The sequence below is a fragment of the Streptomyces sp. NPDC037301 genome (assembly GCF_055602785.1).
On record NZ_JBVJWD010000003.1, the window covers coordinates 453,270 to 509,399 of the forward strand.

General features: G+C 70.0%; 52 protein-coding genes (1 of these 52 cut by a window edge). 23 read left to right on the forward strand and 29 right to left on the reverse strand.

Features of this window, described 5'->3' with window-relative positions:
* Positions 1-125 precede the first annotated feature (125 nt).
* Positions 126-1,880, reverse strand: a complete 1,755-nt coding sequence (locus ACZ7IB_RS08160; RefSeq protein WP_470910181.1) for an acetyl/propionyl/methylcrotonyl-CoA carboxylase subunit alpha — start codon at positions 1,878-1,880, stop codon at positions 126-128.
* Between the two features lie 411 nt (positions 1,881-2,291).
* On the opposite strand from ACZ7IB_RS08160, the gene ACZ7IB_RS08165 reads away from it, so the two are divergent.
* Positions 2,292-2,741, forward strand: a complete 450-nt coding sequence (locus ACZ7IB_RS08165; RefSeq protein WP_470910184.1) for a hypothetical protein — start codon at positions 2,292-2,294, stop codon at positions 2,739-2,741.
* Positions 2,742-2,758: 17 nt separating this feature from the next.
* On the opposite strand, the gene ACZ7IB_RS08170 is transcribed toward ACZ7IB_RS08165, so the two are convergent.
* The 4 genes from ACZ7IB_RS08170 to ACZ7IB_RS08185 form a co-directional block, all read right to left on the reverse strand.
* Positions 2,759-3,370, reverse strand: a complete 612-nt coding sequence (locus ACZ7IB_RS08170; RefSeq protein WP_470910187.1) for a nucleoside triphosphate pyrophosphatase — start codon at positions 3,368-3,370, stop codon at positions 2,759-2,761.
* Positions 3,371-3,548: 178 nt separating this feature from the next.
* Entirely contained in the window at positions 3,549-3,677 is a 129-nt protein-coding gene (gene mmpB / locus ACZ7IB_RS08175) for a morphogenic membrane protein MmpB (protein ID WP_093900106.1), read from the reverse strand.
* Between the two features lie 156 nt (positions 3,678-3,833).
* Positions 3,834-4,043, reverse strand: a complete 210-nt coding sequence (locus ACZ7IB_RS08180; RefSeq protein WP_266358479.1) for an acyl-CoA carboxylase epsilon subunit — start codon at positions 4,041-4,043, stop codon at positions 3,834-3,836.
* 14 nt (positions 4,044-4,057) lie between these two features.
* Complete coding sequence (locus tag ACZ7IB_RS08185) at positions 4,058-5,650, reverse strand: acyl-CoA carboxylase subunit beta (RefSeq protein WP_470910189.1); 1,593 nt, start codon at positions 5,648-5,650, stop codon at positions 4,058-4,060.
* 133 nt (positions 5,651-5,783) lie between these two features.
* Between ACZ7IB_RS08185 and ACZ7IB_RS08190 the strand changes: the two genes are divergently transcribed.
* The 5 genes from ACZ7IB_RS08190 to hutH all read left to right on the forward strand — a co-directional run bounded on the left by ACZ7IB_RS08190 (position 5,784) and on the right by hutH (position 12,048).
* On the forward strand, positions 5,784-6,689 hold the full coding sequence (locus ACZ7IB_RS08190; protein ID WP_470910191.1) for a biotin--[acetyl-CoA-carboxylase] ligase: 906 nt from the start codon (positions 5,784-5,786) through the stop codon (positions 6,687-6,689).
* 415 nt (positions 6,690-7,104) lie between these two features.
* Positions 7,105-8,277, forward strand: a complete 1,173-nt coding sequence (locus ACZ7IB_RS08195) for an adenylate/guanylate cyclase domain-containing protein (RefSeq protein WP_470910194.1) — start codon at positions 7,105-7,107, stop codon at positions 8,275-8,277.
* A 75-nt stretch (positions 8,278-8,352) separates the two neighbouring features.
* Positions 8,353-9,165, forward strand: coding sequence for an enoyl-CoA hydratase/isomerase family protein (locus ACZ7IB_RS08200; RefSeq protein ID WP_470910196.1), 813 nt, complete (start codon positions 8,353-8,355; stop codon positions 9,163-9,165).
* An 84-nt stretch (positions 9,166-9,249) separates the two neighbouring features.
* On the forward strand, positions 9,250-10,419 hold the full coding sequence (locus ACZ7IB_RS08205; protein ID WP_470910199.1) for a GGDEF domain-containing protein: 1,170 nt from the start codon (positions 9,250-9,252) through the stop codon (positions 10,417-10,419).
* A 78-nt stretch (positions 10,420-10,497) separates the two neighbouring features.
* Entirely contained in the window at positions 10,498-12,048 is a 1,551-nt protein-coding gene (gene hutH, locus ACZ7IB_RS08210) for a histidine ammonia-lyase (RefSeq protein WP_383075544.1), read from the forward strand.
* A gap of 13 nt (positions 12,049-12,061) precedes the next feature.
* Here the strand turns inward: hutH and ACZ7IB_RS08215 are convergent, their stop codons facing one another.
* Positions 12,062-12,349: a hypothetical protein gene (locus ACZ7IB_RS08215; protein WP_470910202.1), complete on the reverse strand. Its 288-nt coding sequence runs from the start codon at positions 12,347-12,349 to the stop codon at positions 12,062-12,064.
* 108 nt (positions 12,350-12,457) lie between these two features.
* Here ACZ7IB_RS08215 and ACZ7IB_RS08220 point away from each other — a divergent pair, with 108 nt between their 5' ends.
* From ACZ7IB_RS08220 to ACZ7IB_RS08235, 4 genes are all read left to right on the forward strand, one after another.
* Positions 12,458-12,871 (forward strand): hypothetical protein, encoded by a 414-nt coding sequence (locus ACZ7IB_RS08220; RefSeq protein WP_470910205.1) that lies wholly within the window; start codon positions 12,458-12,460, stop codon positions 12,869-12,871.
* A 237-nt stretch (positions 12,872-13,108) separates the two neighbouring features.
* On the forward strand, positions 13,109-14,368 hold the full coding sequence (locus ACZ7IB_RS08225) for a L,D-transpeptidase (RefSeq protein ID WP_470910207.1): 1,260 nt from the start codon (positions 13,109-13,111) through the stop codon (positions 14,366-14,368).
* A gap of 166 nt (positions 14,369-14,534) precedes the next feature.
* Entirely contained in the window at positions 14,535-15,980 is a 1,446-nt protein-coding gene (locus ACZ7IB_RS08230; protein WP_470910209.1) for an ABC transporter permease, read from the forward strand.
* A gap of 45 nt (positions 15,981-16,025) precedes the next feature.
* Positions 16,026-16,709, forward strand: coding sequence for an ABC transporter ATP-binding protein (locus ACZ7IB_RS08235; protein WP_470910212.1), 684 nt, complete (start codon positions 16,026-16,028; stop codon positions 16,707-16,709).
* 108 nt (positions 16,710-16,817) lie between these two features.
* On the opposite strand, the gene ACZ7IB_RS08240 is transcribed toward ACZ7IB_RS08235, so the two are convergent.
* Positions 16,818-17,276, reverse strand: coding sequence for an RDD family protein (locus ACZ7IB_RS08240; RefSeq protein ID WP_470910464.1), 459 nt, complete (start codon positions 17,274-17,276; stop codon positions 16,818-16,820).
* A gap of 269 nt (positions 17,277-17,545) precedes the next feature.
* Between ACZ7IB_RS08240 and ACZ7IB_RS08245 the strand changes: the two genes are divergently transcribed.
* Positions 17,546-18,058 (forward strand): hypothetical protein, encoded by a 513-nt coding sequence (locus ACZ7IB_RS08245; RefSeq protein WP_470910215.1) that lies wholly within the window; start codon positions 17,546-17,548, stop codon positions 18,056-18,058.
* Positions 18,059-18,073: 15 nt separating this feature from the next.
* On the opposite strand, the gene ACZ7IB_RS08250 is transcribed toward ACZ7IB_RS08245, so the two are convergent.
* Complete coding sequence (locus tag ACZ7IB_RS08250) at positions 18,074-19,645, reverse strand: hypothetical protein (protein ID WP_470910466.1); 1,572 nt, start codon at positions 19,643-19,645, stop codon at positions 18,074-18,076.
* Between the two features lie 241 nt (positions 19,646-19,886).
* Between ACZ7IB_RS08250 and ACZ7IB_RS08255 the strand changes: the two genes are divergently transcribed.
* Together ACZ7IB_RS08255 and gdhA are read left to right on the forward strand one after the other, a co-directional pair.
* Positions 19,887-20,057 (forward strand): hypothetical protein, encoded by a 171-nt coding sequence (locus tag ACZ7IB_RS08255; protein ID WP_470910218.1) that lies wholly within the window; start codon positions 19,887-19,889, stop codon positions 20,055-20,057.
* 206 nt (positions 20,058-20,263) lie between these two features.
* A complete protein-coding gene (gene gdhA / locus ACZ7IB_RS08260) occupies positions 20,264-21,601 on the forward strand; it encodes an NADP-specific glutamate dehydrogenase (RefSeq protein ID WP_470910221.1) in 1,338 nt (445 codons plus the stop codon).
* A 62-nt stretch (positions 21,602-21,663) separates the two neighbouring features.
* Here the strand turns inward: gdhA and ACZ7IB_RS08265 are convergent, their stop codons facing one another.
* Together ACZ7IB_RS08265 and ACZ7IB_RS08270 are read right to left on the reverse strand one after the other, a co-directional pair.
* Positions 21,664-22,071, reverse strand: coding sequence for a YrdB family protein (locus ACZ7IB_RS08265; protein WP_470910225.1), 408 nt, complete (start codon positions 22,069-22,071; stop codon positions 21,664-21,666).
* A gap of 435 nt (positions 22,072-22,506) precedes the next feature.
* Positions 22,507-22,968 (reverse strand): MarR family transcriptional regulator, encoded by a 462-nt coding sequence (locus ACZ7IB_RS08270; protein WP_470910227.1) that lies wholly within the window; start codon positions 22,966-22,968, stop codon positions 22,507-22,509.
* A 112-nt stretch (positions 22,969-23,080) separates the two neighbouring features.
* Between ACZ7IB_RS08270 and ACZ7IB_RS08275 the strand changes: the two genes are divergently transcribed.
* Together ACZ7IB_RS08275 and ACZ7IB_RS08280 are read left to right on the forward strand one after the other, a co-directional pair.
* Positions 23,081-24,343, forward strand: a complete 1,263-nt coding sequence (locus tag ACZ7IB_RS08275; protein WP_470910229.1) for an alpha/beta hydrolase — start codon at positions 23,081-23,083, stop codon at positions 24,341-24,343.
* Between the two features lie 713 nt (positions 24,344-25,056).
* Complete coding sequence (locus ACZ7IB_RS08280; RefSeq protein WP_329833693.1) at positions 25,057-25,344, forward strand: hypothetical protein; 288 nt, start codon at positions 25,057-25,059, stop codon at positions 25,342-25,344.
* A 578-nt stretch (positions 25,345-25,922) separates the two neighbouring features.
* On the opposite strand, the gene ACZ7IB_RS08285 is transcribed toward ACZ7IB_RS08280, so the two are convergent.
* The 3 genes from ACZ7IB_RS08285 to ACZ7IB_RS08295 all read right to left on the reverse strand — a co-directional run bounded on the left by ACZ7IB_RS08285 (position 25,923) and on the right by ACZ7IB_RS08295 (position 28,458).
* On the reverse strand, positions 25,923-26,540 hold the full coding sequence (locus ACZ7IB_RS08285; protein ID WP_470910232.1) for a DUF6461 domain-containing protein: 618 nt from the start codon (positions 26,538-26,540) through the stop codon (positions 25,923-25,925).
* A gap of 68 nt (positions 26,541-26,608) precedes the next feature.
* A complete protein-coding gene (gene msrA / locus ACZ7IB_RS08290) occupies positions 26,609-27,283 on the reverse strand; it encodes a peptide-methionine (S)-S-oxide reductase MsrA (protein WP_470910234.1) in 675 nt (224 codons plus the stop codon).
* 71 nt (positions 27,284-27,354) lie between these two features.
* A complete protein-coding gene (locus ACZ7IB_RS08295; RefSeq protein ID WP_470910236.1) occupies positions 27,355-28,458 on the reverse strand; it encodes a hypothetical protein in 1,104 nt (367 codons plus the stop codon).
* 68 nt (positions 28,459-28,526) lie between these two features.
* Here ACZ7IB_RS08295 and ACZ7IB_RS08300 point away from each other — a divergent pair, with 68 nt between their 5' ends.
* Positions 28,527-29,672, forward strand: coding sequence for a cystathionine gamma-synthase (locus ACZ7IB_RS08300; RefSeq protein ID WP_470910238.1), 1,146 nt, complete (start codon positions 28,527-28,529; stop codon positions 29,670-29,672).
* A gap of 230 nt (positions 29,673-29,902) precedes the next feature.
* On the opposite strand, the gene ACZ7IB_RS08305 is transcribed toward ACZ7IB_RS08300, so the two are convergent.
* From ACZ7IB_RS08305 to ACZ7IB_RS08320, 4 genes are all read right to left on the reverse strand, one after another.
* Positions 29,903-30,094 (reverse strand): DUF1059 domain-containing protein, encoded by a 192-nt coding sequence (locus tag ACZ7IB_RS08305; RefSeq protein ID WP_114246326.1) that lies wholly within the window; start codon positions 30,092-30,094, stop codon positions 29,903-29,905.
* A 64-nt stretch (positions 30,095-30,158) separates the two neighbouring features.
* Positions 30,159-30,410: a hypothetical protein gene (locus ACZ7IB_RS08310; RefSeq protein ID WP_470910241.1), complete on the reverse strand. Its 252-nt coding sequence runs from the start codon at positions 30,408-30,410 to the stop codon at positions 30,159-30,161.
* A complete protein-coding gene (locus ACZ7IB_RS08315) occupies positions 30,407-30,901 on the reverse strand; it encodes a sigma factor-like helix-turn-helix DNA-binding protein (protein ID WP_470910243.1) in 495 nt (164 codons plus the stop codon). Before ACZ7IB_RS08315 ends, ACZ7IB_RS08310 begins: the two co-directional genes overlap by 4 nt.
* A gap of 87 nt (positions 30,902-30,988) precedes the next feature.
* Complete coding sequence (locus tag ACZ7IB_RS08320) at positions 30,989-31,519, reverse strand: MarR family winged helix-turn-helix transcriptional regulator (protein ID WP_470910245.1); 531 nt, start codon at positions 31,517-31,519, stop codon at positions 30,989-30,991.
* Positions 31,520-31,675: 156 nt separating this feature from the next.
* On the opposite strand from ACZ7IB_RS08320, the gene ilvA reads away from it, so the two are divergent.
* Positions 31,676-32,905, forward strand: coding sequence for a threonine ammonia-lyase (ilvA, locus tag ACZ7IB_RS08325; RefSeq protein WP_470910248.1), 1,230 nt, complete (start codon positions 31,676-31,678; stop codon positions 32,903-32,905).
* 308 nt (positions 32,906-33,213) lie between these two features.
* Here ilvA and greA read toward each other — a convergent pair whose 3' ends face one another.
* Positions 33,214-33,711 (reverse strand): transcription elongation factor GreA, encoded by a 498-nt coding sequence (greA, locus tag ACZ7IB_RS08330; protein WP_470910250.1) that lies wholly within the window; start codon positions 33,709-33,711, stop codon positions 33,214-33,216.
* 183 nt (positions 33,712-33,894) lie between these two features.
* Complete coding sequence (locus ACZ7IB_RS08335; RefSeq protein ID WP_470910253.1) at positions 33,895-34,311, reverse strand: DUF4307 domain-containing protein; 417 nt, start codon at positions 34,309-34,311, stop codon at positions 33,895-33,897.
* Positions 34,312-34,462: 151 nt separating this feature from the next.
* Here ACZ7IB_RS08335 and mca point away from each other — a divergent pair, with 151 nt between their 5' ends.
* Both mca and ACZ7IB_RS08345 read left to right on the forward strand, forming a co-directional pair.
* Positions 34,463-35,344 (forward strand): mycothiol conjugate amidase Mca, encoded by an 882-nt coding sequence (gene mca, locus ACZ7IB_RS08340; protein WP_470910256.1) that lies wholly within the window; start codon positions 34,463-34,465, stop codon positions 35,342-35,344.
* Position 35,345: 1 nt separating this feature from the next.
* A complete protein-coding gene (locus ACZ7IB_RS08345) occupies positions 35,346-35,579 on the forward strand; it encodes a hypothetical protein (protein ID WP_470910259.1) in 234 nt (77 codons plus the stop codon).
* 232 nt (positions 35,580-35,811) lie between these two features.
* Here the strand turns inward: ACZ7IB_RS08345 and ACZ7IB_RS08350 are convergent, their stop codons facing one another.
* Complete coding sequence (locus ACZ7IB_RS08350) at positions 35,812-39,072, reverse strand: tetratricopeptide repeat protein (protein WP_470910261.1); 3,261 nt, start codon at positions 39,070-39,072, stop codon at positions 35,812-35,814.
* A 351-nt stretch (positions 39,073-39,423) separates the two neighbouring features.
* Between ACZ7IB_RS08350 and ACZ7IB_RS08355 the strand changes: the two genes are divergently transcribed.
* Positions 39,424-39,966 carry a helix-turn-helix domain-containing protein gene (locus ACZ7IB_RS08355; RefSeq protein WP_470910264.1) on the forward strand — a complete coding sequence of 181 codons (543 nt, stop codon included), beginning with the start codon at positions 39,424-39,426 and terminating at the stop codon, positions 39,964-39,966.
* 189 nt (positions 39,967-40,155) lie between these two features.
* The gene (locus ACZ7IB_RS08360; RefSeq protein WP_470910267.1) at positions 40,156-42,195 is read left to right on the forward strand and encodes a thioredoxin domain-containing protein; all 2,040 of its coding nucleotides are present in this window, start codon (positions 40,156-40,158) and stop codon (positions 42,193-42,195) included.
* Positions 42,196-42,396: 201 nt separating this feature from the next.
* On the opposite strand, the gene ACZ7IB_RS08365 is transcribed toward ACZ7IB_RS08360, so the two are convergent.
* The 3 genes from ACZ7IB_RS08365 to trhA all read right to left on the reverse strand — a co-directional run bounded on the left by ACZ7IB_RS08365 (position 42,397) and on the right by trhA (position 45,407).
* Complete coding sequence (locus ACZ7IB_RS08365; protein WP_470910271.1) at positions 42,397-43,029, reverse strand: TetR/AcrR family transcriptional regulator; 633 nt, start codon at positions 43,027-43,029, stop codon at positions 42,397-42,399.
* 11 nt (positions 43,030-43,040) lie between these two features.
* A complete protein-coding gene (locus ACZ7IB_RS08370) occupies positions 43,041-44,558 on the reverse strand; it encodes a DHA2 family efflux MFS transporter permease subunit (RefSeq protein WP_470910274.1) in 1,518 nt (505 codons plus the stop codon).
* A 150-nt stretch (positions 44,559-44,708) separates the two neighbouring features.
* Positions 44,709-45,407, reverse strand: coding sequence for a PAQR family membrane homeostasis protein TrhA (gene trhA / locus ACZ7IB_RS08375; protein ID WP_470910277.1), 699 nt, complete (start codon positions 45,405-45,407; stop codon positions 44,709-44,711).
* Positions 45,408-45,603: 196 nt separating this feature from the next.
* Here trhA and ACZ7IB_RS08380 point away from each other — a divergent pair, with 196 nt between their 5' ends.
* A complete protein-coding gene (locus tag ACZ7IB_RS08380) occupies positions 45,604-47,454 on the forward strand; it encodes a phosphoenolpyruvate carboxykinase (GTP) (RefSeq protein WP_470910280.1) in 1,851 nt (616 codons plus the stop codon).
* Between the two features lie 159 nt (positions 47,455-47,613).
* Here ACZ7IB_RS08380 and ACZ7IB_RS08385 read toward each other — a convergent pair whose 3' ends face one another.
* From ACZ7IB_RS08385 to ACZ7IB_RS08400, 4 genes are all read right to left on the reverse strand, one after another.
* Positions 47,614-48,024 (reverse strand): SCO4983 family protein, encoded by a 411-nt coding sequence (locus tag ACZ7IB_RS08385; RefSeq protein ID WP_327273271.1) that lies wholly within the window; start codon positions 48,022-48,024, stop codon positions 47,614-47,616.
* Between the two features lie 97 nt (positions 48,025-48,121).
* Entirely contained in the window at positions 48,122-49,333 is a 1,212-nt protein-coding gene (locus ACZ7IB_RS08390; protein WP_470910284.1) for a pyridoxal phosphate-dependent aminotransferase, read from the reverse strand.
* Positions 49,334-49,598: 265 nt separating this feature from the next.
* Positions 49,599-50,456, reverse strand: a complete 858-nt coding sequence (locus tag ACZ7IB_RS08395) for an arylamine N-acetyltransferase family protein (protein WP_470910287.1) — start codon at positions 50,454-50,456, stop codon at positions 49,599-49,601.
* Positions 50,457-50,483: 27 nt separating this feature from the next.
* Positions 50,484-51,365: an NAD(P)-dependent oxidoreductase gene (locus tag ACZ7IB_RS08400; protein WP_470910289.1), complete on the reverse strand. Its 882-nt coding sequence runs from the start codon at positions 51,363-51,365 to the stop codon at positions 50,484-50,486.
* A gap of 96 nt (positions 51,366-51,461) precedes the next feature.
* Between ACZ7IB_RS08400 and ACZ7IB_RS08405 the strand changes: the two genes are divergently transcribed.
* Complete coding sequence (locus ACZ7IB_RS08405; protein ID WP_470910292.1) at positions 51,462-51,809, forward strand: winged helix-turn-helix transcriptional regulator; 348 nt, start codon at positions 51,462-51,464, stop codon at positions 51,807-51,809.
* Positions 51,810-51,831: 22 nt separating this feature from the next.
* On the opposite strand, the gene ACZ7IB_RS08410 is transcribed toward ACZ7IB_RS08405, so the two are convergent.
* Positions 51,832-52,560: a response regulator gene (locus tag ACZ7IB_RS08410; protein ID WP_470910296.1), complete on the reverse strand. Its 729-nt coding sequence runs from the start codon at positions 52,558-52,560 to the stop codon at positions 51,832-51,834.
* Positions 52,557-56,130, reverse strand: partial view of a HAMP domain-containing protein gene (locus ACZ7IB_RS08415; protein WP_470910299.1) — the 3' portion only. 740 nt of this gene lie beyond the right edge of the window; the window shows 3,574 of its 4,314 coding nt (coding positions 741-4,314); its start codon lies beyond the right edge, outside the window; the stop codon is at positions 52,557-52,559. The genes ACZ7IB_RS08410 and ACZ7IB_RS08415 overlap by 4 nt, the downstream gene beginning before the upstream one ends.

Genomic DNA, 56,130 nt, shown 5'->3' on the forward strand with positions numbered 1-56,130 from the left:
TCCCCCCACACCCCCCCCCCCCCCCCCCCCCCCCTGGCCCCACCCCCCCCCCCCCCCCCCCCTTCCCCCCCCCCCCCCCCCCCCCCCCCCCCCCGGGCCCCGGTGGAACGTCGGGTACCGCTCGATCAGTCCTTGATCTCGCAGATCACGGCACCGGAGGAGATCGAGCTGCCGACCTCGGCGGCGAGTCCCTTGATGGTGCCGGCGCGGTGCGCGTTCAGCGGCTGCTCCATCTTCATGGCCTCCAGGACGACGATGAGGTCGCCCTCGTCGACCTGCTGGCCCTCCTCGACGGCGATCTTGACGATGGTGCCCTGCATCGGGGACGCGAGGGTGTCGCCGGAGACCGCGGAGCCGCTCTTCTTCGCCGCGCGGCGCTTGGGCTTGGCCCCCGCCGCGAGCCCGGTACGGGCCAGGCTCATGCCCAGCGACGAGGGCAGCGAGACCTCGAGGCGCTTGCCGCCGACCTCGACGACGACGGTCTCGCGGCCGACCTCCTCCTCCGCCTCCGCATCGGCGGTGGCGGTGAAGGGCTTGATGTCGTTGACGAACTCGGTCTCGATCCAGCGGGTGTGGACCTGGAACGGGTCACTGGTGAAAGCCGGGTCGGTGACGACGGCGCGGTGGAACGGAATGGCGGTGGCCATGCCCTCGACGTCGAACTCGGCCAGCGCGCGCGCCGCCCGCTGCAGCGCCTGCTCACGGGTCGCGCCGGTCACGATGAGCTTCGCCAGGAGCGAGTCCCAGGCGGGGCCGATGACGGAACCGGACTCCACACCCGCGTCGAGGCGGACACCGGGGCCGGTCGGCGGGGCGAACGTGGTCACCGTGCCCGGGGCGGGCAGGAAGCCGCGGCCCGGGTCCTCGCCGTTGATCCGGAACTCGAACGAGTGCCCGCGCACGGCCGGGTCGTCGTAGCCGAGCTTCTCGCCGTCGGCGATGCGGAACATCTCGCGTACGAGGTCGAGGCCGGTGACCTCCTCGGTGACCGGGTGCTCGACCTGGAGGCGGGTGTTGACCTCCAGGAACGAGATGGTGCCGTCCGTGCCGACGAGGAACTCCACGGTGCCCGCACCGACGTAACCGGCCTCCTTGAGGATGGCCTTCGACGCCGCGTACAGCTCCGCGTTCTGCGCCTCGGAGAGGAACGGCGCGGGGGCCTCCTCGACCAGCTTCTGGTGGCGGCGCTGGAGCGAGCAGTCACGGGTGGAGACGACGACGACGTTGCCGTGGCTGTCGGCCAGGCACTGCGTCTCGACGTGGCGCGGCTTGTCGAGGTAGCGCTCCACGAAGCACTCCCCGCGGCCGAACGCCGCGACGGCCTCACGGACCGCGGAGTCGTACAGCTCCGGGATCTCCTCCAGTGCGCGTGCCACCTTCAGCCCGCGACCGCCACCACCGAAGGCGGCCTTGATCGCGATCGGCAGCCCGTGCTCCTTCGCGAACGCCACGACCTCGGCGGAGCCTTCGACCGGGTCGGGCGTACCGGCCACCAGCGGGGCACCGGCGCGCTGCGCGATGTGACGGGCGGCGACCTTGTCACCGAGGTCCCGGATCGCCTGCGGCGGCGGGCCGATCCAGGTCAGACCCGCGTCGATGACGGCCTGGGCGAATTCGGCGTTCTCCGACAGGAAGCCGTATCCCGGGTGGATCGCGTCCGCCCCGGAGTCCTTGGCAGCCTGGAGCACCTTGGCCATGTCCAGGTAGCTGGCGGCCGGGGTGTCACCGCCCAGAGCGAATGCCTCGTCGGCCGCACGTACATGCAGAGCGTCGCGGTCCGGGTCGGCGTAGACGGCCACGCTCCCGATTCCGGCATCCCGGCATGCCCGAGCAACACGGACAGCAATTTCGCCACGGTTGGCGATGAGCACCTTGCGCACGATGGCTCCCTCCTTGAAACAAGCTGAGTTTAGGGACTACCGACACGGCCCTACGACCCGTCCCCACTGGTGAGCTTGCCCACACGGAGTGTGATTCGAGGCTTGCTCAAGTCGCGAAATCCCTTGTGACACCACGGTACGCCGGGATTCATGACCGCACAGTAGCCACGAGGTGTGGTCCAGGTCTCTGTTGGTGCAAGCAGCCGCGCACGGCGTTTCTTTGTCGAGTCCCCACTAACGGGCGAACGATTCTTTGCCCGACGCACTAGAGGCGCGACAAGGGGGGTGCGGGGAATGCGCACGGGTGCGCCTCAGAGATGCGGGGCGAGAGCGTAGGCCGTCCGGACCCTTGTCCGGGGCGTTACCCATTAGTAGGGTCCGCGCTATCGCACGTACTGCAGGTAACAGGGGGTGAGCACCGTGGTGCGCAGACCGGTGGCGTTCGTGACCGCGATCGTGCTGTTCGTGGAGGCCGTGGGCATCGTGGTCATCAACGGCATTCTGGCGACGGTCGTCAGGAACCAGGACATGTCACTGGCCGGGCTGGAATCCGCAGCCATGTCCAACGGCACATGGGCGATGGGCGGCGCCTTCGGCCTGTATCTGCTGCTGTGCGGGCTGGTCCTCCTGCTGGCCGGCATCCGCGACCGGGCCCCAGGCCGTATCGGCCGTATCGCCCTCATCGCCTGCGCCGTGGTGCACGGGGTGCTGGGTGCGCTGACGGTGGGGCTGGTCGGCTGGGCCGCGTTCGCGTGTCTGATGGTGGTGCTCGGGCTGATCGTGCTGACGCTGGTGGCGTACGGCCCCGAGGCCGGCCGGTCGACGGACGACGCGGAACCCAGCGCTCCGGCCACGGCCTGACGCAGAACGGGTCCGGCTCAGACCCACAGCTCGGTCACGGAGATCCCCAGCTCGCCCAGCAGCCGGCGCAGCAGCGGCAGCGAAAGCCCGATGACATTGCCGTGGTCGCCCTCGATGGAGTCGACGAACGGCGCCGAACGGCCGTCCAGCGTGAAGGCGCCCGCCACGTGGAGCGGCTCGCCCGAGGCCACGTAGGCGGCGATCTCGGCGTCTGTCGGTTCGCCGAAGCGGACGGTCGTGGAGGCGGTCGCCGAGGCCGTACGTCCGGTCGCGGTGTCGATCACGCTGTGGCCGGTCTGCAGCACACCGGCCCGGCCGCGCATGGACTTCCAGCGGGCGATGGCCTCCTCGTTGTCGGCCGGCTTGCCGAGCGCCTCGCCGTCGAGTTCGAGCACCGAGTCGCACCCGACGACCAGGGCACCCGCCGCCTCCGGCCGGCCGGCCACCGCGGCGGCCTTGGCCTCGGCGAGAACGAGCGCCAGCTCGGCCGGCGTCGGGGCGCTCAGCGCGTCCTCGTCCACCCCGCTGACGATCACCTCGGGCGCGAATCCGGCCTGCCGCAGAAGGCCGAGACGGGCGGGGGAGGCGGAGGCGAGCACGAGACGGCGCTGATCAGTCATACGCGCCATCGTAGAAGGGGCGAGTTGGTATCCGGCCCGCCCGGGCAGATTTCAGCCCGTCCGGCGTTCGAGGACCGGGGGCCGGGGCGGAGCCCCCCACGTGGCGGAGCCGCACATCGACGCCCGGGAAGGGACAGGCAGGGGAACAAGCCCCGCGCAGCGGTCACCCCACCCCCCACCGCACCACTCACCGCGTCCCGAGCACGAACATCGCGACCACCATCGCGAGCGCAAGCACCAGCCCCGCGCGCCGCATCATGTCCTGGGCGTCGCGCAGTTCCTTCGGCGGCTTGTTCTCAGGGTCGGACCACAGCATGGGACCGATCCTGCTGCGGGGGCGGATGCCGCGCCTGAGTACAGGTACTCAGCCGCTCTGGTGCGTACGGACCAGAGCGCACCCGGACGCACCGGAGGCCCGGACCCCAAAGGAGCCCGGACCTCCGAAAACGTGTGCGAAAAGGCACTCCTGCGACTACCCGGGCCAGTACGTCCGCGCCCAGGCCCGCGGCCCCGGCAGACGGCGCTCGCGCCGGGCGATACGCCCCGGGTCGGACCACTGGCCGGGCAGCGTCGGCGCGCCGGACGACGCATCGGACGCCGTCGCCGCGGCACGCGCCCGGACCACCGCCAGTGCGGCAGCCAGCTCCTCAGGGGTCGGGTTGCCCCGTACGACCTTGATCATGGCCAGGACCCTTTCTAGAGGGGGATGTTGCCGTGCTTCTTCGGGGGCAGCGACTCCCGCTTGGTACGCAGCTGGCGCAGCCCCTTCACGATGTGGGCGCGGGTGTCGGACGGCATGATCACCGCGTCGACGTAGCCGCGTTCGGCCGCCACGTACGGGTTGAGCAGCGTGTCCTCGTAGTCGGCGATCAGCTCGGCGCGGGTTGCTTCTGCCTCGTCGGGGTCCTTGACGGCTGCGATCGTGCGGCGGTGCAGGATGTTCACGGCGCCCTGCGCGCCCATCACGGCGATCTGCGCGGTCGGCCAGGCGACGTTGATGTCGGCGCCGAGGTGCTTGGAGCCCATGACGTCGTACGCGCCGCCGAAGGCCTTGCGGGTGATCACCGTGATCAGCGGGACGGTCGCCTCCGCGTAGGCGTAGATCAGCTTGGCGCCGCGGCGGATGATGCCGCCGTACTCCTGGTCGACGCCGGGCAGGAAGCCGGGGACGTCGACGAAGGTCAGGACGGGCACGTTGAAGGCGTCGCAGGTACGGACGAACCGTGCCGCCTTCTCGCTCGCGTTGATGTCCAGGCAGCCGGCGAACTGCATCGGCTGGTTGGCGACGATGCCGACCGGGTAGCCCTCGACACGCCCGAAGCCGGTGATGATGTTCGGCGCGAACAGGGACTGGGTCTCCAGGAATTCGCCGTCGTCCAGCACGTGCTCGATGGCGGTGTGCATGTCGTACGGCTGGTTCGCCGAGTCCGGGATGAGGGTGTCGAGCTCGCGGTCCTCGTCGGTGGTGGCGAGATCCGCCTCCTCCGGGAAGGCCGGTGCCTCGGAGAGGTTGTTCGAAGGGAGGTACGACAGCAGCGACTTGACGTACTCGATGGCGTCCTTCTCGTCGCCCGCCATGTGATGCGCCACACCCGAAGTGGTGTTGTGGGTGCGGGCTCCGCCCAGCTCCTCGAAGCCGACGTCCTCGCCGGTGACGGTCTTGATGACGTCGGGGCCGGTGATGAACATGTGCGAGGTCTGGTCGACCATGACGGTGAAGTCGGTGATCGCGGGCGAATAGACCGCTCCGCCCGCGCACGGTCCGACGATCAGCGAGATCTGCGGGACGACGCCCGAGGCGTGCACATTGCGGCGGAAGATCTCGGCGAACAGGCCGAGCGCGACCACCCCCTCCTGGATGCGGGCGCCGCCGCCGTCGTTGATGCCGATGACCGGGCAGCCGGTCTTCAGCGCGAAGTCCATCACCTTGACGATCTTCTCACCGTAGACCTCGCCGAGCGAGCCGCCGAAGATGGTGAAGTCCTGCGAATACACGCAGACGGGGCGGCCGTCGACCGTGCCGTAGCCGGTGACGACGCCATCTCCGTAGGGGCGGTTCTTCTCGATGCCGAAGTTGGTGGAGCGGTGCCGGGCGAATTCGTCGAGCTCCACGAAGGAACCCTCGTCGAGCAGCAGGTCGATCCGCTCGCGGGCGGTCAACTTGCCCTTCGCATGCTGCTTCTCGACCGCGCGCTCGGAGCCCGCGTGCGTTGCCTCGTCGATACGGCGCTGAAGGTCCGCGATCTTGCCCGCGGTGGTGTGGATGTCGATCTCTTCCGGCTCGGACATCGGGTGGCGGCTCCCTGCCTGGTCACGGGGACGACTGTGCTGCTGATCAGGTACTGAACACCTACTGATCCGTAGGGTATCGGCGTGGATACGGTTGGGCAGTGCGTCGTTTGCCACACCTAGTCTGGCTTGCATGACACCTTCGGATGCGCCTCACAGCCGCTGGTCGGACCTGGACCGACCGCCCCTGAACGTTCCCGCGCTGCGCCGCGGGCTGCTGCGGCCGGGCGGGCTGTGGACCTCGCTCGACGTCGTGGAGACCACCGGGTCCACCAACTCCGATCTTGCCGGGCGAGCGGCGGCGGGGCTCGCAGGCGGCGCCGTGCTGGTCGCCGAGGAACAGACCGCGGGCCGCGGCCGCCTCGACCGCGCATGGACGGCTCCGGCCCGTTCGGGCCTGTTCCTCTCCGTCTTCCTGACGCCGGGCGATGTCCCCGTCCACCGGTGGGGCTGGCTGCCGCTGCTCACCGGCGTCGCGGTGGCGACGGGTCTGGCCCGTGCTGCGGGCGTCGACACGTCCCTCAAGTGGCCCAACGACCTCCTCGTAACGATCCCCAAGGACTCCGACAAGCTCCGTCCAGGGGAGACCCCACTGGGCGAGGAGCGCAAGACGGGCGGCATCCTGGCCGAGCGCGCCGGGGACGGCGTCGTCGTGGGTATCGGCCTCAACGTGTCCCTGCGCGCCGACGAACTCCCCGCCCCCACGGCCGGCTCGCTGGCCCTGGCCGGGGCGGTCTCCACCGACCGCGAGACGCTGCTGCGGGGCGTACTGCGCTCGCTGGAGCACTGGTACGGCCAGTGGCGCGCGGCGGACGGCGACGCGGCGGCGAGCGGCCTGCAGGAGGCGTACGCGGCGGGCTGCGCGACGCTCGGCCGGACGGTACGTGCCCAGCTGCCCGGCGACCGCACGCTCACCGGCGAGGCCGTGGCGATCGACGGCGACGGCCGACTGATCCTGTCCACCGACGACGGCCTCCTGGAACCCGTATCGGCGGGCGACATCGTGCACCTGCGGGGCATTGGCGGCGGCCTGACGTGAGGCAGCGGCGGTCGCGCAAGGCCGCCCTCCGCCTCACCCGGACACGTACCGGGGCAACGCCTGGGCCGTGCGTGCGGGGCGCCGCGGTGTGTCGCCGCGGTGTGTCTACGCCTGCTCTCCGCCTCCGGCCTGCCTCGACACGTACCGGGGGCATGAGCCCTTGCCCTCCTGGAAACCACCCGCCGGCCGCGACCATCCACGCCCCCGGCCCGCCCAGGAACATTGCGGGAAGACTTCATGAGCCCTTGCCCTCCTGGAAACCACCCGCCGGCCGCAACCGTCCACGCCCCCGGCCCGCCCAGGAACATTCCGGGAAGACTCAGCGACGTGAGCCACGGCACACCTGCCGTATCGTTGAGGCGATCCACCGACAGATCGGCAGGGCAGTGCGCAGGGAACGGGCAGGAGGCGGCTGGTGACCGTCGACGACACGACCTCCGGCGCGGGCGCGGAGCCCCCGTCGGACCCCTCGGTCCACCCGACACCGCATCACGAAGTCGACCATACGGCGGAACCGACCGACGATCCCCTCGCGATCCGGCTGGAACAGCTGATCCTGGGCGCCGACCGGCGCTACACGCCGTTCCAGGCGGCCCGTACCGCCGGCGTCTCGATGGACCTGGCCTCCCGGTTCTGGCGGGCCATGGGCTTCGCCGACATCGGGCAGGCCAGGGCGCTCACCGAGGCCGATGTGCTGGCGCTGCGCCGGCTCGCCGGTCTCGTCGAGGCGGGGCTGCTCAGCGAGCCGATGGCGATCCAGGTGGCCCGGTCCACCGGGCAGACCACCGCCCGGCTGGCGGAGTGGCAGATCGATTCCTTCCTGGAGGGTCTGACCGAGCCGCCCGAGCCCGGCATGACCCGGACCGAGGTCACGTACCCGCTGGTCGAGCTGCTCCTCCCGGAGCTGGAGGAGTTCCTGGTGTACGTGTGGCGGCGCCAGCTCGCCGCCGCCACCGGCCGGGTCGTGCAGGCCGCCGACGACGAGGAAATGGTCGACCGGCGCCTGGCCGTCGGCTTCGCCGACCTCGTCGGGTTCACCCGGCTGACCCGGCGGCTGGAGGAGGAGGAGCTCGGCGAACTGGTCGAGGCGTTCGAGACCACCTGCGCCGACCTGGTCGCCGCCCACGGCGGCCGGCTCATCAAGACCCTCGGCGACGAGGTCCTCTACGCCGCCGACGACGCACGCACCGCGGCCGAGATCGCGCTGCGCCTGATCGAGGCGATGACCCAGGACGAGACCATGCCCGCGCTGCGCGTCGGCATCGCTTTCGGCACGGTCACCACCCGAATGGGCGATGTCTTCGGTACGACGGTGAACCTCGCCAGCCGGCTGACCTCGATAGCGCCGAAGGACGCCGTGCTGGTGGACGGGGCGTTCGCGGAGGAGCTGACCCGTACCGGCGACGCTCCGACCTCCGAGGCGCAGGCGGCGGAGGAGGCCGCAGCGGCCGAGAAGGAGCGCCAGAACGGCGTGGAGCCGACGTCCGTGCCCAAGTATCGCTACGGGCTGCAGCCGATGTGGCAGCGCCCGGTGCGCGGCCTCGGCGTCGTGGAGCCCTGGCTGCTGGCGCGCCGGGGCACGTCCTGACATCACCCCGGACCGCTGTCCGGGGCGCCCCATAGGATCCCCCTGGTAACGATCGTTAACCGGAGGGGTGCAGTCATGACCGTCACGTCCGAGCAGCGGTTCGGGGAATTCGTCGTCGTACGGGTCCACGAGGGACAGGAACACGTCGCCGAACTGGTCCTCGACCGGCCCAAGGCGATGAACGCCGTGTCCACGGACATGGCCCGCTCGATCGCCGCCGCCTGCGCCGCGCTCGCCGCCGACCCGGGTGTGCGGGCCACCGTCCTCACCTCCAGCCATGAGCGGGCCTTCTGTGTGGGCGCGGACCTGAAGGAGCGCAACTCCTTCACCGACGCCGAGCTGCTGCGTCAGCGCCCCACCGCCCGCGCCGCGTACACCGGCGTACTCGAACTGCCGATGCCGACGATCGCGGCCGTGCACGGTTTCGCGCTCGGCGGCGGATTCGAGCTGGCCCTGTCCTGCGATCTGATCGTCGCCGACCGCACGGCGGTGGTGGGCCTGCCCGAGGTGTCGGTCGGTGTCATTCCGGGTGGTGGCGGTACGCAGTTGCTGCCGCGGCGGATCGGTGCGGCGCGCGCCGCCGAGCTGGTCTTCACGGCCCGGCGGGTGGAGGCGGCCGAGGCCCGTGATTCGGGGCTGGTCGACGAGCTGGTGGAGGCGGGGCGGGACCGCGAGGCCGCGCTGGCGCTCGCGGGCAGGATCGCCGCCAACTCCCCGGTGGGGCTGCGGGCTGCCAAACGGGCGCTGCGGCTGGGGCACGGCCTCGATCTCCGGGCCGGACTCGAAGTCGAGGACGCCGCCTGGCGCTCGGTGGCCTTCTCCGGCGACCGGGCCGAGGGTGTGGCCGCGTTCAACGAGAAGAGGAAGCCGAACTGGCCCGGCGAGTGACGTTGTGCATTACAAGGACACGCAGCGAACATTGTCGACGTCCCAAGCTGATCGAATCACCACAAAACTACATAAGCTGTAGCGATGGGTGGTGATGATGTGCGGCTGCGGGCCGTGGTTTCGCTTGCGCAGACGATGGCGGCGGCGCACACCCCGCGGGGGTCGTGGCGGGCGGCTGCGCTGGGGGCGTGCGAGGCGTTGGGCGGCAGTTTCGCCGCGCTCTCCGTCTGGGAGCGCGGGTGCGGGCGGCTGCGCGTGCTGGTCAACGCGGGCGAACGGGCCGAAGGGGAGGAGGAGTTCCCCGAGGAGGAGGCGTACCCGGTGCATCAGTTCCCGGAGATCACCGAGTTCCTGCACGAACGGTGGGCCGGGGGCGGTGAGCCGGACGCCTGGGTGGAGACAGCCGACGGCCCGGTGGGCGGCATGCGGGGCGGGGGCGCGGGGGTGCGGGGGTACGGGCATGTGTACCACCGCGAGCGGGTGGCCGCCCTGCGCCGGCGCCGGCGCGGCTGCTGCGTGGTCGCGCCGATCGTGCTGCACGGGCGGGCCTGGGGCGAGCTCTATGTGGCCCGCCCGGTGGGGGAGCCGGTGTTCGGGCGGGAGGACGCGGACTTCGCGACCGTGCTGGCTGCCGTCGTCGCCGCCGGGATCGCCCAGACCGAGCGGCTGGAAGAGCTCCGCAGGCTCGCCTTCACCGATCAGCTCACCGGGCTGGCCAACCGCCGCGCAGTCGATGTGCGGCTCGACGAGGCGGTGGAGCAGCATCGGACGGACGGGGCGGTGGTCAGCCTGGTCGTCTGTGACCTCAACGGTCTGAAGCGGGTCAACGACAGTCATGGCCATGCGGTCGGCGACCGTCTGCTGGAACGTTTCGGCTCGGTGCTGTCCCGCTGTGGTGCCATGCTGCCCGGTGCGCTCGCGGCCCGGCTCGGCGGCGATGAGTTCTGCCTGCTCGCGGTGGGCCCCGAGGTGGACGACGTGATCCGGGTGGCCGCCGAACTCTGCGAACGGGCAGCCGAGTTGGAGCTCGGTGACGGGGTGGCGTGCGGGATCGCGTCGACCGGCGATCCGATCGGCCCGGTGGTGTCGGCGCGGCGGCTGTTCCGGCTGGCGGACGCGGCCCAGTACCGGGCGAAGGCGGCCCGCTCCGCGAAGCCGGTGGTGGCGGGGCGCGACGGCGAGGTGATCCGGCTGGCCGACTCGCCGCCGAAGTCCCCGCACGACCGTCGCCACCTGCGCGGCAGCCGGCCCTGACCGTGTGACCGGATCGGTAAGGGGTCAACCGCACGACCACTAGTGACATGAAGGGATTCAATCCGTACGCTTCTGAATATGGATATGCATACAGTCGTGGTGGGGACGTCCGGTACCACCGCCCAGGACGTCATCGCCGTGGCCCGCGGCAACGCTCGCGTCGAGCTCTCCGCGGCCGCCGTGAGCGCACTCGCCGCCGCCCGAGAGATCGTGGACGCGCTCGCCGCCAAGCCCGAGCCGGTCTACGGCGTCTCCACCGGCTTCGGGGCACTGGCCAGCCGGCACATCAGCCAGGATCTCCGCGCACAGCTCCAGCGCAACATCGTCCGCTCGCACGCCGCCGGTATGGGCCCGCGGGTCGAGCGCGAGGTCGTCCGCGCGCTGATGTTCCTGCGGCTGAAGACGGTCGCCTCCGGGCACACCGGCGTACGGCCCGAGGTCGCGCAGACCATGGCCGACGTCCTCAATGCGGGCATCACCCCCGTCGTCCACGAGTACGGCTCGCTCGGCTGCTCCGGCGACCTGGCCCCGCTCTCCCACTGCGCCCTGACGCTGATGGGCGAGGGCGACGCGGAGGGTCCCGACGGCACCGTGCGCCCCGCCGGTGAGCTGCTCACCGCCCATGGCATCACCCCGGTCGAGCTGCGTGAGAAGGAGGGCCTCGCCCTCCTCAACGGCACCGACGGCATGCTCGGCATGCTCGTCATGGCCCTCGCCGACCTGAAGAGTCTCTACACCTCCGCCGACATCACCGCCGCCCTCTCTCTGGAGGCACTGCTCGGCACGGACAAGGTGCTCGCCCCGGAACTGCACGCCATCCGCCCGCATCCGGGCCAGGGCGTCAGCGCCGACAACATGCTGCGGGTGCTGGCCGGATCGGGCCTCACCGGCCACCATCAGGACGACGCGCCCCGTGTCCAGGACGCCTACTCCGTGCGCTGCGCGCCCCAGGTCAACGGCGCCGGACGCGACACCCTCGACTACGCCGGGATCGTCGCGGACCGCGAGCTGGCCTCCGCCGTGGACAACCCCGTGGTGCTGCCCGACGGCCGGGTCGAGTCCAACGGCAACTTCCACGGCGCCCCCGTCGCGTACGTGCTCGACTTCCTGGCGATCGTCGCGGCCGACCTCGGTTCGATCACCGAGCGCCGCACCGACCGGCTGCTGGACAAGAACCGTTCGCACGGGCTGCCGCCGTTCCTCGCCGACGACGCCGGTGTGGACTCGGGCCTGATGATCGCCCAGTACACCCAGGCCGCCCTGGTCAGCGAGATGAAGCGGCTCGCCGTCCCCGCGTCGGCCGACTCGATCCCGTCGTCCGCGATGCAGGAGGACCACGTCTCCATGGGCTGGTCGGCCGCGCGCAAGCTGCGTACCGCCGTCGACAACCTCGCCCGGATCGTCGCCGTCGAGCTGTACGCGGCGACCCGCGCCATCGAACTGCGCGCCGCCCAGGGCCTCACCCCCGCGCCCGCCTCGCAGGCCGCCATCGAGGCGCTGCGCGCGGCAGGTGTCGAGGGCCCGGGACCGGACCGCTTCCTGTCGCCGGACCTGGCCGCGGCGGACGCGTTCGTACGTGCCGGGAAGCTGGTCGCGGCGGTCGAGCCGGTGACCGGACCGCTGGCGTAGGTCCGGCAGAGGTTCAGACGGACAGGGCGTCGGCGCGGCGTACCGAGTAGGTGACGAACGCTGCGCCGATGCCCAGGAACGCCGTGCCGCCGATCAGATACGGGGTGGTGTCGACCCCGGCCCCGGTGTCGGCGAGCCTCGGATCGGCCGCGGTGTCCACGGCGGCGGTGACCTGTCGGCTCCGTGCGCCCGGTGTGCCGGCCGACTCGTCCGTCGCGTTGGCGGACGGGACGAACCACAGGGCGGCCAGCAACGTGCCCGCAGCGGTGGCGGTCAGGAGCGGGCGGCGAGCAGCGGCCACGGAATCGATCCCCCTTGTCACAGCCGTCAATCAGGCCTGTACGCCGATGCTAGTGAAAGCAGCGGGTCGCAGGAAAGTCGCGAGGGCGGGGAGCTTACGCTCCGGCACATGAGCACTTCTGAGACATCACGGTTTGTTCGACTTCAGGTCGAAATGGTGCTGGAGATCACGGACCCCGCCGCCCTCAGCGGTACCGCACTGGAGTCCATCGCCGCCGAGTACGGGGAGCCCGGCGGCGAGTCCGCCGAGGAACGCATGCAGGCCGAGTCGGCCGTACGGGAGGACGGAGCGGAGGCCCTCGCCTCCCTCATCGATCCGTTCGACCTGGTCAGCGAGGTGCCGGGGGTCGAGCTCACCCAGGCGTCCTGGAGCAGCGAGACCGTCGACTACGACCCGGACGACCCGGACGACTGGGACCTCGGCGACGAGTACGACGAGGGGGGCGCCGGCGACGTCCCGCACAATGGTGAGGACGACGGCGAGCACAGCGGCGCGAGCGGCGGTGCGGAGCGGCGGATCTAGCAGGCGGTGGGCCACGGCCCCGGCCCGCTTTCCGCGGACCGGGGCCGTTGTGCGTGCCGGCCGTATATACGCGACCGGCACCGGGAACCACCGCCGACGCGGATGCGTCGATGAGTGTTGTTCCCCACATCCCTCTTGGATGTGGAACGGAAGACCCCTTCCATGGGTTCTAGGAACATTGACGGGTTTCGCCGGTCGTCGGCGGCTCTGCTCGGGGTTTTTGGGGATTAGGCAACGATGGAGAAACGTGTGATGACGGACAGCAAGCGGCGCAAGGGCCTGATGGCCGCGTCCGCACTGCTCGGTGGCGTTCTGGTGCTCACTGCCTGCAACGACAGCGGCGCGAGCGCCGAGAGCTCGAAGAAGTCGCAGGCGGCCGAGGTCGACAAGGCGGCCGCCCAGGACGCGTCGGAGGCGCAGATCACCATCGCGCCGAAGAACGGTGCGGCCAACGCGAGCATCAACAACGACGCCAAGGTCACCGTCACCAAGGGCACGCTGTCCCAGGTCACCATGACCACGTCGGCCGGTGCGACCGTCAAGGGCACGCTCGCCGCCGACGGCAAGAGCTGGAAGCCGGACGTCCAGCTGGAGCGCTCGACCACGTACAAGATCAATGCGGCGGCCAAGGACTCCAAGGGCCGCGAGGCGCACGAGAACTCCTCGTTCACCACCGTGTCGCCCGCCAACAGCTTCATAGGCAACTTCACGCCCGAGGACGGCTCCACGGTCGGCGTCGGCATGCCGGTCTCGATCAACTTCAACAAGCCGATCACGGACAAGAAGGCCGTCCAGGACGCAATCACCGTCACGTCCAGCAGCGGTCAGGAAGTCGCCGGCCACTGGTTCAACTCGCAGCGTCTCGACCTGCGCCCCGAGCAGTACTGGCAGGGCGGCTCCACCGTCACGCTGAAGCTCGCGCTGGACGGCGTCGAGGGCGCGGACGGCGTCTTCGGTGTGCAGCAGAAGACGGTCACCTTCAAGGTCGGCCGCAACCAGGTCTCGACGGTCGACGCCAACACGAAGACGATGACCGTCACCCAGAACGGCAAGACGATCAAGACCATCCCGATCTCTTCCGGCTCCTCCGCCAACCCCACGTACAACGGGCAGATGGTGATCTCCGAGAAGTTCAAGGAGACCCGGATGAACGGCGCGACGGTCGGCTTCACCGACGACGACGGCAAGGGCGAGTACGACATCAAGGACGTGCCGCACGCCATGCGGCTGTCCACCTCCGGCACCTTCATCCACGGCAACTACTGGGGCGCGCGGTCGATCTTCGGCAGCGCCAACACCAGCCACGGCTGTGTCGGCCTCGCCGACGTGAAGGGCGCGAACGACGCCAACCAGCCCGCCGCCTGGTTCTACAACAACTCCCTCGTCGGCGACGTGGTCATCGTCAAGAACTCCCCGGACAGGACCATCACCCCCGACAACGGCCTCAACGGCTGGAACATGAGCTGGGCGGACTGGACGGCGGGCTCCCAGGCCTGACCCGCACGCACCACCCCTCCCGCAGTACCGAATCCCCGTACGCAGGCGGCGGCACCCGGATCCCCTCGGATCCGCGGCGCCGCCGCCTGTGGCGTTCGCAGGGGATTTCATCCGGCTCTCATCGGGGCCTTATCCCGCCATCACGATCCGTTCCTAGCCTCGCGCCATGTTCTTCACCTACCTCCGGCGCGAGCTGCGCCGCCGCAGAAAGGCGGCGCTGGTCGTCGCCTCGGGGCTGGCCCTGGGCATCGCGCTGGTCATCATCGTCAGCTCGGTCTCCTCCGGAATGAGCAAGGCCCAGGACAAGGTCCTGGAATCGCTGTACGGCCTGGGTACGGACATGACGGTCACCAAGGCCGCCGCCGCACCCGGTTCCGGCAACGGGCGCCCGAAGTTCGAGTTCGACGCCAAGGGCAACGACGACGACTCGACACAGAGCAGCGACCGGGTCCTGGTCCAGGGCTTCCAGACGCTGGCCTCCTCCACCGCCGACACGATCGGCAAACAGGACGGGGTCGCGGACGCCGTCGGCGGACTCAGCCTGAACGTCATGAAGGTCGACGGCCAGTTCGAACGTGGTGAGTTCAAGCAGCAGGACGGCACGGCCCAGGGCGGCCGGAGCGGCCCCGGCGGACAGGGCGGCAGCACGCAGCCGCAGGGCGAGGTGAAGGGCGGCGGTGCCTCCTTCGACGTCAACTCCTACACCGTGTACGGCACCGACGTCACCCAGCAGGCCCTCGGCCCGCTGACTTCGTCGAAGATCACCAAGGGGCGTACGTTCAAGGCGTCCGAGACCGACGCCGAGGTCGCCGTCGTGGACTCCGCGTACGCCAAGGAGAAGAAGCTTGACGTCGGCAAGACCGTGACCGTCCACGGCACCAAATTCACGATCGTCGGGGTCTCGACCGCCGACAGCGGCGACGCCGCCGCCAACCTCTACATCCCGCTGAAGCAGGCGCAGACGCTCGCCGGCTCGAAGAACAAGGTCACCACGGTCTATGTGAAGGCATCGGACTCGCAGCAGATCGACCAGGTCAAGTCCACCATCCAGAAGAACGTCTCCGGCACGACCGTCACCACCTCCGCCGACCTCGCCGACACCGTCTCCGGCTCCCTCTCCACCGCCTCCGACCTGGCCTCCAGCGTCGGCAAGTGGCTGTCCATCGCGGTTCTGGTCGCCGCCTTCCTGGTGGCCGGCCTGCTCACCTCCTCGGCGGTCAGCCGCCGGGTACGGGAGTTCGGCACCCTCAAGGCGCTCGGCTGGAAGAGCGGCCGGGTCACCCGCCAGGTCGTCGGCGAGGCCCTCGTCAACGGACTGCTGGGCGGAGTGCTCGGCATCGCCGTCGGTCTCGCCGGTGCGTACGTCGTGACCACCATCAGCCCCACCCTCACCGCAGAACTCGGCTCCTCGGGCGGCGGCCGGTTCATGGGCGGACCGGGCGGGCCGAGCGCGGCCAAGACGCTCGACGTCGCGCTGACCGCACCCGCATCGCTCTCCATCATCCTGATCGCCGTCGTGCTGGCCGTGGCGGGCGGGCTGATCGCCGGTGCGTTCGGCGGCTGGCGGGCCTCCCGGCTGCGCCCCGCCGACGCCCTGCGCCGCGTCGAATAGCCCACCCGGCGTCCCACCCCACTTCGTTCCAGCAGGAGTTGACCCATGTACACCCTCAGAGACGTCACCAAGCGCTATACGCGCGGCAAGACCACCGTCGATGCGCTCGCCGGTGTCGATCTGACCATCGAGGACGGCGGCCGGCTGGTCATCCAGGGCCCCACCGGCGGCGGCAAGTCCACGTTGCTGCAGATGCTCGGCGGTCTCGACCGCCCCACGAGCGGCAGCGTCGAACTCGACGGTGTGGACCTCGCGAAGCTCAGCGAGGCCAGGCTCACCACAGTGCGCGCGCAGAACATCGGCTTCGTCTTCCAGAGCTTCAACCTCATTCCGACGCTCACCGCCCAGGAGAACGTCGAGACCGCGCTCGTACCGCTCGGCGGCAAGGCGGCCGAACGGCGCAGGCGGGCCGCCGAGGCACTGGACTCCGTCGGACTCGGTGAACGGCTCGGGCATCTGCCCGGCGAGATGTCCGGGGGCCAGCAGCAGCGCGTGGCGATTGCCCGGGCCCTGGTCAAGCAGCCGAAGGTGCTGCTCGCCGACGAACCCACCGGCAACCTCGACGAGTCGATGCGCGACGAGGTCATGGAGGTACTGGAGACCATGTGGAGGGAGCACGGCCTGACCTTCATCATGGTCACGCACGACAGCGCCATCGCCCGGCGTGTGCCACGGCTGGCGACGATTCGCAAGGGCAAGGTCACGATCACGGAGAACGCGGCGGCCTGAGAAGGGCTTCGTGCGGGGCGCCGGTCGGTCCGGCGGACGCCCTGCCGTCGATCGGCGTGCGGGTCCGGTCCGGCCTCGGCCGTGGCCCGGCCCGCCTCCCGGCGGTGGTCAGATCCGGCCCCAGCGGTGTTCGGCTGCGGCGTTCCGGTGGGCCGTGAGGTCGCTGTGGCGGACCTGGCGCAGGCCCACCGGATCGTCGTGCCCGCTGCTCCAGAAGGCGCTGAGGTGGAGTACGCCGGGGCCCGCGAGGAACGAACTCAGCGCGTACCAGGGCTGCAACGGCAGCCGGCACAGCCCGTACAGCCAGCGCCGCACCAGCCTGCAGGGCCCCGGCCGCCCGGCGTCGGGCAGTCCGATCACGCGTATCCCCATGATCAGCTTGCCCGCGCCGCCCCCGGCGATCGCGGTGAGGACCACCTGGTTGAGGAACGAGAACGCGAGCGTCGGGCCGAGCAGCAGACCGACGGTCTCGGGGATGCCGGCCGTGTGCACATGCGGCCGGGCCAGTAAGCCGCCAGTGACCAGGCAGAGGTAGCAGTCGAGGCCGACGGCGAGATAGCGGCGCATGTCGCCCACACGCGGCGGGATCCGGGGCGCGGCGCGCTGCCCGGGGATGGCCGGGAGAGCCGGGAGAGCCGGATGGGCGTACGGCCCGGCGGGTCCCGGGTACCCCGGTCCGGGCGGTGTGCGGACGGCCGGTAAGGCCGGCCCGGAACAGCTTCGGATACGTCTGTGCCCCGGCGACGTGGTCATGACGGCATCATGTCCGATTGCCGGTCACCGTGTGCCCAGGACCGCTCTCCTGCCGCCCCGTAAACCGCACTAATCTCAAAGTCATGACCGCCGCCATCACCGCCATGATCACCGCAGTAGTCGGGGTGCTCGGCACCCTCTTCGCGCCGGTGCTCGCACAGCGCCTGACCGTGCGTCAGCGCGCTGAAGAGGCCCGACTGTTCGGTGAGCAGCGGAAGTTCGAGGAGCGGCGCGCTCAGTACACGGCCATGAACCGGGCCTCCCGGCAGTTCCACACACTTCTCAAGGACGCCCTGCACCGCATCCGCGACGACGTCTACACCGAGCAGGAACGCATCCAGCTCGAAGAGGCCCGCCTCGACCACCGCGACCGCTACGCCGAGGCTCAGATGATCGTCCCCGAACGGATACTGCAGGCGTCCCGCGACCTCAACCGGGTCCTCGCCCTCGGTGACGCCGCCGTCAAACGCCTCGACCGGGGCCTCGCCCGTGACGGCGAAAGCGTCGAACGGGCCCTGGAGGACCTGAGAGCGGCCGACCCCTGCCTCGACACGATGCGGGAACTGATGCGTCAGGACCTCGGCGTCACCGACTGAACCGCGGCCTCGACGTCACTGACTGTCGAGCACCCGGCAAGCCCCGGACGGCCACAGCCGGTAACGCGAGTCCAGCCGGTACTCGCCGCCCCGCTCCACCGTGAGCCGCGTCCACTCGCCGTCCTGCCGTACGCACCCGCCGCCGTCGGCACGCAGCCAGGGCGAGTACGCGATCCGTACCGTCACCGACCCGGGGGCGGGCATCCGTACCACCAGCGAGGCGTCGTCCCCGCGTACGACGGTGCCCGGCGCGGAGACCAGCGGGACGGCGCCCCGCACCCGGTAGATCCGCCACCCCGCGTCCTGCCACACCGGCTCCAGCCAGTCGGTCCCGCGCCGGACGATCTCCGCCTCCGCCTCGGCCGGGCCGTCCGGCCTGCCGCTGTGCAGCACCACGAGACCCACGCCCCACCGGTCTAGCCAGGCGCGGTACGCCGCCGGAGTCGGCTTTCCCCTGTAGAACAGCCGCCCGCGCTCCACGTCGAGCTGCCGGTTCCAGCCGCGCGCCATGTTCACATGCGGCGCGAGCACGGACGCCTCCCGGTGATTTTGGGCCGGTACGACCTCCACCCGGGTCCGTTCGGCACCGAGCCTGCGCAGCTCGGCGACCACACCGTCGGTGTGCGCCGCCCAGGCGGGCACGGTGGTGGTGACCCGCAGATCGTCATCGGTCTTGTTGACCAGCCAGCCGGTGTTGAACGCCAGCATCCCGACGAGCACGACCGCCCGCACCCGCAGCAGCCGGCCGCCCCGCGGCCGGCCCGCCAGAGTGGTCAGTGCCGCCGCGAGCAGCACGGGCGGGCCGGCCACCCCCACCAGCCGCTCCACATTCGTCCCGATGGGCGAGGGGATCAGGAAGGTCAGGACGACACCGACCGCGTACACCACGCTCGCGAACCGGACCACCCGCCAGCCGCCCTCGCGCGGCGCCGCGAGCCACAGGGCCGCGCAGGCGGCCAACGGCATCCACAACTTCCCCGGAGCCATCGGCTGTTCGCCCGTGAACGGAAACAACACCGTCGTCGCCGCCACCACCACGAACGGCGGTACGAGGAGCACGGCCGCCCGCCGCCACTGCCGGTCGAGCCCGTACGCCGCACCCGCCACCACCAGGAACAGCCCCGCCACCGGACTCGCCGCCGTCGCCAGCACCGCGCAGCCCGCGGCGACGCCCGCGCGGCGTCGTACGTACAACAGCGCGGCCAGCCCGATCGCCACGCCCATTGCGAACGTGGTACGCCCGGACGCGACATTGCACCAGAGCACCAACGACCCCAGCACCGAGACCGCGACCGGCCACCGCACCCCGGTCCGCACACAGAGCCGCCCCAGTGCCCACGACCCGCAGAGCCCGGCGGCGACGGTGACGGCCCGCACCCCGAACACCGCCATGAGCGGCGGCGTCAGCAGGCTGTAGTTGGCGGTGTGCGTCCCTCCGTACCAGGAGAGGTTGTACGCGGACCCGGGATGCCGGGACGCGAAGGCGGCCCAGGCGGACTGCGCCGCCAGATCACCGCCGCCGGTGGCCAGCACCAGCACCCACACGAGGTACAACGGCACGACGACCAGCACCGCGAGACCCGGCACCCACCACCGCGCCGAGTCCGGATCCGTGACCGCTCGGCGCACACCGGCGCCGACCCGCTCGTCTCCCCGCTCGCGCGTCGCAGTTCCCTCGGTGATCCCCACCTCGCAAACCCTAACGGGACCCTTCGAACCGCACGACGGTTCAGCTGGCTACACCACGGATGTGGGGGACCGGTCCCTCGTGACGGCGGATACGTGCCGGGAGAATGGATCCATCACCCGACAACGGAAGGCGAAACTCATGAAAGCACTGCTCTGGATCGTGCTCTGCGCGGCGATCGCCGCGAATGTCTCCCTGAACTTCCTCATGGAGGACAACGGTCTGCACATCGCGCTGAGCGTCGTCTCCGGCGTGGTCGTCCTCGCGTCCGGGACGGGGCTGTGGATGCTGCGCCGCCCGGCGGAGTCGTAGACGGGCCCAGGATGCGGACGCAGTGAACGACCTTCGTGAGCCACTGGGACAATCGGTATGCCACAACGGTTCTGTACGTCGCTTCCGTGAGCCGCAGAGCGTGCGATGTCTGGGCGACGCCCTCAATGGGGAGGGGGACCGCTGGTGCCCCCCCGGGGACGGGGCACCCACGCGCGCGATGCCGACCCAGGGAAGGTATGACCCATATGAGTGTCATCGAGCCGCTGTTCGCGGAGATTCTCCGCCGCAACCAGGGCGAGAAGGAATTCCATCAGGCGGTACGGGAGGTCCTGGAGACCCTCGGCCCCGTCCTCGAACAGCGGCCGGAGTTCGTGGACGCCCGGATCATCGAGCGCATCTGCGAGCCGGAGCGCCAGCTCATCTTCCGGGTGCCGTGGTCCGACGACTCCGGCGACATCCATGTGAACCGCGGCTTCCGGGTCGAGTTCAGCAGCTCGCTCGGACCGTACAAGGGAGGGCTGCGTTTCCACCCCTCGGTCAACCTCGGCATCGTGAAGTTCCTCGGCTTCGAGCAGATCTTCAAGAACGCGCTCACCGGCATGCCCATCGGCGGCGGAAAGGGCGGCGCCGACTTCGACCCGAAGGGCCGCTCCGACGCCGAGATCATGCGGTTCTGCCAGTCGTTCATGACCGAACTCCACCGTCACCTCGGCGAGTACACCGATGTCCCCGCCGGTGACATCGGCGTCGGCGGCCGCGAGATCGGCTACCTGTTCGGCCAGTACAAGCGGATCACCAACCGTTACGAGTCCGGTGTCCTCACCGGAAAGGGCCTGGGCTGGGGCGGTGCCCAGGCGCGCACCGAGGCGACCGGGTACGGCTGTGTGCTCTTCACCGCCGAGATGCTCCGCAGCCGTGGCGAGTCCCTCGACGGGCAGCGCGTCGCCGTGTCGGGCTCGGGCAATGTCGCGATCTACGCGATCGAGAAGGCCCAGCAGCTCGGCGCGACCGTGGTGACCTGCTCCGACTCCGACGGGTACGTCGTGGACGAGAAGGGCGTCGACCTCGCCCTGCTCAAGGAGATCAAGGAGGCCGGCCGCGGCCGGGTCTCCGACTACGCGGAGCGCCGCGGCGAACACGTCAGGTTCGTCCCCGGCACCGGCCTCTGGAACGTCCCCTGCGATGTGGCCCTGCCCTGCGCCACGCAGAACGAACTGCACGAGGCCGACGCCCTGGCCCTCGTACGCAACGGCGTGAAGGCGGTCGCCGAGGGCGCCAACATGCCCACCACTCCGGAGGCCGTACGCATCCTCCAGGACGCGGGCGTCGCCTTCGCCCCCGGCAAGGCGGCCAACGCGGGCGGCGTGGCCACCAGCGCCCTGGAGATGCAGCAGAACGCCTCACGCGACTCCTGGACGTTCGCCCACACCGAGGAGCGGCTCGCGGAGATCATGCGCCACATCCACGACTCCTGCCACACGGTCGCGGAGCGCTACGGCAGCCCGGGCAACTACGTGGTGGGCGCCAACATCGCCGGCTTCGAACTGGTCGCGGACGCGATGCTCGCCCAGGGGCTCATCTGATCCGGCCGGTCTGACGACGCCACACCGGCCGGGCCGCCTTCCGCGGCCGGGCCGGTGTCACGTCAGGCAGCCGGCGCTCCGCGCTGCGGTGTGCGGCGCCGAAGGGTCTCGGCCAGGGCCGTGTTCACGACCACGACGACGCCGAAGAACGCCGCCGCCACCGGATGTCCCACCGCGTGGACTGCGTACACACCAGCGCCGAGCACCACCGCCTTGACCAGCAGCACCCCCGCGAGGGGCGGCCGGAAGCGGGCGCGAGGGGCGGCGAACATCCCCCAGAGCACGATGGCCGCCGCCGGCGTCCCGAGCCCCAGCAGCAGCCGAGCAGCCGTGCCGTCCCCGGTGGCGAAACCCCACCAGGCCAGAGCAGTCAGCGCCACCAACTCGACGACGAACGCGAGAAGTTCGTTGGCCATGAACCACGGCGGGCCGGCCGGGGCGGCAGAAGTGCTGCGGCCTTCGCTCGTCATGGGTTGGACGGCCCTCTCTATGCGGTGGTCAACGCTGCCGGAAGCGGTTCCCGGCGCGAGTGTGGTGGATCATCTTCCCCGATGCCGGACCCGTCGATCGCACAGAATGAAGAAATCGGCGAGGTGCCGGCGTAAGGCCGGGCGTAGGCATGGCAGCCGCCGCTGACCCTGTCGCGTCAGTCCTCGGTCGTCGATGCGTCGGCCACACCGATCGGGCAGGAGACGCCTACCGGACTCGTCCCGCTCGGCCTCCCCGAGCTCAGACGCCTGATCATCCGCCTGGTAAGTCCCTTCCGACCTGCGGTCGAGCACGTCTTGCACTGGTCGACCTGGCGCCGACGCCGACGAAACCAAGCCCGCCACAGTCACTACGAACGACGAGGCCACAGCCCATGAACTGCGACCTCGTCACCTCAAGCGCCGTTGCAGTACCGATTAGAGGGTGTCGTAGATAAGGGCCAAGCCCCGAAGGGCCTCGGTGGCGGCACCCAGAGCGTGAATGTCCAGGTCACTGAGCGTCTCGTTGAGGGCCTCGGCCAGGGTGTGATCGCGTTCGTTGTGCCGCTGCCGCCCGGCGTCTGTAAGCGTCACCACGACTGACCTGCGGTCCCCCTCGGGCCGCTGCCGCGTGACGTAGTCGGCCCGTTCGAGGCCATTGACAAGCTGGGTGGCTGCGGGACCTGTGGTCTCCGTGCGTTCGGCGAGTTTCTTCACCGACAGTGGCCCTTCCTCGGCCAACACGCGCAGGGCTCGCGCATGGGTGAGCGAGAGAGCTCCGGGGGTCCGGGTAGCCCTGCCCCGCAACCGGGCGTCGGCGGCACTGAGGCTGTAGGCGGCCCGTGCGAGGGCATCCAGGGATGCGCGGCGTTCACGGGCGGATGTCTCGGCTTTGTCCACCGGGGAGGGACCTTTCGTGTGGCAGAACTGGACGACTTGACAAACAATATAACATAAGTACTTACTTAATAAGTACTTAGCGATTTACTGAGTGTGAACGAAAGGATTCCTCATGACTGTGCGTTCCACCGGACAGAGCTGGGCTCTCGACATTGCCCTCGCCCAAGGCGGCTTCGACGCTCTGCACCCTGCCGCGAAGGGCACCATGGAGCAGCTGGGCCACGACCACACCGACTTCGACAAGGTGTTCGCTCAGGTCCAGAGCGGGGCCATGCTGCCGAAGGCCTGGGCCACCGTGGCTGCGCAGGCCGAGGAGCGCGCCGCGCTCCACGAGGCCGAGGGCTTTGCGCAGACGGCGGCCGATCTTTATCTGCGGGCGGCAGTGATGTGGGGGCGCGCGCAGTACTCCATCTTCGATGCGGAGGACCCGCGCAAGGCCGCGTTCCGTGAGCACTGCAGCCACTGCGTGGCTCGGCTCGGCGAACTGCGCGACAACAGGGTGCGCCGTGTGGTCCTCGACTTCGAGGGCAAGCACATCTACGCCCTGCTGCACCTGCCGATGGGCAAGGTCCGCAACGCCCCGGCCGTCATACTCGGCCCCGGTATGGACATGATCAAGGAGGACTACATCTACGCCGCCGAGCGGTACTACACCTCCCGCGGCGTTGTCGCCCTGTCCATCGAGGGCCCCGGCCAGGGCGAGTCCCGGGCGAACGGTCTGACGGTGGACCTGACCAACTACGAGCGGGCCATCAGCCGCTACATCGACTTCCTTGCCGAACTGCCTGAGGTCGATGCCCAGCGGATCGGCATGTTCGGGATCAGTATGAGCGGGTACTGGGGCATGCGCGCCGCTGCCGCCGATGCGCGCCTGGCCGCTATGGCCGGCTTCGAGGGCGTCACCGGGGACTTCGAGACGATCTTCAACCGAGCGCAGCCCACCTTCAAGAACAACTACATGTACATGGCCGGGTACACCGACGAGGACGTCTTCGACGTGGAGCTGGCGCAGCGTATGCCTCTGGGAGAGCTCGTCGCGGAGATCACCTGTCCGGTCTTCATGGGGATCGGTGAATTCGACGAGCTCACCCAGCTCGAGCAGGCACTTGCCACCTATGAGCGGGTCCGTGCGCCGAAGGAGATGCGCGTCTACGAAAACGAGTTCCATCCGCTGGGCGGCACCGCTGCGGAAGTCTTCCGTTTTGGAGCAGAGTGGCTGGAGCGGGCGCTCGCGGGCGAGCTGAGCGCGCCGGGCCGGGACGTGCGGCACTACGTCCACAACGACGGCCGCACCACCGATGGGACCGCGAACCCGAGCTGGTGGCTGGAGACCACGCCGCGGCAGATCGCCGAGGCGGCTGCCGCTCGCGCCTGACGGCTCCGACCGGGGCGCACCGCTCGGTGCGCCCCGGTTCCCCCGAGGTCTCACGGCCGACGGCCGCGATGCTCGCGTGGGCGAACCGATCGCGGTCCTGCCGAAGCAGGCATGGAAGCGGATCCCGGGCCGGAGCCCACGGCACTGGGCCCGTGTCGCGATCCGGACGGTGTGAGAGGGCGGTTTCGGGCGCTGGGTGCCCGCCCGTCGCAACTTGCCCGACCCGACCGGCCTCGCCTGCTGCGTCTGCTACGGATCTGCCACTTCCTGACTGAAAGACCTGGGCAGGACTCCTATGGAGCCAGCTGTAAACGGGGCGCGAGGTCCTTGGCGGCCTGACGCCACCGGAAGGTGAAACCAGCAGGTTCACGGATGCTCCAGGCGTTGGTGTGGTGAACCCACTGGTGTTGGGGGTTTCCTTCTGCTGAGGGCTCGTGGGTTCGTGGCCCTCATGGCTGTGTGGGGTCGATACCGACGAGCTCTGGACCGCTGCGCGGACGTAGCGGTCCAGTGGGTGGCATTTCTGATTCTGGTCCTGCCGGTACGCCGGCGGGAGTCGTCCATCGCCCCGTTCGAACAGAGCTGGCGAGTGGGAGATTTCACCGACTGGCAGAATGCCGGCTCCTGGAGGAAGCGGTCGGCTCGGTGAACCGCCCGCGCCGTGGCCTGCGCCCTCCCTCTCGACTGTTACCACATGCACAGGAGAACAGACCGTGATCGACAAGGACGTTGAGCAGACCGACGAGCGGGGTTATGGCACAAGGCCCTGGTGGGCGGAGCTCGGGACGCTGGGGGCTGTCGCACTGATCGGGTTCGGGGGTCTCGCGGCAGCGTGGGTCTTCCTCCGGCTGCCCGGTGCCCCGGAGAACCTGGCGACCGGCTACTACGGGGCCGTCAAGGTCGTCACCATCGGCCTTGTGATCGCGGGAAGCGCCCTGCTGGGCCGCCGTCGCGCCCGGGCCGCAGCCACCGAGGAACGGAACGAGCCGGAGCGCGCCTGACACCACCTGCCTGTAGGTTGCGGTGGTGATGGGATAGGCGCATGAGCTGTGCCGCTATCGGCTTGCCGGTCGGCCGCAGACCAAGCGCGCGGGGCTATCGGCGCGTGGCCGTCTTGCGGCTCGGAGAACACTGTCGCCGAAGTCGTCGCGCAGGTCTTTGACCATGCCGAGCACTGCGGTCCCGACAGACCGCTTGAGGCGGGCTCCAGAGCGCTGCGATCGGACGGTCGGCCATGCGTACCCCCCACGCTCTTGCAGCCGGTCGTCGAGCACGGCTACCGGTTCGAAGCGCTCCGCTACGGCCCCCCCACCGGCTTCGTTCCCGAGCCGATCGACCTGCGCATCATGGCCACGCTCCAGGAGGCCAACAGCTCCCTATCCGGCACTACCTGGAACATCGGGAGCGTCCCTGCCTCGGATGAACGCTCTGAGTGTCAGCCGTCAGCAAGCGCGATACCTGTCGGGCAGGACCGGCCCCGTTCGTCGCGGACGGGGCACTCGGGTCGACGCCCGTCCCCGCGAGCGTGCGCTGCCATACGCTCAGTCAGGTCCCGCCGGGTGCACAGCGATGCCTGCCGTCAGGTACGGGGCAGGGACACTACCCCGCTCAAGAACTCGGACGCGTCGAGCAGTTCGCGGGTGAGCCGTACGCCCGTCAGGTGCTCGGCGAGTGCGAAGGCGGCCTCCGTGTGCAGGTCGTAGTTCCGTTCGTCGTCCTCACTCAGATCGAAGCCCGCCGCCCGCATGGTGTCCAAGGAACCGTCGGGATCGCTGCCATCACGTGAGTACGCGAAGAGCGGCTCGAAGTGGAGTCGCCGTTCGCCGTCCTCGTACCAGTTGAAGTGATCAACGGCGTTGACGTTGCGGAAGTGCGACACGGCCGTCGTTCCGCCCGAGAGCGGAACGAGGACTTCGTCGCTGATTCCGAGGTAGCCATTGGGCTCGATCATCAGCGCCCACCCGCCGACCCCGGTCACACCGGCGAACAACCGGTCCCCGTCATGAGTGTCCCAGGTCTCGTACGCGGGCCCGGTCAGGCCGTCGACGCCGGTTATGCGGCGCAGCTCCGTCGCGCCCAGCCCTGTCAGCAGGGCATCAGGAGTCAGCCCGCGCACCAGCGTGACGCAGTACGCCTCGGACAGAGCAGGAAAGTGCTCGTCGAACCACAGATAGTCGTGCGCGGTCGCTTCAGACATGTCGCAAGCATGGCAGCCGTCACTGACATCACCTGGCGAGAGGCCCGGCAGGGCCGGGCCCCGTGACGTCAGTCCTCGGTCGTCGGAGCGGTGGCCACACCGATCGGGCAGGACACCCCCGTCCCACCGATGCCGCAGTAGCCGTTGATGTTGCGGTCGAGGTACTGCTGGTGGTACGCCTCAGCAGGCCAGAACGTGCGGCCCCGGGCCGGGAGGATCTCCGTCGTGATCTCGCCGTAGCCGGAGCCCGTGAGGACCTTCTGGTACGCCTCGCGGGAGGCCGCCACGGCTGCCGCCTGCTCGGGAGAGTGGGTGTAGATCGCCGAGCGGTACTGCGTGCCCACGTCATTGCCCTGGCGGAATCCCTGCGTCGGGTCGTGGGACTCCCAGAACAGCTTCAGCAGCTCGGCGTACGAGACGGTCTTCGGGTCGAAGACCACGCGGACCGCCTCCGTGTGTCCCGTCAGGCCCGAGCAGACCTCTTCGTACGCGGGGTTCTCCGTGGAGCCGCCCTGGTAGCCGACGAGCGTCGTCCAGACGCCGTCCGTCTGCCAGAACTTGCGCTCGGCGCCCCAGAAACAGCCCAGCGCGAAGTCCGCGACCTCCAGACCCTCCGGGTACGGACCCAGCAGCGGATTGCCCAGGACCGTGTGGCGGGACGGGACGGTGAATTCGGGGGTGGGGCGGCCCTTCAGGGCCTCCTCGGGGGTGGGGAGCTGGGGGGTACGGCGTTGCAGGAACATGCGGCGGCTCCTCCTGGGGTCGATTTGCCCTTGCTACAACGCACCCGGGACGTCATGGATTCCGCACGCGGCTACTGCGGCAGCGTCGCCGGGCTGCCGCCGTTCGCCTCGTAGCCTGCCACCGCCAGGGCCCGGTAGACGGTGTACTCGGCGGCCGGGTCGGGGCTCTGCGTCCACGGCAGCGCGCCCACGTGGCCGTCGATGTGGACGAGCTGGTTCATCGCCTCCGACCAGCGCTCCATCCGGACCAGGAACAGCACCAGCAGATGGCGGACGTGCGCGAGCATCGGATCGTCGGCGCGGGCCGCGTGCACCGCGAACAGGGCGCCCTCGACCGCCTTGGTCACCACCGCGCTCCGGTAGAAGCCCTGTACGAGATTGACCTCGGGCAGATGCTCGTACACCGCGAAGAGCGGCAGCGCGGCCAGCAGTGAGCCCTGCGGGGCGCGGGCGGCGGCCGTGGTGGCGAAGCGGTCGGCCTCCTCGCGGGAGCCGTGCCACTTCTCGCACCAGTAGTGCAGCGCGGCGATGTGTGCGCCCATGTGCGCCGGGGCCCGGTCGATCACCTTCGCCCAGAGCCGGTCGAACTCCTCGTGCGAGTAACCGAGCCCACGGGAGACCGCCAGCTCGACGAGGTACGGAACGGGGTCGCCCGGCGCCAGCAGCGCCGCCTCGCCGCAGACCGTACGGGCCTCCTCCAGAATGATCCGGAAGTCGTCCGTCCCCGCGGTCGACGAACGCCACGCCTGCTGCACCAGGAATTCGGCGTGCACCGCCGCACCGCCGGCGTCCTTCGGCGCGTCGGCCCGCCACTTGCGCAGCCACGAACCACCGACACCGGGCTGCTGCGCCAGCTCCAGCGAGGCGGCGCCGGCGAACGCCTGCACCCGCTGCCACCGCACCTCGCCCTCCTTGGGCGTACCGGCCAGCAACTGCGAAGCCGCCCGCCAGTCCTGGGAACGCTGCACGACATCGAGCACATCGAGGAGATCCTGGTCCGGGCCCGGCAGTCGGATGTCCAGCTCCTCCTGACGTACGAAGCCGTAGGTGTCCGGATCGGCGGCGTCCGGGGAACCGGGCGCGACCTGACGGATACCGCCGCGGCGGCGCAGCACGAAGGGGCCGATGACCGCGGCGAGCATGCACAGTGCGATCAGGAACCAGAGAATCTCCATGCCCCCATTGTCACCGGACGGCCCGGTAGCCCGGTGGGCGCCCTCGCGACGAACTACGCTCGGGCCCCATGAGCGACCAGCACAGCTTCGAGACTCTCGCGATCCACGCGGGAAACACCGCCGATCCCCTCACCGGCGCCGTTGTTCCGCCCATTTATCAGGTGTCCACGTACAAGCAGGACGGCGTGGGCGGACTTCGCGGCGGCTACGAGTACAGCCGCAGCGCCAACCCGACCCGTACCGCCCTGGAGGACAACCTCGCGGCCCTGGAGGGCGGCCGCCGCGGACTCGCCTTCGCCTCGGGCCTCGCCGCCGAGGACTGCCTGCTCCGTACGCTGCTCACCCCCGGCGACCATGTGGTCATCCCGAACGACGCCTACGGCGGCACGTTCCGGCTGTTCGCGAAGGTCGTCTCGCGGTGGGGTGTCGACTTCTCGGTCGCCGACACCTCTGACGTGACGGCGGTACGGGCGGCGATCACCCCGCGCACCAAGGCGATCTGGGTGGAGACCCCGTCCAATCCGCTGCTCGGCATCACCGACATCGCTGCGATCGCCGGTGTGGCCCGCGCGGCGGGTGTACGACTGGTCGTCGACAACACCTTCGCCAGCCCCTACCTCCAGCAGCCCCTCGCCCTGGGCGCCGACGTCGTGGTGCACTCCACAACGAAGTACATGGGTGGCCACTCGGACGTCGTCGGCGGTGCGCTGATCGTCAACGACCCGGAACTGGCCGAGGAGTTGGCGTACCACCAGAACGCGATGGGCGCGGTCGCCGGACCGTTCGACGCCTGGCTGGTGCTGCGCGGCATCAAGACCCTCGCGGTCCGCATGGACCGGCACAGCGAGAACGCCACGAAGATCGCCGATCTGCTGACCCGGCACCCCAAGGTCACCCAGGTCCTCTACCCGGGGCTGCCCGAGCACCCGGGCCACGAGGTCGCCGCCAAGCAGATGAAGGCCTTCGGCGGCATGGTGTCCTTCCGCGTCGTGGGCGGCGAGGACGCGGCGGTCCACGTCTGCAACCGGGCGAAGCTGTTCACCCTCGGTGAGTCCCTGGGCGGCGTCGAGTCCCTCGTGGAGCACCCGGGCCGCATGACGCACGCCTCGGCGGCCGGCTCCCCGCTGGAGGTGCCGGCCGACCTCGTCCGGCTCTCCGTCGGCATCGAGTCCGCCGACGACCTGATCGCCGATCTGACGCAGGCGCTCGGCTAGGGCGCTCGGGGCCGAGCGGAGGCGGGCGGGCTCGTTCGTTCGGGCCCGGCCGCCCTCGGCACCCTCAGAGCCTGTCGGGTGACCTCTGATCGGGCGGCCACGGCATGGCACGCACGCTTCCGGCGTTGCCGAAATGCCCTAGTAGCTCCGCTACGAGGGCATCCCGGCGCCTTGGAATCGCACGCACCATGCCGCGTCCGCTCTCCGATCGAAGGTGACCCGACAGGCTCTCAGACGCCGGCCTTCTCGTCGTCCAGCGACGCCCGGATCTGTTCGCGCAGTTCCGGGCTGTCGGTGTGCTCATGGACGGAGACCGCGTGCTCCGCGGCGGCCCTCACGACTTCTTCTTCCTCGCCGGAGATGGTGAGTGAGCAGTTCGTGACGCTCGGATACTTGCGGCAGTCGGCGACTTTCCTGGTCATCGCAGCCTCCTCGGCCGGTTCCCCGTGGCGCCTCGTTCCAGGATAGTTCGCCCCGGACCAGCCCTCACCAGTTGTCCAGCGGTGGCGTCGTCCCGGTGGGAGGCAGGTGCCACGGCTGCGCCTTCAGCGCCCACAATGTGAAGGCGACCACCGCGGCGAACGCCGCCAGCAGCACCAGCCTGCGGGCGAACCGGCGCCGGCGCAGCAGCCGGCCACCGCGCTCCGTCGCCCGCTGTGCCAGATCGGCGGGCACCTGCGGATGCGGACCGTCCAGCATGCGCCGGACCTCGTCCTCGCGGCTGCTGCCGCGGCTCATGGTGCGATCCCCAGCGGCCGTTGCAACCCCCACCGCGCCGTGGGCCGGCGGGTGCCGCGCATCGTGGCCACCGAACGGTTGCAGATCGCCCGGATCCGCTCCACCGGAAGCCCGAGCAGTGCCGCGGCCTGCTCCTCCGCGACGCCCTCGTACAGCCGCAGCACGAGAACGAGACGCTCCTGCGGCGTCAGCCGGTCCAGCAGCCCGCCGCGCGGCCGGTGGTGCCGCCAGACCTCGTGGGCGAACCGGACGGCCAGCTCCCGCCGGGTGCGGTCGTACGGGTCCTCGCCGCGCAGCCGCCCCCACCGCGCGTACGTGCGTGCCAGCGCGGCCATGAGCATCCGCTGGGCCCGGGGGTTCGCTCCGGGCGGCTGGATGGGCTCGGCGGTCAGCAGCGTGGCCGTGTGCAGCAGTCGGCCGGCCGCGCCCGCCACGAAGGTCTCGAACTCCTGGGCGCGGCGCCGTTCCCGGCCCGCCTGGCGCTCTCGCACAGTCCTCATCCGAGCCGTTGCCGGGCTCCTGGTCAAGAGGCGTGCGCCCGAGAGCCTGCGCAGCACCGTCAGGTGCTGCCGTTCCCGCTAGCCGGCCGGGGATGCCTGGGGCGAGGTCTGGCGGGCGGCCAGTGCCAGATTGAACCGGGTGAGCAGCGTGCAGAACGTCTCGCGCTCCTCGGCCGTCCAGTCGTCCGTCACCTGTGTCATGAGCTGGCGCCGGGATTCGCGGACCTCCTCCAGCCGCGCCTGGCCGCGCGGCGACAGCTGGAGCACGACGGCACGGCCGTCCTCCGGGTGCGAGGTGCGCTTGACCAGGCCGGTGTCGACGAGGGGTGCGACCTGCCGGGTCACGGTCGAGGAGTCGATCCCCATGCCTGCGGCCAGTGCCTTGACACCCATCGGGCCTTCCCGGTCCAGCCGGTTGAGCAGCAGATAGGCGGCCCGGTCCATGGAATTGCGCACCTGGCCGACACCGCCGAGGCGGGTCTGCTCGGCACGGCGGGCGAATACCGCGACCTGGTGCTGCAGCGCATCGAGGACGTGGTCGGAACCCGTGGGTTCGGGGGTGGCGCCCCCGGAAGGAGACGCAGCTGTCGTCATGTCCTGAGGGGGCATGGCCGGGGGCTCTCTTCGTGCGGTGTCGGATGGGTGGGGGACAGAGTACGCGGCCACGGGGCAACGCGTACCAGTGCTGCACAAACCTGTGGACAACGGCTCAGGACGGGACCGCACAAGGCGTCCGGCACCCTGCCGAGCTGTAAGACTTACGGTATGAACTTCCCCGCGCCCGGCCATTTTCCCCCACTGATCCTCGACGACATCCGCGGGGCGCAGAAGATGCTTTCCGGCGTGGCCAGAGTGACCGCCATGGAAGGCAGCCGCCACCTGACCGAGCTCGTGGGCGCGCCGGTCCACTTCAAGTGCGAGAACCTGCAACGGACCGGTTCGTTCAAACTGCGTGGTGCATATGTGCGGATCGCGGGCCTGTCCCCGGTGGAGCGGGCGGCCGGAGTCGTAGCCGCCAGTGCCGGAAACCATGCGCAGGGTGTCGCACTCGCCTCTGCTCTGCTCGGCGTACGGTCGACGGTCTTCATGCCGGTCGGGGCGCCGCTGCCGAAGGTGGCCGCCACCCGCCAGTACGGGGCACAGGTCCGGCTGCACGGCCATGTCGTCGACGAGACGCTGGCCGCGGCCCAGGAGTACGCGCAGGAGACGGGTGCGGTCTTCATCCACCCCTTCGACCACCCCGACATCATCGCCGGCCAGGGCACGGTGGGCCTGGAGATCCTCGAACAGTGCCCCGAGGTGCGCACCATCGTCGTCGGGATCGGCGGCGGCGGTCTCGCCGCGGGCATCGCGGTGGCGGTCAAGGCGGTCCGGCCCGATGTGCGGATCGTCGGCGTGCAGGCGGCGGGCGCGGCCTGCTATCCGCCGTCGCTGGCCGCGGGGCACCCGGTGTCGATCGGCACGCTGAACACGATGGCGGACGGCATCAAGGTGGGGCGCCCCGGCGATGTGCCGTTCGAGCTGGTCAGGGAGCTGGTCGACGAGGTCCGTACGGTCTCCGAGGACGAGTTGTCCAGTGCGCTGCTGCTCTGTCTGGAGCGGGCGAAGCTGGTGGTCGAACCGGCCGGTGCGAGCCCGGTCGCGGCGCTGCTGAGCGATCCGAAGTCATTCCGCGGGCCGGTGGTCGCGCTGCTGTCGGGCGGCAATGTGGACCCGCTGCTGATGCAGCGCATCCTGACCCACGGCATGGTGGCGGCCGGCCGCTATCTGAGCCTGCGGCTGCGGCTGACCGACCGCCCCGGCGCGCTGGCCACGCTGCTGGCCGTGCTCTCGGTCGTCGACGCCAACGTCCTCGACATCGGCCATGTGCGGACCGATCCCCGGCTCGGGCTCACCGAGGTCGAGGTGGAGCTGCAGCTGGAGACGAAGGGGCCGGAGCACTGCGAGGAGGTCTCGGCGGCACTGCACGACGCGGGCTATCTGGTGATGAGCTGAGCCTCACGGGTCGCGAGGTATCGCGTTCTGTGGCCCCTGTCGAGCCGCCAAGCTGCGCCGCCAGCCATGCACGAGCTCGTTGGACGGCGGGGCGCCGGCGATTACTCATCGGTGAGAAGGCCGCACCTGTGGGCAGAGCGGAGTGCGCGAAGCGGGTGGTCTCGTCGAGTCCCGCGAGCAGCAGCATGTCCTCGACGGCCGCCGGGCGGGCGCGACGCGCCCCGGGTTTCGCCGTCGGACGCCACCCCGCACATGCGGGGAGCCTCCGGCCCGGCGGGCCGGAGGCTCCCCGCATCAGTGGTGCGGGATCAGCCCGTGTAAGGCTTCGCCGTGAGAATCTTCACGGTGGCCGTCTTGCCGTTCGGCAGCTCGTACTCGGCGTCCTCGCCCATCTTCTTGCCGTTCACACCGATGCCGAGCGGCGACTGCGGGGAGTACGTCTCGATGTCCGAGCTCGCGTACTCGCGCGAGGCGAGCAGGAAGGTCACCGTGTCGTCCGGGTCGCCGTCGAAGGCGATCGTCACAACCATGCCGGGCTCGACCACGCCGTCGTCGGCGGGTGCCTCGCCGACCTTCGCGTGCTCCAGGAGCTGGGTGAGCTGGCGCACCCGCAACTCCATCTTGCCCTGCTCCTCCTTGGCCGCGTGGTACCCGCCATTTTCCCGGAGGTCACCCTCCTCACGGGCCGCCGCGATCTTTACGGAGATTTCCGTGCGCGCGGGACCAGACAGGTACTCCAGCTCGGCCTTGAGCTGGTTGTACGCCTCCTGCGTGAGCCAGGTGACGTTTTCGCTGGTCTGGGTCACAGGGTGCTCCTCGTCGGTACTGGGAATACAAAGCATCGCCCTACCCGTAAGCATGTGCCTCCACGGGTGGGCGAAACCACGAGCCTAACAATTCCCCAGGAAAAGGGGGAGGAGGTAAACCGTCAGGACTGCGTATGCGCAGGTCAGCGGCTACAACAGCGGTTCAGCGTCGGCGTGCGGCGGTCAATGCGCCGCTCCGCCGTCGTCGGTACAGCCCAGCAGCTCGACGCTGGTCGCCCTGGCCGTCGTACGCAACGACAGGACGCGGTCGATACGGTCCGTGCGGTCGTCGAAGCGGAAGTCCTTGCGGGCCACGTCGCTGCCGTCCTCGTGCTGCGAGCGGAGCGTGCAGTAGCCCTTGGTGTCGGTGCCCTTGCGCACCTCCAGGTGCACATCGACCCGCTCGTCCGAGACGACCTTGAACTTGATCACCTCGGCGCTGATGCCCTGGCCGGCGATGTAGTCGTATCCGATCCAGCCGACCACGCCGAGAAGGGCGACGCCCAGCACCGAACCGATGATCTTGAGCTTGCGGTCCGCGCGCTGGTCCGCGGAGCGGCCGTAGCGGTTCTCCGGAAGCGCTTCGCGCACCGCAGTCATGATCGTCCTCCCGTACCGGGGATCGAGGAATTTTCCGCCCCCCGGTTCGGTCACTATAGAAGCCTGCCACCCGCCACCCGACCGCCACCCCGAACCGACGTCCCTTCGGGACGGCACCTCTCCATGGCGTCCAATCAACGAGGATCGAGTCTTGACTGAGCAGCTGCGACTGATGGCCGTTCACGCCCACCCCGACGACGAGTCGAGCAAGGGCGCGGCCACCATGGCCAAGTATGTGTCCGAGGGGGTGGACGTGCTGGTCGTGACCTGCACGGGAGGCGAGCGCGGCTCCATCCTCAACCCGAAGCTCCAGGGCGACGCGTACATCGAGGAGAACATCCACGAGGTGCGCAAGAAGGAGATGGACGAGGCCCGGGAGATCCTGGGCGTCGAGCAGGAGTGGCTCGGCTTCGTCGACTCGGGTCTGCCCGAGGGCGACCCGCTGCCGCCGCTGCCCGAGGGCTGCTTCGCGCTGGAGGACGAGGAGAAGGCCGCGGGGCGTCTTGTCCGCAGCATCCGTGCGTTCCGGCCGCAGGTCGTCACGACGTACGACGAGAACGGCGGGTACCCGCACCCCGACCACATCATGACCCACAAGATCACGATGATCGCGTTCGACGGCGCGTCGGACACCGAGACGTTCCCCGAGTCGGAGTTCGGTCCGGCCTGGCAGCCGCAGAAGCTCTACTACAACCAGGGCTTCAACCGGCCGCGCACGGTGGCGCTCCACGAGGCGCTGCTGGCCCGTGGCCTGGAGTCCCCGTACGGCGAGTGGCTGAAGCGCTGGAAGGAGTTCGAGCGCGACGAACGCACGCTGACCACGCATGTTCCGTGCGCGGACTTCTTCGAGATCCGTGACAAGGCGCTGATCGCGCACGCCACGCAGATCGACCCCGACGGCGGCTGGTTCCGCGTCCCGATGGAGATCCAGAAGGAGGTCTGGCCGACCGAGGAGTACGAGCTGGCGAAGTCTCTCGTCGATACCTCCCTCCCCGAGAGCGACCTCTTCGCGGGCATCCGCGACAATGCCTGATATGTACGCGACCCAGGCACTGACCGACCTCGTTCCGCTTGCCGATGAGCTCGACAAGAACAAGGTGACCCCCGGCGTTCTCGGCTTCATCGTCTTCGCGGCGCTCGCCGCAGGCGTGTGGCTGCTGATGAAGTCCATGAACCGGCACATGGGCAAGGTCGACTTCGAGGAGGCCCCGGACCCGGAGGCGGCGTCCGGTGGCGCCGTTGCCACGGGTGCGGGGTCCGCGAAGTAGAAGTAGGCGCGGGGCGGCGGTACCGGGGCGTCCGGTAGCCGCCCCGTTCGCCTGGCGCCGGACGGGGCGGTTGTGCCCGGCCGGGGTCAAAGACGTCCTCGATCGTCGGCCCGGTCATGGCCGGACAGGTACGCCCGGGCCGCGGTCAAAGACGTCCTCGATCGCCGGCCCGGTCATGGCCGGACAGGTATGCCCGGGCCGCGGTCAAAGACGTCCTCGATCGTCGGCCCGGTCATGGCCGGACAGGCACGCCCATGACCTCCCGTGCGTGGCGTGTGGGCGTCATGCCCAGGCGCCACGCCTGCCAGCCGTCCTCCAGGTCGACGCCGCGGTTCAGCACCACGGTGAACGCCTCCGCGCAGTCCTCCAGTTTGCTGTCGCGCGTCGGGTGGCCGGCCAGGAGCAGGTCGGCCAGTTCCTGCTGGGCCACCACCGTGCCCACCTCGCTGCCGCCCGGTGACGCGTACGGCAGCAGTGTGCAGTGCAGGAAGCGGGCCCAGTCCTCGCCCCGTTTGTCGCCGTAGGAGCCGAACAGCTCGGCCGCCTCGCCGCACAGCTCCAGCGCCTGCGGGGCGCGGTTGTTGCCCGCGTCGATCAGGGCCAGCTCCAGGCACGTCCAGGCTTCGCCGTGGGCGACCCCGATGCGCCGGAAGTCGGCCCGGGCGTCGACCAGGAGCTGGCGGGCGAAGCCGGAGTTGCGGAGGTTCCCGGTCTGGGCGGCCCGCTGGTCGCGGGTGACCCGGCCCGAGTGGTGCCGGGCGCACGCCAGCCCGTACGTGTCCCGCATCCGGGAGAACATCGTGCGCGCCCGCTCCAGCTGCCGCACCGCCTGGTCGGTGTCGCCGTTCTCCTCCAGGGCCTGGCCCAGGTAGTACAGCGTCCACGCCTCGCCGCGCGCGTCCTCGTTGTCGCGGTGGCGGGCCAGGGCCCGGTCCAGCTGCTCGACGGCCGGGGCCGGGGCGCCGTCCAGCAGCCGCGCGCGGGCCAGCTGGGTCAGCGCCCACGCCTCGCCGCGTTCGTCGCGGGTACGGCCGTACAGGTCCAGGGCCGTACGCAGCGCCTCCTCCGCCCGCTCCACGTCGCCCATCCGCAGCAGGGTCTGGCCCAGCTGGAACTGCGTCCACGCCTCGCCGTGCAGCGACTCGCCCTCCCGGTGCAGGGCCAGCGCGGTGTCCAGGAGCTCCATCGCCTCCGCGACATGGGCCCGGTCGCGTTCGACGGCGGCCAGGGCGTGCAGCGACCAGGCCCGGTCCTCGGCCTGTTCCTCGGAGGACTGCAGCTCGATCGCCTCGCGCAGCCGCGCCGACGCCTCGGTCAGATTGCCCTGGTGGTGCAGGGTGATACCGAGCGAGCAGAGCGCCAGCGCCGTACCCGCCTCGTTCTGCGCCTCGCGGTACAGCCCGACGACCGACGACAGCGTGGTGCGCGCCTTGTCCAGCTCGCCGAGCTGACGGGCCGCGATGCCGGTACGCCACTGCACGGACCGCTCCAGCAGCCCCTTGTCCACGGCCTGCGTCAACTCGCTGATCTCGCCCAGCCGGTAGAGGTCGCCGCGCAGCAGGCAGTAGTCGCACAGCGCGCCCAGGAGATCCAGTACGGCCCCCTGGTCGACGCCCTCTGCGTGCCGCAGCGCCGAGGTGATGAAACTCGACTCGTCGTCCAGCCAGCGCAGCGCCGAGTCCAGCGAACCGAACCCGTGCGAGCCGAACTGCCCGGCCCGGGTGGACATCTTGCCGTCCACCATGCGGATCACGGCACCGGCCAGCTCCGCGTAGTTCTGGATCAGCCGCTCCTGGGCCGCGGTACGGTCCGCCACTTCCTCCTCGTCCCGCAGCCGGGCCAGGGCGAAGCCCCGTACGAGATCGTGCAGCCGGTAGCGCGAGCCCCGCACATGGTCCAGGAGCCCGGCCCCCGCCAGCGCCGTCAGCAGCCGCTCGGCCTCCTGCTCGTCGGCCGAGAGCAGCGCGGCCGCCGCCGCGGCGCCCAGGCTGGCCCGCCCGGCCAGCGCGAGCCGCCGAAGCAACCGCCGTGCCTGCTCGGACTGGTCGGTGTAGCGCAGCCACAGCGCCCGCTCGGCCGGTGCGACCGGGCCGTAGGCGGCGAGCTCGGTGGCGAGCGCGCTCCGGGTGCGTGGACCGAGCGAGGAGCCCGCGATGCGCAGCGCCAGCGGCAGCCCGCCGCACAGCTCGACGACCGTGTCCGTCGACTGGGAGTCGTACGGCCCCTGCTCCTGTGCCTCGGCGGCCTCGCGCAGCAGCTCCTCCGCGCCCGCCGCGTCCAGTGCGCCGACCGGCAGCTGATGGACCCGGGCCGGGATGTCGGCGGGCAGCTCCAGGGGCTCGCGGGCGGTGACGAGGACGAGGCTGTCGGAACGCTCGGGAACCAGCGTGCGGACCTGGGCGGCGTCGCTGGCGTCATCGAGGACGATCGTCACCGGGGTGCCGGTCAGATGCTGGTGGTACAGCTCGCTCAGCCGCCGCACCTGCTGCTCGGCAAAGGCCCTTCCCCGAGTTCCCGACTCTGCTCGACCGGGGGAGACCCCCTCTCGGAACAGCAGCTGCTCGCGGGGCGCGCCGAGCCGGTTCAGCAGATGCAGCAGCGCGTCACGCGTCGGCAGCGGCGCCTGGCCGGCCACGTCGCCGCGCAGGTCCACCACGCAGGCGCCCCGGAACTGGTCCTTCAGGCTGTGCGCCGCCCGTACCGCGAGCGTGGTGCGCCCGGCTCCGGGCGCACCGTGCAGGACGACGACGGTCGGCTTGGTCTCAGTCGACGCACGGGCCTCCCGCACCCACTGCGCGATCTGCGCCAGCTCGGCCCGCCGCCCGGCGAACGGCCCCTCGGATGCGGGCAGATGACCGAACGACTGCTCAAGGATCGCGCGCATACGGGCCGCTGCGCTGCGGTCCCCGCCGCGCAGCGACGGGGCGGTCCGCGACTGCGTGGGTACCTTCTTCGCCGGTGTGCGCGACGAGGGGTTAAGCATCCGCTGCTGGTCGAGGAACGGACGGATGCCCCGTACTTCCAGCGCCGCCAGCCACTGCAGCCGCAGCTGTTCGGCACCGCCGGGCTGTCCGAGCGCACCCGCGCGCCGGTGGGCGGCGGGCCAGTGCGACGCGGTGATCCTGGCGACGGTCGCCGTGGCCCCCGCGACCGCGACGACGGCGCCCGCGCCGAGGGCCGGCCCCGCCGCCGTACCGAACGCGACATCGGCCCCGAAGGCCGCGACCGCGGCAACTCCGGTGACCAGTAGCGGAGTTCCCATGGCCGATCGGCTGAACCGCCGCGACAGCGGCTGCGCTCCGGCCTCCGCCGCGTCCAGCGCCTGGAGATATGCGGCGTACTCGTCGCCCGCCCCGGCCGCCAGGGAATCGAGCGCGGCCCGCCCGCGTGCCGTCAGCGCACCGGCGTCCGCCCGGCCGCCCGACCGCCGTACCTCCTCCTCGACGGCGCGTACCAACAGCCGTTCGGCTTCCGCCCGATGGCTGTCCCGCATGTGCGTCCCCCTCCGGATACGACGATTGCGACTGCCCCTGCCGGCATCGCCGCCCAGTGTGCTCGGTGCGGCGCGTCAGCGCGAGAGAGCGATGCGATCAACCGGGCCTGGGAGAGGATGTGGGTATGCCGAATCGCTGGACCGTGAGACTGCCCCGTATCTCCTCCAGCATGCCGACAATCCGGTCGACCGGTGGCCCTGGTCGCACGAATCGTTCGAGGACGACCGGGTCGCGGCCTGTCTGAACGAACACTTCGTCTCCGGAAGGTTCGTCTGCCATCGCTGATTCCCCTGCTGCCTACGGTGCTTTCCCAATTTTGGAAACGGTACCAGATGTGGGATCGTGGGCTTGTGGACACCTTGGAGCTTCTCCTGCACCCGGTGAGGGTGCGCATCGTGCACGCCATGTCGGGCGGGCGTACTCGCACCACCGCCGACCTGTGCGCGAGCCTGCCCGACGTCCCCAAGACCACCCTGTACCGGCACGTTGGCCTGCTGGCCGAGGCAGGAGTGCTCGAAGTCGTCAGCGAGCAGCGGGTCCATGGCGCCGTCGAACGCCACTACCGCCTGCGCCGCGAGCGGGCGACGATCGACGCCGACGCCACCGCGTCGATGTCGCTGGAAGACCACCGCCACGGGTTCACCGCGGCCCTGGCCGCGCTGCACGCCGAATTCAACGCCTACCTCGACCGAGATCACGCCGACCCGACCGCCGACTCAGTGGGCTACATTCAGGTCCCGCTCTGGCTCAGCAAGGACGAACTCGCCGAACTCGTCACCGAGGTGCGCAGCGCCATCATGTCCAGGGTGGACAACAAACCCGCGCCGGATCGCAGCCTTCACCTGCTGAGCCCGATCCTGTTCCCTATGGAGGAACGACCGCATCAGGGCTGACTCGCTGGGGAGTGCGCCCGTCGCCTCTCCGGAGCCCCCGTCATGTCCCGGTCCCGAACCGTGGCGAGGCAGGGCCGCGCAGTCGCCGTACCGGCCGCGCGAGCACTGAGCCGGTACCCCTCCGCCCCGTTCGTGCGCTGCCCCTGTGGCGCATGGGCGGGGCGGAGGCGGGTGCGCAAGGATGGGGGTATGCCCAACCGACTAGCGCAGGCCGCATCTCCGTACCTCCTCCAGCACGCGGACAACCCTGTTGGCTGGTGGCCATGGGAGACCGGCGCGTTCGAGGAAGCCCGGCGGCGCGACGTCCCCGTGTTCTTGAGCGTCGGCTACAGCTCCTGCCACTGGTGCCACGTCATGGCGCACGAGTCCTTCGAGGACGACGACACCGCTGCGTACATGAACGAGCACTTCGTGTCCGTCAAGGTGGACCGTGAAGAGCGTCCCGACGTGGACGCTGTGTACATGGAGGCTGTGCAAGCCGCCACCGGGCAGGGCGGCTGGCCCATGTCCGTGTTCATGACGCCGGACGGGGAGCCCTTCTACTTCGGTACCTACTTCCCGCCCGAGGCCCGCCACGGCATGCCGTCCTTCCGTCAGGTGCTCAAAGGTGTGCACAACGCGTGGACGAGCCGACGCGACGAGGTGGGGGAAGTCGCGGGGAAGATCACTCGGGACCTTGCTGGGCGGGAGCTGAGCACCGGGGATGCAGGGCTGCCCACCGAGGAGACTCAGGCCCTTGCGCTCCTCCGGTTGACTCGGGACACCGACCCCGCGAGCGGGTGGTTCAAGGGCGACACCAAGTTCCCGCCGTCGATGGTGGTCGAGTTCCTGTTGCGTCACCACGCGCGGACGGGTTCCGTGGCGGCGCGGGAGATGGCCGAGGGGCTGTGCGACGCGATGGCGTGTTCGAGCCTGTACGACCAGGTGGGAGGCGGGTTCCATCGGTACGTGCTCCGAGCGCGCCCCGATGGGCCTTTGGTGCCCCACTTCGAGAAGATGCTCTACGACAACGCGCTGCTCTGCCGGGTGTACGCACACCTGTGGCGGTCGACGGGCTCGGAACTGGCCCGCCGGGTCGCTCTGGAGACCGCCGACTTCATGGTGCGCGAGCTGCGCACGCCGGAGGGCGGTTTCGCCTCCGCGCTCGACGCCGACAGCGAGGACGGGGCCGGCCGGCATGTCGAGGGCGCGTACTACGTATGGACGCCCGAGCAGCTGACGGAGGTCCTCGGCGATCAGGACGCGGCCTTCGCCGCCGAGTGCTTCGGGGTGACGGAGGAGGGCACGTTCGAGGAGGGCGCCTCGGTCCTCCGGCTCGCGCGGACGGGCACCGTGGTGGACGCGGACCGGGCCGCCGACGTGCGGGCCGAGCTGCTGGCCGCCCGTGAGCTGCGCCCGCGTCCCGGGCGGGACGACAAGGTGGTCGCCGCCTGGAACGGCCTGGCGATCGCCGCGCTCGCCGAGACGGGGGCGTACTTCGACCGGCCCGATCTGATCGAGCGCGCCACCGAGGCGGCGGATCTGCTGGTACGGGTGCACATGGGCGACGTGGCCCGGCTGACCCGTACGTCGAAGGACGGGCGGACCGGCGGGCACGCCGGGGTCCTGGAGGACTACGGCGATGTCGCGGAGGGTTTCCTCGCCCTGGCCGCGGTCACCGGTGAGGGCGTCTGGCTGGAGTTCGCCGGCTTCCTGCTCGACATCGTGCTCCAGCACTTCACCGGCGAGGGCGGGCAGCTGTACGACACGGCGGACGACGCCGAGAAGCTCATCCGCCGTCCGCAGGACCCCACCGACAGCGCGACCCCGGCGGGCTGGACGGCGGCGGCCGGTGCGCTGCTCTCGTACGCCGCACACACCGGCTCGGAGGCCCATCGCACCGCAGCGGAGGGGGCGTTGGGCGTGGTGAAGGCGCTCGGCCCGCGGGTTCCCCGGTTCATCGGCTGGGGGCTCGCCGTCGCCGAGGCGCTGCTCGACGGGCCGCGCGAGGTCGCGGTCGCCGGACCGGTCGGCGGCGAACTGCACCGTACGGCACTGCTGGGGCGGTCGCCCGGTGCGGTGGTGGCGGCGGGGGAGACGGCAGGGACGGAGTTCCCGCTGCTGGCGGACCGGCCGATGGTGGGCGGGGCGCCGACGGCCTATGTGTGCAGGCACTTCGTCTGCGATGCGCCGACGACGGACCGGGAGGAGCTGGCGCGGAGCCTTGGATCAAGCCCGTCCGACGACTGACGACGGAGCCGTCCGGGGACTGAGGCGAAGCCCCGGCCAAGACCGACCGGCAAATGGGGGGCGGCGTCGCGGGGCTGGGCACGCACTCCCCCAAGGCCTTAAGGGCCAGGGGGGACCCCCTTCGCGTTGGCTCAATCCTCCGCCTTGCAGCTGCACGCACCCAGCCCCGCTCCTTCTCCCACCCCTCATTCGCCGGTCGGTCTAAAGCGTCAGCCCGCCTTCGAGCGTGTCCAGTGCCTGGTTGATCATCGCGATCAGGTCGCCCTCCTGACCGTGCTCGCCCCAGTACAGCGTCACCTCGCGCAGCGCCCCCAGCACCGCCGCGATGAACACCCTGACCTCCAGGTCGTCGGGGCTGCGGCCGCTGCGGTCGGCGAGCGCCTGGGCCAGCACCTTCGCCGTGTCCGACATGGTCTCCGTCATCCGCGCCCGGATGGCGGGGACCTCCACCATCAGCCGGGTGCGCTGCCGCAGTTCCTCCTCCTCGCTCGAGAGGAACGCCGTCAGCGCCTCGGCCATGATGAACCGCAGCGACTCCAGCGGCGGTTCGTCGGCCGGCCGGTTCCGCAGCTCGGCCTCCATGATCGGGTCGTACTCGTCGGTGAGGACGATGTCCTCCTTGGTCGCGAAGTACCGGAAGACGGTGCTCGGCGACACCTCGGCCGCCTCCGCGATCTGCTCGATCGTCGTCGCGTCGTACCCCTGCTCGGAGATCAGCCGGTACGTCGCCCGGCGGATCGCGATCCTGGTCTTGAGCTTCTTCCGCTCGCGCAGCCCCATCGCGGGAGGCGCCCCGGGGGCGGAAACGGAAGGGGTACGAGAGGTGGCGGCCATGGTCGCCATTGTCAGGCATCGACGGGCGCGAGGGCCACGTCCGCCCCCTCCCGGGACTCGGTGGGGAGGTTCGTCAGGAACGCCCCGACCAGCAGCGCCGACACCAGGGCCGTGACAGCGATGACGAGCAGCACCACGGTCATGCCGTGGACGTACGCCGCGTCCGCGGAGCCGGCCAGCCGCTGCGCGCCGAGCCTCGCCGCGACGACATGGGCGGCGACGACCGAGTCCCCGGCCGTGTCCGCGGCGGCGGCCGGTACGCCGGTGGTGTCGAGCCGGCCGCTGTACGCACCGGCGAGCAGGCTGCCCAGCAGCGCGATCCCGAGGGCGCCGCCCGTCTGCCGTACGGTCATCAGCAGCCCCGATCCGCTCCCCGCACGGTCCGCGGGCAGGGTGGCCAGCGCGGCGTCCATCGCGGGGACGACGGCGAAGCCGAAGCCGCCCCCGGCGACGGAGAGCCACAGCGCCGTGAAGCCGTAACCGCTGTCGACCGTCGTGCGGCTGCCGAGGAGCGCGGCGAAGGCGAGCACGACCAGGCCCGCCGTCATCGTGGCGCGCGCCCCGAACCGCCGGGTGACGGGGGCGCCCGTCTTCGCGGCGACGATCAGCCCGCCCATCATCGGCAGCATCCGCAGCCCCGTACCGAAGGCGTCGTGGCCCAGGACTGCCTGGAGGTAGCCGGGCAGGATGAACATCAGCCCCGACATCACGAACATCACCAGGGTCGCGGCGAGCGCGCTCAGCAGGAACGGCCGCTGCCGCAGCAGCGACATGTCGAGCATCGGGCGCTCGGCGCCGCGTTCCCGTACGACGAGCGCGGCGATCAGCACGACACCGGCGGCCGACATGCCCAGCACCAGCGGGTCGCCCCAGCCGCGTCCGGGTGCCTCGATGATCGCGTAGATCAGCGCGCCGAGACCGGTCGCGGTCAGGGCGGTGGAGACGGCGTCGACCTTCGGGGAGGCCGGGTCGCTGGTCTCCGGGAGCAGGAACACGCAGGCGGCGATACCGATCGCCACCATCGGGATGTTGATCAGGAAGATCGAGCCCCACCAGAAGTGGTCCAGCAGCCAGCCGCCCAGGATCGGGCCGAGCGGCAGCCCGAGCGCGGACGCGGCCGAGACGATGCCGATGGCCTTGACCCGGTCCTCGGGCGCGCCGAACAGCGACGGCAGCACGGCCAGCGCGAGCGGCATCACGAGCGCCGCGCCGATGCCCATCACACAGCGGGCGGTCACGACGGCGGGCACGGCGTCGGCGAGCGAGCCGATGAGCGAGCCGATCAGGAAGATGCCGAGGCCGGTGATGAGCATCCGGCGACGCCCGAACCGGTCACCGAGCAGCCCGGCCGGGAGCATCAGAGCGGCGAAGACCACGACGTATGCGTCGGCCATCCACTGCTGCTCGCCGGTGGTCGCGCCGAGCTGCTCGGCCATGGTCGGCAGCGCCACGTTGAGGATCGTCATGTCGAATCCGAGGACGAGCATGCTCGCGACCAGCGCGCCCAGGGCCCACCAGCGTCGGTTCATGGGAAACTCCTTCGAGAGTCGCAGTCAAGTGAAAGTAACTCTCAAAAGATGGTGAGTGTCAATGCGCATCGCCTGCCTGGGTCCGGGAATGACGAATGGCCGCGGCTTTCAAGCCACGGCCATTGCGGGGGAGGAGGTGGAAGGGGGTGCTCAGCTGTGGTTGTAGGCCACCAGTGAGATGCCGACGTAGTGCACGACGAAGGCCGCCAGGGTCAGTGAATGGAAGACCTCATGGAAGCCGAACCACCGCGGTGACGGATTGGGCCGCTTGATGCCGTAGATGACACCGCCGGCGCTGTAGAGCAGCCCGCCGACGACGACCAGCACCAACACCGCGATCCCGCCGGTCCGCATGAAGTCCGGCAGGAAGAAGACCGCGGCCCAGCCCATCGCTATGTAGCAGGGCGTGTAGAGCCAGCGCGGGGCGCCGACCCAGAACACCCGGAAGGCTATGCCCGCGGTCGCCGCCACCCAGACCGCCCACAGGAGCGGCGTCCCGGTCGACTCGGGGAGCAGGAGCAGGGTCAGCGGGGTGTAGGTGCCCGCGATGATCAGAAAAATATTGGCGTGGTCGAGCCGGCGGAGCACCGCCTCGCCGCGCGGACCCCAGGTGCCGCGGTGGTAGAGCGCGCTCACGCCGAACAGCAGGCACGCGGTCAGGACGTAGACGCCGCAGGCGATCCGGCCGCGGACGCTGTCCGTCAGTGCGATCAGCACGATCCCCGCGACGATCACGGCGGGGAACATTCCGGCGTGCAGCCAGCCACGCATCCGTGGTTTCACCGGGACGGTGTCGGACTCGGCTGTTTCCAGCCCGGCTGGCTCGGGCGCGGCGGCGGCAGCAGTCATTCCCGCATCGTACCTACGCAACCGTAGGTAACGAATGCGAGTGGCGATGCTCACGTGGGCGGCCCCCTGGACATATGGGCGAATCGGTCGGATGATCAAATGAGTGCGTTCGGCACCGGATGAGCGGCTACGAAGCATCCGGGTCGCGGCCCCCACGGGGCGACTACCAAACAGACACCCTCACCAAGGAGCGATCGTGGCGCGCGACATCGCGGCTCCCCTCACTGCCCCCACCGACCACCAGGAGCTCGTTTCCTGGGTGAATGAGATCGCAGCCATCACCGAGCCGGACCGGGTGGTCTGGTGCGACGGCTCCGAGGCCGAGTACGAGCGCCTGTGCGGGGAGCTCGTGGCCAAGGGCACGTTCACGAAGCTGGACGAGATCAAGCGCCCGAACTCCTACTACGCCGCGTCCGACCCCAGTGACGTCGCGCGCGTCGAGGACCGCACCTTCATCTGCTCCGAGAAGGAGGAGGACGCGGGCCCGACGAACCACTGGAAGGCCCCCGCCGAGATGCGGGCCATCTTTACGGGGGAAGAGGGAAACAGCTTCACCGGTGAGAAGGGTGTCTTCCGCGGCTCCATGCGCGGTCGCACGATGTACGTCGTCCCGTTCTGCATGGGCCCCGTCGGCTCTCCGCTCTCCGCGATCGGTGTCGAGATCACCGACTCCGCGTACGTCGCCGTCTCGATGCGCACCATGACGCGCATGGGACAGGCCGTCCTCGACGAGCTCGGTACCGACGGCTTCTTCGTCAAGGCCGTCCACACGCTGGGCGCGCCCCTGGAGGAGGGCCAGGAAGACGTTCCGTGGCCGTGCAACACCACCAAGTACATCTCGCACTTCCCCGAGGACCGCGAGATCTGGTCGTACGGCTCCGGCTACGGCGGCAACGCCCTGCTCGGCAAGAAGTGCTACGCGCTGCGCATCGCCTCCGTCATGGCGCGCGACGAGGGCTGGCTCGCCGAGCACATGCTGATCCTCAAGCTCACGCCGCCGCACGGTGAGCCGAAGTACGTTGCCGCCGCGTTCCCGAGCGCCTGCGGCAAGACCAACCTCGCCATGCTGGAACCCACGATCTCCGGCTGGACCGTCGAGACCATCGGTGACGACATCGCCTGGATGCGGTTCGGTGAGGACGGCCGCCTCTACGCGATCAACCCCGAGGCCGGTTTCTTCGGCGTCGCGCCCGGCACCGGCGAGCACACCAACGCCAACGCCATGAAGACCATGTGGGGCAACTCCGTCTTCACCAACGTCGCGCTCACCGACGACGGCGACGTCTGGTGGGAGGGCATGACGGAGACCGCTCCGGCCCACCTCACCGACTGGAAGGGCAACGACTGGACGCCGGCGTCCGAGACGCCCGCCGCCCACCCCAACGCCCGCTTCACCGTCCCGGCCGGCCAGTGCCCGATCATCGCGCCCGAGTGGGAGGACCCGAAGGGCGTGCCGATCTCGGCCATCCTCTTCGGTGGACGCCGCGCGTCGGCCGTACCGCTGGTCACCGAGTCCTTCAACTGGCAGCACGGCGTCTTCCTCGGAGCCAACGTCGCCTCCGAGAAGACCGCCGCCGCCGAGGGCAAGGTCGGCGAGCTGCGCCGCGACCCGTTCGCCATGCTGCCGTTCTGCGGCTACAACATGGGCGACTACATGAACCACTGGATCAAGGTCGGCGCGGACAAGCCGGACCAGTCGAAGCTCCCGAAGATCTACTACGTGAACTGGTTCCGCAAGAACGACGCGGGCAAGTTCGTGTGGCCCGGCTTCGGCGAGAACAGCCGCGTCCTGAAGTGGATCGTCAAGCGCCTGGAGGGCAAGGCCGAGGGTGTCGAGACGCCGATCGGCATCCTGCCCGCCAAGGGCGCCCTGGACACCGATGGCCTGGACCTCTCCGACTCCGACCTGGACTTCCTGCTCGACGTCGACAAGGAGGTCTGGCGCGAGGAGGCGGGGCTGATCCCCGAGCACCTCAACACCTTCGGCGACCACACGCCGAAGGAGCTGTGGGACGAGTACCGCGCGCTGGTCCAGCGCCTGGGCTGATGCCCCCGGGCGCACCCCGCGTGGGTGCGCCCCCACACACCCCGCGGCCGGGTCTCCGGACATCCGCCCTGACCTGTGGGGTCAATGGCCCGCCGCGGTACGGCCCCCGGAATCCCCTTACGGTTCCGGGGGCCGCCCCTTTTTCGCGGACCGGGGCCGTCAGAGGGCGCCGACCAGTCGCGAGGGGGCGGCGGGGGCGGTGGCAGCGGCGACCGCCGCCGTGTGGGCGTCCATGCGCTCGGCCGCGAGAATCGCGACGGCCGTGTCGGCGCGGGACGCGGCCACCACCAGTGCGCGGCCCGCGAGGGCATGGGCGCGGCGGTGCAGCGCGAGTGCGGGAGCATCGGTTCGACCGGCGTGCCGGGCGGGCGGCGCGCCGCGCAGCCTGGCCACCTGCTCGGCGATGCGGTCGCCCGCCGCGCCGAGGTCCAGCTCGTCGGTGACCGCGAGAAGTGCGGCCAGGTGTCCGGCGAGCTGGATGTCCAGCTCTTCCTCGCGGGAACGGTGCGGGAAGTCGTCGGCGTGGTCGGCCGGTGTGTGGACCGATTTGGTGCGGATCGGTTCGTACATGGATGGCCTCCTGATGTTGCTGTGGAACCATCCTATATTGGATTTAGTCTAAAGTTATCTGTAATCGATACAGGGGTGGAGGGGGACCGGCCGCCCGCTAAGGCTGGCCGTATCCGTCCAGGAAGTGCGCGATCCGGGTCACCGCGTCCGTCAGGTCCTCGGTCGAGGGCAACGTCACGACACGGAAGTGATCGGGCTCCGGCCAGTTGAACCCGGTACCGTGCACGACCATGATCTTCTCGGCCCGCAGCAGGTCGAGGACCATCTGCCGGTCGTCCTTGATCTTGTAGACCTTGGGGTCGAGGCGCGGGAAGAGGTACAGCGCCCCCTTCGGCTTCACGCAGGTCACGCCGGGGATCTGGGTCAGCAGGTCGTACGCGACATCCCGCTGTTCCAGGATCCGCCCGCCCGGCAGCACCAGATCGTTGATCGACTGCCGCCCGCCGAGCGCGGTGGCCACGGCGTGCTGCGACGGCATATTGGCGCACAGCCGCATATTGGCGAGGATCGTCAGCCCCTCGATGTACGAGGAGGCATGGGCCTTCGGACCGCAGACCGCCATCCACCCCGAGCGGTATCCGGCCACCCGGTAGTTCTTGGAGAGTCCGTTGAAGGTGAGCACCATCAGATCGGGCGCGATCGTCGCGGTCGGAGTGTGGGTCGCTCCGTCGTACAGGATCCGGTCGTAGATCTCGTCGGAGCAGACGACCAGATTGTGGCGCCGGGCGATCTCCGTCAGCCCGCGCAGCATCTCGTCGTCGTACACCGCACCCGTCGGATTGTTCGGGTTGATGATCACGAGCGCCTTGGTGCGGTCGGTGATCTTCCGCTCGATGTCGGTGAGGTCCGGCATCCAGTCGGCCTGCTCATCGCACCGGTAGTGCACAGCCGTACCGCCGGCCAGCGACACCGAGGCGGTCCACAGCGGATAGTCCGGAGCCGGTACGAGGACCTCGTCGCCGTCGTCCAGGAGTGCCTGCATCGACATCTGGATCAGCTCGGAGACGCCGTTGCCCAGGTAGATGTCCTCGACGTCGAGGTCGATCCCCTGGGTCTGGTAGTGCTGCATCACCGCCCGACGCGCGGACAGCAGCCCCTTCGCATCGCCGTAACCGTGCGCCCCGGAGAGGTTGCGCAGTATGTCTTCGAGAATCTCGGGCGGGCACTCGAACCCGAACGCGGCAGGGTTGCCGGTGTTCAGCTTGAGGATGCGGTGACCGGCTGCTTCCAGCCGCATCGCCTCCTCGAGCACGGGGCCCCGGATCTCGTAACAGACATTGGCGAGCTTCGTGGACTGGATGACCTGCATGTCTGGGAGCTTACGACTGCGTTTCACGCGCCGCCCGGGCTTTCCCCTCCGATTGCCCCACTCGGGTAACCCCGGCGCCCCGCTTCGTCTTCCATAGCCATGCACCCACCGTCCCCGAACCGTGGGAACGCCGGTCCGGGACGGGTCGGGGCTTGGATTGGGCCGGAACGGGGGCGTGACGGACGCGGACGGGTGAGATGCGCCACGTGAGCGGCAGTGTTCGGGGCGTGACGGGCGCCGGGGGCGAGAGGGGCGCCCCCTCCCGTCAATCCGGCAGCCGTGTGTCCCGGGGAAGATGGATGCCGAAGTCGGCTGCCAGTACCCGGAGCACCTCGGCGCCGTCCGTCAGCTCCCGTTCCTCGCGGGTGCCGTCGTTCGCCGTGACCGCGAGTGTGCGGCCGGTGAGGGACAGGTGGGCGTCCGGGGTGGTGCGCTGGACGTACACCTGGTGCTGGAACGGGGAGCGCGGGTTGGTCGCGATGTGCCAGTTGATGACCTCGTAGTCCGGCGCCTCGAACGGTTCCAGCGTGAAGGTGTACTGGGCCTCCCACCTCCCGTCGGCGGTCTGCGCCCGGAGCTCCCACTGCTCCAGCGGCCCGTCGTGCGGGGTGTTCACGAGCCGGTGGCGGCGCGGGGCGTCGTGCAGCTCCGCGTCCGCGACCAGGGGGATCGGCTCCAGCAGCGAGCCGGTGGCGCCGAAGCCGACATCGGCCAGATACGGGGTCGGCTCGCCCGGCACCTCGGCGCGCATCAGCATGTGGGTGCGCGGCCGTACGTCTCCGGGCCGGGCCCCCAGCACGACCCGTGCGCAGAGCAGCGTGATCCTGAACCCGAGCGCGGTCAGCGCGGCTACGAGCAGGGTGTTCTGCTCGTAGCAGTACCCGCCGCGCCCACCCCGTACGAGCTTCGCCTCCAGGTCCGCGAGCGCGAGCGAGGGCGCGTGGCCCAGAACGGGGTCCAGGTTCTCGAACGGGATGCCCAGTGCGTGGGCACGGTGCACGGAGCGCAGTACCTCCGCGGTGGGCCGGCGCTCCCCGGTCCAGCCGATGCGGGCGAGATAGGCGTCGAGGTCGAGGCCGGGGGCGGTGCGGTGGCCGTGGGCGGCTTCGCGGTCGGATGTCATGCGCCGACCGTACGCAATCGGGTGGGGTCACAGTGCCAGCAGGTCGACCACACCCGTCGTGCTCTCGTCGCCGCGCCCGTCCGCGAGAAGACGTTCCATCAAGGTCAGGTAAGGAGTGAGGAGTTCGGCACTGACGCCCTGTTCTTCGGCCGTGCGCAGCAGGGTGGCGTTGCCCGCGACCTGCATGGCGAGGTTGGACACCACCCCGCGCGTGTAGTCCCCGTCGGCGAGTTGGGCGGCGGCCGTGTGCACGGAGGACGTCATGGCGACGAGCCAGTCGGCGAGCAGCGGGGCGAAGGCCGTCGGCTCGATGTTCTCCTCGCGGATCAGGGCGAACGCGTGCGAGACCCCGGCGAACATGCCGTTCATCGCACTCAGCAGCGCCACGTCGTGCAGGGCGGCGTAGCCGGCGTCCTCGCCGACGTAGGAGGTGCCGGCCGGTACGGCCAGGGTGTCGCGGTGGCTGTCGAAGAGGGCGCGGGAGCCGCTGTAGAAGACATGGGCGCCGGAGCCAGGGGCGCCGATCATCGGCGGGACCGCCATGATCCCGCCGTCCACGAAGCGGGCCCCGCGCTCGCGGGCCCGGATGGCGCGGGCGCGGGCCTGGCCGGGGGTGGAGGTGGTGAGGTTGACCAGGTCCTTGCCGGCCAGGTCGACGCCGGTCAGGGCCTCGTCGACCGAGGCGTCGTCGAGCAGGCAGACCACGACCAGCCTGCCGGCCGCCACCGCCTCGGTAGCGGTCCCGGCGACGGCCGCCCCTTCGGCGGCGAGCGGCTCGGCCCTGCCGGGGCTGCGGTTCCAGACAGTGAGCGGATGCCCGGCGGCGAGCCAGGTGCGGGCGAGCGCGGTACCCATGGCACCGAGCCCGAGGAGAGTGAGCGGCGGCTTCTCAATGGCGTTGTCGGTCATGCCGATTAGGCTTGTCGCAGGCCCGGAAGCGATCAAGTACGCACTTCGAAGTGGGTGGTTACCGCCGGGTGAGCGAGCAGGTGGGAGGGGTGGACCATGGGTACCGTACGGAGGCCGGGGGCGTACGTCTGCGGGATCGACGCGGCGATGGATGTGATCGGCGGCAAGTGGAAGGTGCTGATCCTCTGGGCGCTCAATGAACAGGTGTGCCGCTTCGGTGAGTTGCGCAGAATGGTCCCGGGGGTGACGGAGAAGGTGCTCACGTCACATCTGCGGGAGCTGGAGGAGGACGGCATCGTGCACCGCGAGGTGCATGCGGAGGTGCCGCCGCGCGTGGAGTATTCGCTGACCCCGCTGGGTGTCGGACTCAACGAGGCGCTGAGGCCGCTCGGTGCGTGGGGAAGGGAGAACATCCTTCAGGACACGGCGTCGCCCCAGCCGTGATGAACCACGTCCGGGCGCGTCCCTATGTCTGGCGGGCCGCCATCAGCCGTTCCACGGCCTGTTCCAGTTCGACGATGCGGTCGGCGAGTTCCGCCCGGCCGGGGCTGTCGGCATCTCGTAGCAGGAGTTCCGCCTGGGCGAGTTGGCCGGCGACCTCGGCGAGCCGGTCGGGCGCTTGTGGGGGTGCCGGGTGTTCCGCGGAGTCCGTAGGATCCGTGTGGTCCGTACCGTACGACGGCTCGGCGGATGCGCGAGCCGGGTCGGGGGCGGCCGGCGGGATCCCGGGGTGGCCGCCGTCGGCCGTCAGGAGGCGCTTCAACTGCTCGGCTTGGTCGATGAGTTGGCGATTCTTGCGGTACAGGTCGAGGAAGACGTTGACCTTGGTCCGCAGCAGCCAGGGGTCGAACGGCTTGATCAGGAAATCGGCGGCGCCGACCGTATAACCGCGGTAGGCGTAGTTCGGATCGACTGCGGCACCGGTCAGAAGGATGATCGGGACGTCCTTCGTCTGGTCGAGACCCTTGATGTTGGCGGCGGTCTCGAAGCCGTTCATGCCCGGCATCATCACGTCGATGAGCACGACCGCGAACTCCTGGCGCAGCATCGCCTTGAGAGCTTCCTCGCCCGATTGCGCGCGGACCACTCGGGCCAGCGAGCCGAGTACGGCTTCGAGGGCGACCAGATTCTCCTCCATGTCGTCGACGATGAGGATGCTGGAGGTCTCCGATGCTGCTTCCCGCGTCGCCGTCATGATGGCCGCCCTGTTGCGTCGTTGTCGTCGTCCCTGTCGGTGAGGGTGCCGTCGTCGTCCTGGTCCGGGAGGGTGTCGCTCCGGTCCCGGTCCGTGGAGCGGGCGTTGTCGGAGGGATCGGGCCGCGGCTCCGGCGTAGTGCACTGCGGATCGAGGAGCCGGCAGATCACGGACAGCAGGCGGTCGACGTCCACCGGCTTGGGGACGTAGTCGTTCGCGCCGCTCTCGATGGCTTTCTCGCGGTCACCGGGCATGGCCTTCGCGGTGAGCGCGATGACCGGCAGTTCCGCGAAACGAGGTGTGCGGCGGATCGCCGCGATCATCTCGTATCCATCCATTTCGGGCATCATGATGTCCATCAGCACCAGTGATACGTCAGGTGTCCGATCGAGGACCTCAAGGCCCTCGCGGCCGTTCTCCGCGTACTTGACGCTGATGCCGACGCGGCCCAGCACATGCGTCAGTGCGAAGACGTTCCGGATGTCGTCGTCGACGATGAGGATGCGACGGTTGGCCAGCACGCCGGCGGCGCGGCCGCTGAGCCAGTCCTTGAGCCGGGTCGTCTCCGGCCAGCTGACGTCGTCGTCGCCGTCGTCGCCGCCGTCGGGCCGGGTTCCGGTGCGGGGCGCGGACTCCTGGGTGCTGAGCGCATCGGCCTGCGCGGCTCCGGGCCGGGCCGCGGGCCGGTCTACCAGGCGGGTGGGTCCGGCGATGGCTCGGGTGGCGCCGCTCGCGGGGCGCGGTTCGACCGCGGGGACGGCGTCGGAGGGCGGACTTGCGTAGTGCGCGGGGACGAAGAGGGTGAAGGTGGAGCCGACGTCCGGCTCGCTCTCGGCGATGATCCGGCCGCCGAGCAGGCCCGCCATTTCCCGGCTGATGGAGAGGCCGAGCCCGGTGCCGCCGTATTTGCGGTTGGTGGTGCCGTCGGACTGCTGGAACGCCTCGAAGATCCCGTCGAGCTTCTGCGGCGGGATACCGATTCCGGTGTCCTTGACGCTCAGAGCGATGACGGCGTCGGCGTTGCGCAGCGTCTCCTCCTCGAAGTCCGAGGGCGTGGCGCGTTCGACGAGCAGTTGCACTCCGCCGGACGAGGTGAACTTCATCGCGTTGGAGAGGAGGTTGCGGAGGATCTGCTGGAGACGCTGCTCGTCGGAGAAGAGTTCGCGCGGTACGTCCTCGCGGACCTCGATGTCGAACGACAGGCCGCGGTCCCGGGAGAGCGGCTGGAACGTCGCCCGTACGTAGTCGAGCAGCTTGATCAGCGGCAGCGTCTTGGGATGCACATCCATCCGGCCTGCTTCGATCTTCGACAGATCGAGGATGTCGTTGATCAGTTGCAACAGGTCGGAGCCCGCCCGGTGGATGGTGACCGCGAACTCCACCTCCTGCGGGGAGAGGTGGCCGTCGGGGTTGTCGGCGAGCAGCCGCGACAGCACGAGGAGCGAGTTGAGCGGGGTGCGCAACTCGTGCGACATGTTTGCCAGGAATTCCGACTTGTACTGGGAGGACGTGGCCAGCAGCGCCGCCTTCTCCTCCAGCTCGGCATTGGTGAGCTGCAACTCGTCGGAGCGCTTGCGCAGTTCGGCGGTGAGGCGCTGGGATTCCGAAAGGAGCGACTCGGTACGGGAGTTGGCGATGATGGTGTTGATGGAGACACCGATGGTGTTCACGAACTGGTCGACAAAGGCGAGGTGGACCTCGCTGAAGCGGCTGAACGAGGCCAGTTCGATGACTCCGAGCACCCGGTCCTCGAAGAGGATCGGCAGGATGACGACGCTGGCCGGGGGCGCGGCGCCGAGGCCGGAACTGATGGTGATGTATTCCGTGGGAACCGCCTCGATGAGGATCCGCCGCTTCTCCGTGGCGGCCTGGGTGATCAGACCCCAGCCCGGGGCGTCGAGGCTCATCCGGGTACGCCGGCGACGGCCTTCGGGCTGTCCGGTGCCGTAACCGGCCAGGAGCTCGAGGTCCTCGCCGGGTGCCGCACCCGCCTCGGCCAGGAAGAACGCGCCGTACTGGGCGTTCACCAGAGGGGTCAGTTCGCGCAGGATCAGGTCGGCGACCTCGACCAGGTCGCGGTGGCCCTGCATGAGTCCGGCGATACGCGTCAGGTTGGACTCCAGCCAGTCCTTGGCGCGGGTGGTCTCACGGAGGTTCGCCACCATGAGGTTGATGTTGTTCTTCAGGGCGGCGACCTCGCCCTGGGCCTCCACCGAGATGGAGCCGGACATGTCGCCCTGCGTGACGGCGCTGGCGACCTCGGCGATCGCGCGCACCTGGGTGGTCAGGTTCAGTGCCAGCTCATTGACGCTGGTGGTCAGGCCCTTCCATGTCCCGTAGACGCCCTCCACCCGGGCCTGGCCGCCCAGCTGCCCCTCGCTGCCCACCTCGCGGGCCACTCGTGTCACCTCGGAGGCGAACGCGGAGAGCGTGTCGACCATCGTGTTGATCGTGGACTTGAGTTCCAGGATCTCGCCGCGCGCGTCCACGTCGATCTTCTTCGACAGGTCGCCCTCGGCGACCGCGGTGGCGACCTGGGCGATGTTGCGGACCTGGGAGGTGAGGTTGTCGGCCATGAAGTTGACGTTGTCGGTGAGGTTCTTCCAGACTCCCGAGACGCCGTGGACCTGGGCCTGGCCGCCGAGTCGCCCCTCGGTACCGACTTCGCGGGCCACCCTGGTCACCTCGTCCGCGAACGCCCGCAGCTGCTGGACCATCGTGTTGACGGTGTCCTTCAGCTCCAGGATCTCGCCGCGCGCGTCGACGTCGATCTTCTTCGACAGGTCGCCGTTGGCGACGGCGGTGGTCACCTGGGCGATGTTGCGGACCTGGGAGGTCAGATTGAGCGCCATGCGGTTGACGTTGTCGGTGAGGTCCTTCCAGACCCCGGAAGCGCCCCTGACCTGCGCCTGACCGCCCAGGTTGCCCTCGGTGCCGACCTCGCGGGCGACGCGGGTGACCTCGTCGGCGAAGGCGGAGAGCTGGTCGACCATGGTGTTGATCGTCGACTTCAGCTCCAGGATCTCCCCCTTGGCCTCCACGGTGATCGTCTTGCCGAGGTCGCCCTCCGCGACCGCGGTGGCGACCTGGGCGATGTTGCGGACCTGGGACGTGAGGTTGTCGGCCATGAAGTTGACGTTGTCGGTGAGGTCCTTCCAGACGCCGGACACGCCCCTGACGTGGGCGCGGCCGCCGAGCTGGCCCTCGGTGCCGACCTCGCGGGCGACGCGGGTGACCTCGTCGGCGAAGGCGGAGAGCTGGTCGACCATGGTGTTGATCGTCGACTTCAGCTGCAGGATCTCGCCCCGCGCGTCAACGGTGATCTTCTGACTGAGGTCGCCGTTGGCGACGGCGGTCGTCACCTGGGCGATGTTGCGGACCTGGGACGTCAGGTTGGACGCCATGAAGTTGACGTTGTCGGTGAGGTCCTTCCAGACGCCGGACACACCCCTGACCTGGGCGCGGCCGCCGAGCTGGCCCTCGGTGCCGACCTCACGGGCGACCCTGGTCACCTCGTCGGCGAACGCCCGCAGCTGGTCGACCATGGTGTTGACCGTGAGCTTCAGCTCC

Excerpts from the sequence above, each read along its gene's own strand:
- ACZ7IB_RS08170 (WP_470910187.1), bottom strand. The coding sequence starts at position 3,370 with ATGGCGCGTATGACTGATCAGCGCCGTCTCGTGCTCGCCTCCGCCTCC.
- mmpB (WP_093900106.1), bottom strand. The coding sequence starts at position 3,677 with ATGCTGTGGTCCGACCCTGAGAACAAGCCGCCGAAGGAACTGCGCGAC.
- ACZ7IB_RS08180 (WP_266358479.1), bottom strand. The coding sequence starts at position 4,043 with ATGATCAAGGTCGTACGGGGCAACCCGACCCCTGAGGAGCTGGCTGCC.
- ACZ7IB_RS08185 (WP_470910189.1), bottom strand. The coding sequence starts at position 5,650 with ATGTCCGAGCCGGAAGAGATCGACATCCACACCACCGCGGGCAAGATC.
- ACZ7IB_RS08190 (WP_470910191.1), top strand. The coding sequence starts at position 5,784 with ATGACACCTTCGGATGCGCCTCACAGCCGCTGGTCGGACCTGGACCGA.
- ACZ7IB_RS08200 (WP_470910196.1), top strand. The coding sequence starts at position 8,353 with ATGACCGTCACGTCCGAGCAGCGGTTCGGGGAATTCGTCGTCGTACGG.
- ACZ7IB_RS08205 (WP_470910199.1), top strand. The coding sequence starts at position 9,250 with ATGGGTGGTGATGATGTGCGGCTGCGGGCCGTGGTTTCGCTTGCGCAG.
- hutH (WP_383075544.1), top strand. The coding sequence starts at position 10,498 with ATGGATATGCATACAGTCGTGGTGGGGACGTCCGGTACCACCGCCCAG.
- ACZ7IB_RS08220 (WP_470910205.1), top strand. The coding sequence starts at position 12,458 with ATGAGCACTTCTGAGACATCACGGTTTGTTCGACTTCAGGTCGAAATG.
- ACZ7IB_RS08225 (WP_470910207.1), top strand. The coding sequence starts at position 13,109 with ATGGAGAAACGTGTGATGACGGACAGCAAGCGGCGCAAGGGCCTGATG.
- ACZ7IB_RS08230 (WP_470910209.1), top strand. The coding sequence starts at position 14,535 with ATGTTCTTCACCTACCTCCGGCGCGAGCTGCGCCGCCGCAGAAAGGCG.
- ACZ7IB_RS08235 (WP_470910212.1), top strand. The coding sequence starts at position 16,026 with ATGTACACCCTCAGAGACGTCACCAAGCGCTATACGCGCGGCAAGACC.
- ACZ7IB_RS08240 (WP_470910464.1), bottom strand. The coding sequence starts at position 17,276 with ATGCGCCGCTATCTCGCCGTCGGCCTCGACTGCTACCTCTGCCTGGTC.
- ACZ7IB_RS08245 (WP_470910215.1), top strand. The coding sequence starts at position 17,546 with ATGACCGCCGCCATCACCGCCATGATCACCGCAGTAGTCGGGGTGCTC.
- ACZ7IB_RS08255 (WP_470910218.1), top strand. The coding sequence starts at position 19,887 with ATGAAAGCACTGCTCTGGATCGTGCTCTGCGCGGCGATCGCCGCGAAT.
- gdhA (WP_470910221.1), top strand. The coding sequence starts at position 20,264 with ATGAGTGTCATCGAGCCGCTGTTCGCGGAGATTCTCCGCCGCAACCAG.
- ACZ7IB_RS08265 (WP_470910225.1), bottom strand. The coding sequence starts at position 22,071 with ATGACGAGCGAAGGCCGCAGCACTTCTGCCGCCCCGGCCGGCCCGCCG.
- ACZ7IB_RS08275 (WP_470910229.1), top strand. The coding sequence starts at position 23,081 with ATGACTGTGCGTTCCACCGGACAGAGCTGGGCTCTCGACATTGCCCTC.
- ACZ7IB_RS08285 (WP_470910232.1), bottom strand. The coding sequence starts at position 26,540 with ATGTCTGAAGCGACCGCGCACGACTATCTGTGGTTCGACGAGCACTTT.
- msrA (WP_470910234.1), bottom strand. The coding sequence starts at position 27,283 with ATGTTCCTGCAACGCCGTACCCCCCAGCTCCCCACCCCCGAGGAGGCC.
- ACZ7IB_RS08295 (WP_470910236.1), bottom strand. The coding sequence starts at position 28,458 with ATGGAGATTCTCTGGTTCCTGATCGCACTGTGCATGCTCGCCGCGGTC.
- ACZ7IB_RS08300 (WP_470910238.1), top strand. The coding sequence starts at position 28,527 with ATGAGCGACCAGCACAGCTTCGAGACTCTCGCGATCCACGCGGGAAAC.
- ACZ7IB_RS08305 (WP_114246326.1), bottom strand. The coding sequence starts at position 30,094 with ATGACCAGGAAAGTCGCCGACTGCCGCAAGTATCCGAGCGTCACGAAC.
- ACZ7IB_RS08310 (WP_470910241.1), bottom strand. The coding sequence starts at position 30,410 with ATGAGCCGCGGCAGCAGCCGCGAGGACGAGGTCCGGCGCATGCTGGAC.
- ACZ7IB_RS08320 (WP_470910245.1), bottom strand. The coding sequence starts at position 31,519 with ATGCCCCCTCAGGACATGACGACAGCTGCGTCTCCTTCCGGGGGCGCC.
- ilvA (WP_470910248.1), top strand. The coding sequence starts at position 31,676 with ATGAACTTCCCCGCGCCCGGCCATTTTCCCCCACTGATCCTCGACGAC.
- ACZ7IB_RS08335 (WP_470910253.1), bottom strand. The coding sequence starts at position 34,311 with ATGACTGCGGTGCGCGAAGCGCTTCCGGAGAACCGCTACGGCCGCTCC.
- ACZ7IB_RS08345 (WP_470910259.1), top strand. The coding sequence starts at position 35,346 with ATGTACGCGACCCAGGCACTGACCGACCTCGTTCCGCTTGCCGATGAG.
- ACZ7IB_RS08350 (WP_470910261.1), bottom strand. The coding sequence starts at position 39,072 with ATGCGGGACAGCCATCGGGCGGAAGCCGAACGGCTGTTGGTACGCGCC.
- ACZ7IB_RS08360 (WP_470910267.1), top strand. The coding sequence starts at position 40,156 with ATGCCCAACCGACTAGCGCAGGCCGCATCTCCGTACCTCCTCCAGCAC.
- ACZ7IB_RS08365 (WP_470910271.1), bottom strand. The coding sequence starts at position 43,029 with ATGGCCGCCACCTCTCGTACCCCTTCCGTTTCCGCCCCCGGGGCGCCT.
- ACZ7IB_RS08370 (WP_470910274.1), bottom strand. The coding sequence starts at position 44,558 with ATGAACCGACGCTGGTGGGCCCTGGGCGCGCTGGTCGCGAGCATGCTC.
- trhA (WP_470910277.1), bottom strand. The coding sequence starts at position 45,407 with ATGACTGCTGCCGCCGCCGCGCCCGAGCCAGCCGGGCTGGAAACAGCC.
- ACZ7IB_RS08385 (WP_327273271.1), bottom strand. The coding sequence starts at position 48,024 with ATGTACGAACCGATCCGCACCAAATCGGTCCACACACCGGCCGACCAC.
- ACZ7IB_RS08390 (WP_470910284.1), bottom strand. The coding sequence starts at position 49,333 with ATGCAGGTCATCCAGTCCACGAAGCTCGCCAATGTCTGTTACGAGATC.
- ACZ7IB_RS08395 (WP_470910287.1), bottom strand. The coding sequence starts at position 50,456 with ATGACATCCGACCGCGAAGCCGCCCACGGCCACCGCACCGCCCCCGGC.
- ACZ7IB_RS08400 (WP_470910289.1), bottom strand. The coding sequence starts at position 51,365 with ATGACCGACAACGCCATTGAGAAGCCGCCGCTCACTCTCCTCGGGCTC.
- ACZ7IB_RS08405 (WP_470910292.1), top strand. The coding sequence starts at position 51,462 with ATGGGTACCGTACGGAGGCCGGGGGCGTACGTCTGCGGGATCGACGCG.
- ACZ7IB_RS08410 (WP_470910296.1), bottom strand. The coding sequence starts at position 52,560 with ATGACGGCGACGCGGGAAGCAGCATCGGAGACCTCCAGCATCCTCATC.